Annotated in this window: 53 protein-coding genes, 1 pseudogene and 1 riboswitch (1 of these 55 cut by a window edge); of the genes and pseudogenes, 4 read left to right on the plus strand and 50 right to left on the minus strand. The window is 40.1% G+C overall.

Annotated elements, in window-relative coordinates:
* The 9 genes from J2S05_RS07480 to uvrB form a co-directional block, all read right to left on the minus strand.
* Positions 1–43: the start of an acyltransferase gene (locus J2S05_RS07480; protein ID WP_306981446.1), read on the minus strand. 455 nt of this gene lie to the left of the window's left edge; 43 of the gene's 498 nt are visible here — the first part of the coding sequence; it begins with the start codon at positions 41–43; its stop codon lies beyond the left edge, outside the window.
* Complete coding sequence (gene ppaX, locus J2S05_RS07485) at positions 40–687, minus strand: pyrophosphatase PpaX (RefSeq protein WP_306981448.1); 648 nt, start codon at positions 685–687, stop codon at positions 40–42. Before ppaX ends, J2S05_RS07480 begins: the two co-directional genes overlap by 4 nt.
* A gap of 13 nt (positions 688–700) precedes the next feature.
* Positions 701–1537 (minus strand): prolipoprotein diacylglyceryl transferase, encoded by an 837-nt coding sequence (gene lgt / locus J2S05_RS07490; RefSeq protein ID WP_306981450.1) that lies wholly within the window; start codon positions 1535–1537, stop codon positions 701–703.
* Between the two features lie 38 nt (positions 1538–1575).
* The gene (gene hprK / locus J2S05_RS07495) at positions 1576–2511 is read right to left on the minus strand and encodes an HPr(Ser) kinase/phosphatase (RefSeq protein WP_306981452.1); all 936 of its coding nucleotides are present in this window, start codon (positions 2509–2511) and stop codon (positions 1576–1578) included.
* A gap of 153 nt (positions 2512–2664) precedes the next feature.
* Positions 2665–3018 (minus strand): phage holin family protein, encoded by a 354-nt coding sequence (locus J2S05_RS07500; RefSeq protein ID WP_306981454.1) that lies wholly within the window; start codon positions 3016–3018, stop codon positions 2665–2667.
* Complete coding sequence (locus J2S05_RS07505) at positions 3018–3212, minus strand: PspC domain-containing protein (RefSeq protein WP_306981455.1); 195 nt, start codon at positions 3210–3212, stop codon at positions 3018–3020. Before J2S05_RS07505 ends, J2S05_RS07500 begins: the two co-directional genes overlap by 1 nt.
* A gap of 63 nt (positions 3213–3275) precedes the next feature.
* A complete protein-coding gene (locus J2S05_RS07510; protein ID WP_306981457.1) occupies positions 3276–4367 on the minus strand; it encodes a DUF4097 family beta strand repeat-containing protein in 1092 nt (363 codons plus the stop codon).
* A gap of 87 nt (positions 4368–4454) precedes the next feature.
* Positions 4455–7331: an excinuclease ABC subunit UvrA gene (uvrA, locus tag J2S05_RS07515; RefSeq protein ID WP_306981459.1), complete on the minus strand. Its 2877-nt coding sequence runs from the start codon at positions 7329–7331 to the stop codon at positions 4455–4457.
* 4 nt (positions 7332–7335) lie between these two features.
* Positions 7336–9321: an excinuclease ABC subunit UvrB gene (uvrB, locus tag J2S05_RS07520; protein WP_306981461.1), complete on the minus strand. Its 1986-nt coding sequence runs from the start codon at positions 9319–9321 to the stop codon at positions 7336–7338.
* Between the two features lie 238 nt (positions 9322–9559).
* A riboswitch (FMN riboswitch) is annotated at positions 9560–9705 on the plus strand.
* A 181-nt stretch (positions 9706–9886) separates the two neighbouring features.
* On the opposite strand from uvrB, the gene J2S05_RS07525 reads away from it, so the two are divergent.
* Entirely contained in the window at positions 9887–10852 is a 966-nt protein-coding gene (locus tag J2S05_RS07525) for a DMT family transporter (protein WP_306981463.1), read from the plus strand.
* 308 nt (positions 10853–11160) lie between these two features.
* Here J2S05_RS07525 and J2S05_RS07530 read toward each other — a convergent pair whose 3' ends face one another.
* From J2S05_RS07530 to uraD, 14 genes are all read right to left on the minus strand, one after another.
* Positions 11161–12393, minus strand: a complete 1233-nt coding sequence (locus J2S05_RS07530) for a pyridoxal-phosphate-dependent aminotransferase family protein (RefSeq protein ID WP_306981465.1) — start codon at positions 12391–12393, stop codon at positions 11161–11163.
* 12 nt (positions 12394–12405) lie between these two features.
* Complete coding sequence (locus J2S05_RS07535) at positions 12406–13653, minus strand: Zn-dependent hydrolase (RefSeq protein ID WP_306981467.1); 1248 nt, start codon at positions 13651–13653, stop codon at positions 12406–12408.
* Between the two features lie 166 nt (positions 13654–13819).
* The gene (locus tag J2S05_RS07540) at positions 13820–14806 is read right to left on the minus strand and encodes an ABC transporter substrate-binding protein (RefSeq protein WP_306981469.1); all 987 of its coding nucleotides are present in this window, start codon (positions 14804–14806) and stop codon (positions 13820–13822) included.
* A 19-nt stretch (positions 14807–14825) separates the two neighbouring features.
* Positions 14826–15677 carry an ABC transporter permease gene (locus tag J2S05_RS07545; protein ID WP_370873617.1) on the minus strand — a complete coding sequence of 284 codons (852 nt, stop codon included), beginning with the start codon at positions 15675–15677 and terminating at the stop codon, positions 14826–14828.
* Complete coding sequence (locus J2S05_RS07550; RefSeq protein ID WP_306981472.1) at positions 15677–16465, minus strand: ABC transporter ATP-binding protein; 789 nt, start codon at positions 16463–16465, stop codon at positions 15677–15679. Before J2S05_RS07550 ends, J2S05_RS07545 begins: the two co-directional genes overlap by 1 nt.
* Complete coding sequence (locus J2S05_RS07555) at positions 16458–16994, minus strand: (2Fe-2S)-binding protein (protein ID WP_370873618.1); 537 nt, start codon at positions 16992–16994, stop codon at positions 16458–16460. Before J2S05_RS07555 ends, J2S05_RS07550 begins: the two co-directional genes overlap by 8 nt.
* On the minus strand, positions 16978–19242 hold the full coding sequence (gene pucD / locus J2S05_RS07560; protein WP_306981476.1) for a xanthine dehydrogenase subunit D: 2265 nt from the start codon (positions 19240–19242) through the stop codon (positions 16978–16980). Before pucD ends, J2S05_RS07555 begins: the two co-directional genes overlap by 17 nt.
* 21 nt (positions 19243–19263) lie before the next feature.
* Positions 19264–20124: an FAD binding domain-containing protein gene (locus J2S05_RS07565; protein ID WP_306981478.1), complete on the minus strand. Its 861-nt coding sequence runs from the start codon at positions 20122–20124 to the stop codon at positions 19264–19266.
* Between the two features lie 4 nt (positions 20125–20128).
* Complete coding sequence (locus J2S05_RS07570; RefSeq protein WP_306981479.1) at positions 20129–20752, minus strand: nucleotidyltransferase family protein; 624 nt, start codon at positions 20750–20752, stop codon at positions 20129–20131.
* Positions 20749–21777 carry an XdhC family protein gene (locus tag J2S05_RS07575; protein WP_306981481.1) on the minus strand — a complete coding sequence of 343 codons (1029 nt, stop codon included), beginning with the start codon at positions 21775–21777 and terminating at the stop codon, positions 20749–20751. The genes J2S05_RS07570 and J2S05_RS07575 overlap by 4 nt, the downstream gene beginning before the upstream one ends.
* 25 nt (positions 21778–21802) lie before the next feature.
* On the minus strand, positions 21803–22159 hold the full coding sequence (gene uraH, locus J2S05_RS07580; protein WP_306981483.1) for a hydroxyisourate hydrolase: 357 nt from the start codon (positions 22157–22159) through the stop codon (positions 21803–21805).
* A complete protein-coding gene (gene pucL, locus J2S05_RS07585) occupies positions 22160–23140 on the minus strand; it encodes a factor-independent urate hydroxylase (protein ID WP_306981485.1) in 981 nt (326 codons plus the stop codon).
* A gap of 70 nt (positions 23141–23210) precedes the next feature.
* Positions 23211–24560 (minus strand): allantoinase AllB, encoded by a 1350-nt coding sequence (allB, locus tag J2S05_RS07590; RefSeq protein WP_306981487.1) that lies wholly within the window; start codon positions 24558–24560, stop codon positions 23211–23213.
* 103 nt (positions 24561–24663) lie between these two features.
* Entirely contained in the window at positions 24664–25179 is a 516-nt protein-coding gene (gene uraD / locus J2S05_RS07595) for a 2-oxo-4-hydroxy-4-carboxy-5-ureidoimidazoline decarboxylase (protein WP_306981489.1), read from the minus strand.
* 168 nt (positions 25180–25347) lie between these two features.
* Here uraD and J2S05_RS07600 point away from each other — a divergent pair, with 168 nt between their 5' ends.
* Positions 25348–26961, plus strand: coding sequence for a PucR family transcriptional regulator (locus J2S05_RS07600; RefSeq protein WP_306981491.1), 1614 nt, complete (start codon positions 25348–25350; stop codon positions 26959–26961).
* Positions 26962–27050: 89 nt separating this feature from the next.
* On the opposite strand, the gene J2S05_RS07605 is transcribed toward J2S05_RS07600, so the two are convergent.
* Positions 27051–30191 (minus strand): efflux RND transporter permease subunit, encoded by a 3141-nt coding sequence (locus J2S05_RS07605; protein WP_306981494.1) that lies wholly within the window; start codon positions 30189–30191, stop codon positions 27051–27053.
* Positions 30192–30330: 139 nt separating this feature from the next.
* On the opposite strand from J2S05_RS07605, the gene J2S05_RS07610 reads away from it, so the two are divergent.
* Positions 30331–31203 carry a TetR/AcrR family transcriptional regulator gene (locus J2S05_RS07610; RefSeq protein WP_306981495.1) on the plus strand — a complete coding sequence of 291 codons (873 nt, stop codon included), beginning with the start codon at positions 30331–30333 and terminating at the stop codon, positions 31201–31203.
* Here J2S05_RS07610 and J2S05_RS07615 read toward each other — a convergent pair.
* The 18 genes from J2S05_RS07615 to fliW all read right to left on the minus strand — a co-directional run bounded on the left by J2S05_RS07615 (position 31200) and on the right by fliW (position 51082).
* Positions 31200–32564 (minus strand): amidohydrolase family protein, encoded by a 1365-nt coding sequence (locus tag J2S05_RS07615; RefSeq protein WP_306981497.1) that lies wholly within the window; start codon positions 32562–32564, stop codon positions 31200–31202. The genes J2S05_RS07610 and J2S05_RS07615 overlap by 4 nt on opposite strands.
* Positions 32565–32674: 110 nt before the next feature.
* Positions 32675–33859 (minus strand): PDZ domain-containing protein, encoded by a 1185-nt coding sequence (locus tag J2S05_RS07620; RefSeq protein WP_306981498.1) that lies wholly within the window; start codon positions 33857–33859, stop codon positions 32675–32677.
* Between the two features lie 184 nt (positions 33860–34043).
* Entirely contained in the window at positions 34044–35513 is a 1470-nt protein-coding gene (locus tag J2S05_RS07625; RefSeq protein ID WP_306981500.1) for a S41 family peptidase, read from the minus strand.
* A 109-nt stretch (positions 35514–35622) separates the two neighbouring features.
* Positions 35623–37284, minus strand: coding sequence for a YndJ family protein (locus J2S05_RS07630; RefSeq protein ID WP_306981502.1), 1662 nt, complete (start codon positions 37282–37284; stop codon positions 35623–35625).
* Between the two features lie 139 nt (positions 37285–37423).
* On the minus strand, positions 37424–38911 hold the full coding sequence (locus J2S05_RS07635) for a murein hydrolase activator EnvC family protein (RefSeq protein ID WP_306981503.1): 1488 nt from the start codon (positions 38909–38911) through the stop codon (positions 37424–37426).
* A gap of 46 nt (positions 38912–38957) precedes the next feature.
* The gene (gene ftsX / locus J2S05_RS07640; RefSeq protein ID WP_306981505.1) at positions 38958–39851 is read right to left on the minus strand and encodes a permease-like cell division protein FtsX; all 894 of its coding nucleotides are present in this window, start codon (positions 39849–39851) and stop codon (positions 38958–38960) included.
* Positions 39841–40527: a cell division ATP-binding protein FtsE gene (gene ftsE, locus J2S05_RS07645; protein ID WP_306981507.1), complete on the minus strand. Its 687-nt coding sequence runs from the start codon at positions 40525–40527 to the stop codon at positions 39841–39843. The genes ftsX and ftsE overlap by 11 nt, the downstream gene beginning before the upstream one ends.
* 293 nt (positions 40528–40820) lie before the next feature.
* Positions 40821–41666 (minus strand): YitT family protein, encoded by an 846-nt coding sequence (locus tag J2S05_RS07650; protein ID WP_306981509.1) that lies wholly within the window; start codon positions 41664–41666, stop codon positions 40821–40823.
* Positions 41667–41922: 256 nt separating this feature from the next.
* A protein-coding gene (gene prfB / locus J2S05_RS07655) for a peptide chain release factor 2 (protein WP_306981511.1) occupies positions 41923–43027 on the minus strand; the annotation gives its coding sequence in 2 pieces (ribosomal slippage) (positions 41923–42954 and positions 42956–43027; 1104 coding nt in all).
* Between the two features lie 35 nt (positions 43028–43062).
* Positions 43063–45585 carry a preprotein translocase subunit SecA gene (gene secA / locus J2S05_RS07660; protein ID WP_306981512.1) on the minus strand — a complete coding sequence of 841 codons (2523 nt, stop codon included), beginning with the start codon at positions 45583–45585 and terminating at the stop codon, positions 43063–43065.
* Positions 45586–45762: 177 nt separating this feature from the next.
* Positions 45763–46323, minus strand: a complete 561-nt coding sequence (gene hpf / locus J2S05_RS07665; protein WP_306981515.1) for a ribosome hibernation-promoting factor, HPF/YfiA family — start codon at positions 46321–46323, stop codon at positions 45763–45765.
* Positions 46324–46473: 150 nt separating this feature from the next.
* A complete protein-coding gene (gene cspD / locus J2S05_RS07670; RefSeq protein ID WP_203088215.1) occupies positions 46474–46671 on the minus strand; it encodes a cold shock domain-containing protein in 198 nt (65 codons plus the stop codon).
* A gap of 402 nt (positions 46672–47073) precedes the next feature.
* Positions 47074–47433 carry a hypothetical protein gene (locus J2S05_RS07675; RefSeq protein ID WP_306981517.1) on the minus strand — a complete coding sequence of 120 codons (360 nt, stop codon included), beginning with the start codon at positions 47431–47433 and terminating at the stop codon, positions 47074–47076.
* Positions 47433–47834, minus strand: coding sequence for a flagellar export chaperone FliS (gene fliS / locus J2S05_RS07680; protein WP_306981519.1), 402 nt, complete (start codon positions 47832–47834; stop codon positions 47433–47435). The genes J2S05_RS07675 and fliS overlap by 1 nt, the downstream gene beginning before the upstream one ends.
* A 29-nt stretch (positions 47835–47863) precedes the next feature.
* Positions 47864–49843 carry a flagellar filament capping protein FliD gene (gene fliD, locus J2S05_RS07685; RefSeq protein ID WP_306981521.1) on the minus strand — a complete coding sequence of 660 codons (1980 nt, stop codon included), beginning with the start codon at positions 49841–49843 and terminating at the stop codon, positions 47864–47866.
* Positions 49844–49945: 102 nt separating this feature from the next.
* On the minus strand, positions 49946–50299 hold the full coding sequence (locus J2S05_RS07690) for a flagellar protein FlaG (protein ID WP_306981522.1): 354 nt from the start codon (positions 50297–50299) through the stop codon (positions 49946–49948).
* A gap of 111 nt (positions 50300–50410) precedes the next feature.
* Complete coding sequence (gene csrA, locus J2S05_RS07695; protein ID WP_306981524.1) at positions 50411–50635, minus strand: carbon storage regulator CsrA; 225 nt, start codon at positions 50633–50635, stop codon at positions 50411–50413.
* On the minus strand, positions 50636–51082 hold the full coding sequence (gene fliW, locus J2S05_RS07700; protein ID WP_306981525.1) for a flagellar assembly protein FliW: 447 nt from the start codon (positions 51080–51082) through the stop codon (positions 50636–50638).
* A gap of 218 nt (positions 51083–51300) precedes the next feature.
* Between fliW and J2S05_RS07705 the strand changes: the two genes are divergently transcribed.
* Complete coding sequence (locus J2S05_RS07705; RefSeq protein WP_306981527.1) at positions 51301–51876, plus strand: hypothetical protein; 576 nt, start codon at positions 51301–51303, stop codon at positions 51874–51876.
* A 107-nt stretch (positions 51877–51983) separates the two neighbouring features.
* Here the strand turns inward: J2S05_RS07705 and J2S05_RS07710 are convergent, their stop codons facing one another.
* The 8 genes and pseudogenes from J2S05_RS07710 to J2S05_RS07745 all read right to left on the minus strand — a co-directional run.
* Positions 51984–52547, minus strand: a complete 564-nt coding sequence (locus J2S05_RS07710) for a DUF6470 family protein (RefSeq protein ID WP_306981529.1) — start codon at positions 52545–52547, stop codon at positions 51984–51986.
* Between the two features lie 4 nt (positions 52548–52551).
* On the minus strand, positions 52552–53700 hold the full coding sequence (gene flgL / locus J2S05_RS07715; RefSeq protein WP_306981531.1) for a flagellar hook-associated protein FlgL: 1149 nt from the start codon (positions 53698–53700) through the stop codon (positions 52552–52554).
* A gap of 16 nt (positions 53701–53716) precedes the next feature.
* Entirely contained in the window at positions 53717–55387 is a 1671-nt protein-coding gene (gene flgK, locus J2S05_RS07720) for a flagellar hook-associated protein FlgK (RefSeq protein WP_306981534.1), read from the minus strand.
* Positions 55388–55423: 36 nt separating this feature from the next.
* Positions 55424–55915: a flagellar protein FlgN gene (locus J2S05_RS07725; protein ID WP_306981535.1), complete on the minus strand. Its 492-nt coding sequence runs from the start codon at positions 55913–55915 to the stop codon at positions 55424–55426.
* 15 nt (positions 55916–55930) lie between these two features.
* A complete protein-coding gene (gene flgM, locus J2S05_RS07730; protein WP_306981537.1) occupies positions 55931–56191 on the minus strand; it encodes a flagellar biosynthesis anti-sigma factor FlgM in 261 nt (86 codons plus the stop codon).
* Positions 56192–56226: 35 nt separating this feature from the next.
* Positions 56227–56643 (minus strand): TIGR03826 family flagellar region protein, encoded by a 417-nt coding sequence (locus tag J2S05_RS07735; protein ID WP_306981539.1) that lies wholly within the window; start codon positions 56641–56643, stop codon positions 56227–56229.
* 24 nt (positions 56644–56667) lie between these two features.
* Positions 56668–56928, minus strand: a complete 261-nt coding sequence (locus tag J2S05_RS07740) for a ComF family protein (RefSeq protein ID WP_306981540.1) — start codon at positions 56926–56928, stop codon at positions 56668–56670.
* Positions 56929–57374: 446 nt separating this feature from the next.
* Positions 57375–57653, minus strand: a pseudogene (locus J2S05_RS07745) (helicase-related protein); the annotation flags it as partial.
* Between the last annotated feature and the right edge of the window lie 18 nt (positions 57654–57671).

The following is a 57671-nucleotide window of genomic DNA, read 5'->3' on the forward strand; positions in this document are numbered from 1 at the left end:
AGTTTGCCGACGGAACTGGGTATCGTTCCGTTTGCCGACTCAAGACTGTGTCACTCCAACAATTTCAAGTAAATCATCCATTGTCTGTAGGACATAATCAGGGTTATAGGAACGAAGGTATTCTTCACCTTTAATAGCCCAACCCACTGCGGCTGTTGTTACGCCCGCATTGATTCCTGCTAAGATATCATGTGAGTTATCTCCCACCATGACTGCTTCTTCAGCCTTAGAACCTAGAGCCTCTAACGCCTTATGAATCGGCTCTGGGTCAGGCTTAGCACGAGATACATCATCCAATCCAATCACTACATCAAAGAATTCATCAAGCCCTTTGAGTTTTAAACCCATTTGTGCTGTTTGATTCTTCTTTGTTGTGACAATTGCCAGCTTAAAACCTAACGTATGCAGGCGTTTTATCCCGTCATACACACCAGGATAGTCTGTCACTAGTTCATCGTGATGTTGATGGTTATGCTTCCTATATACCTCAACCATCTCTTCCCAATGATCCGCATCAATTGATTGAAACGTATCTTGTAATGGTGGACCGATAAACGGTAGAACTGTTTCGCGAGTGTATTCATTTGGGCGATACTGTTCCAAGGTGTGTAAAAACGAAGCGATAATAAGCTCGTTTGTATTAATTAACGTGCCATCTAAATCAAATAGCAGAGTTGTTTTATTCATACTAGCTCCCTCTCTACTTCTTCTTCTTTTTTGTTACTACATCGGTATCTAGATACCCAGGAGGATTCACTTTCACCCGACGATAGAAAATAAGCGCTATGGCACCCAAAACTAATACAGCAGATAGCAATTGAGCCACGCGAAGCACATCACCTATCAATAGGTAATCAAGTCTAATTCCTTCAATGAAGAATCGAGCGACCGAATACCAAATCACATATCCTAAGAACAGCTCTCCTTCACGCAAGTTCACACGGCGTAGCCATAATAAAAGCACAACTCCTAGGAAGCTTAATATGGATTCATACAAAAAGGTCGGATGATAATACGTGCCTTGAATGTACATTTGATCAATAATAAACGTTGGAAGTTGAAGCCCCTCTAAAAATTCACGTGTTACCTCACTACCATAAACCTCTTGATTCATAAAGTTACCCCAGCGTCCGATTGCTTGTCCCAATAGGATACTCGGAGCTGCAACATCGGCAAGCTTCCAGAAAGAAATGCCACGTTTCTTCGCAAAAATAATAGCCGTTATGACAGAACCTATTAGCGCACCGTGAATCGCAATGCCGCCTTCCCATATGTAAAACACTCGAATCGGGTCATCAGCAAATTGATCCCATCTAAAAATCACGTAATAAATACGCGCGGAAATAATCGCAATCGGCAATGCAAACAATAAAAGATCTGCAAATATATCTTTAGGTAATCCTCTTTTTTTACTTTCTCTTGACGCTAGTAAGTATCCTAGCAGTACACCCAATCCAATAATGGCCCCATACCAATAGATTGTAATCGGCCCTAATTCGATCATCACTCGATCTAAAGCTTGTATCGTATCATCCATAAAAACACCTCATTTTTCTACCATCTTATCTTGTTCCATTAATACTCGTCTCGGTCTCCGTCTTGGATAACTTCTGTTAATCGTTCAGAAAACTCTTGAGCGGCATTAAATCCTAATCGTTTTAAACGGAAGTTCATCGCAGCAACTTCAATAATAACAGCTAAGTTTCGACCTGGTCGAACTGGAACTGTTAGCTTAGGGATTTCTGCATCAAAGATTTTGAGCGTTTCTTCGTCTAAACCCAAACGATCATACGCTTTTCCTTGATCCCAGTTTTCTAAGTTAATACACAAGCTTATTCGTTTAAATGGACGAACCGCTCCAGCACCAAATAGTGTCATCACATTAATAATACCTAGTCCTCGTATCTCAAGCAAATGACGAATCAGCTCAGGAGGGTGACCAACAAGTGTGTCCTCGTTTTGCTGCCTAATTTCTACTGAATCATCCGCGACTAATCGATGCCCACGGCGTACCAAATCTAACGCCGTTTCACTTTTACCGACGCCACTGCTTCCTGTAATCAGAACCCCAATACCATAAATATCAACCAACACGCCATGCATCGCTGTCAGTGGGGCAAGTCGTCCTTCTAGAAAATTCGTCAGGCGACTACTCAACTGCGTGGTAGTGTGTGTCGATCGTAATACAGGTACTCCAACTTCTTCAGCAGCCTCAATCAATTCTTTAGGTGCCTCTAATCCTCTTGATAAAATAACGCCTGGTGTATCGTATGTACATAATTTTAGCATTCGTTCTTTTTTTTCTTGCTCACTTAACTGTTTAAAAAAAGAAAGCTCTGTGCGTCCGATTAATTGTAGTCTTCGTGCTGGATAGTACGTAAAAAATCCAGCCATTTCTATGCCCGGGCGAGAAATATCACTTGTTGTAATAGGACGATAAATTCCTTCCTCACCTGCTACTAATTCAAATTGAAACTTCTCTAACAGATCATTCGCTGTTACTTTTGCCATCTTGTCCAACTCCTCTAGCAAGCTTCATTCTTTAGCTATGTACTTCCCCATTTTAGCACGTTTTTTCAAAAAAGATTCATGCTCCTGTTAATTTAGTTGCACTCAATGAAAAGGGATACACTATCGAAGCTAGTGTATCCCACGTTTTAGCCACTAAGAGCGACTAGATTTAATTGGATTGATCAGCACTGTTTGAAAAATGGTCAAGATGATGGAAGAAATTAATGCTACTCCAAAACCACTAATCATAAATGCACTTCCCATAAACCAAGAAGCCAAATACAACGTAACAGCATTAATAACAAGCAAAAATAAACCCAATGTTAAAATCGTAGCTGGCAAAGTTAAGACAATGAGAATCGGGCGAACCGTCACATTTAAGATGGCTAAGATAAAGCTGGCAACAAAGGCAGCACCATATCCAGATACGGATACACCTTCAAATAAATATTCTAGAAGCAATAAAACAAATGCATTTAAAATCAAACTGACTACAAACTTAATCATTAATACACGTCCTCTTCATTCGGGACAACAAACGCCATCACAATATAGACGATAAATGGAATACCTGATCCCAAAATAGCTACTATCGCAAACAGGATGCGGACTAGGGATGGATCCAGATTAAAGTGTTCGGCTAAGCCACCGCACACGCCAGCTACTTTACGATCATGTTGAGATCTATATAATTTCTTCATCTTATCACCCTCTTTTTATATAGAGCGATCTGTCAGCTAGTATGCTGACAGATCGTACAAAGCTTATACTAAATCTTTTGCTTTAATTGAACCAGTATTTGAAACAGCACTTACTTTGACTCTCGGTGAGGAAGAGGAATTGCCCACAAAATGCAGCAATCTATTAGCGAAATCTTTTTTCTCCTCCAACACTTCATGATCTTTCATTTCGTTAGAGAACCCTCCAACATTTGTCTTAAACTTACCTTCAAGTCGAATGTCTGGAGCAACCTTCACATGAATGGTTCCCGTTGTTGTTTTTAATTCTGCAAAGCCAGCCTCATCTAAAGATGACAGTTCATACGTTAACGTTCCGTTGATTGCCTCAATATCTGCATCCTGTACTTTGCCGCTCACATAAACAGCCCCATTTAATGTTTTTGCATCTACTAAATGAATGTTGGACTCTTTAAGATGAATACTACCATTTACCGTTTCAACATTCGCTTTCTTTGCATGAACACCTGTAAACGTTAATGCACCATTTAGTGTATTAACTTCAAGTGTATCCGCCTTAAGATCAGCTGCTGTAATCTCCCCATTAAAGCTATATAACTTCACACGATCAAAGCTAGATTGAGGCACATAAATGGTTGTTTTGATTTTAAGTGATTTAATTTTCGAACGGAAATCTAGCTTACCATCCTCTACTGAAAATGCAGTCTCCTGAAGGAAAATACGTCTAGCTTCCTCCGAATCCTTCACTCGATATACTGAAGCTTGGCACTCAACTCGGATGTCACTCTCATCCCACGGAACTAGAGTAATGGAGCCGTTCTCCAAGGCAACATTAATAACTGAAGGCGTCTCGTTGCGATGATGGAACGTGTGATCAACCACAACATGCGAGCCAAAGTTAAAATCAAAATCAACATCCTTAATCTTTTTGAACGCAGTCTCAAAGAAATCTGTAAACTTCGTTGCATACGTCTCTGTATCTGACTTAGATTTCTCGTCTCGAGCTTCATTTCCTTTTTCCCAGTTCACATCTGTTGATAGTTGAGTGGAGCTTGGCGTTGAATCATCCTTTTCAATTGCCTGAAGTAGCTTAATACCTTCTTCTGCTGTGACTTTGCCATCTTCAATCATCTTTAGGATCATCTTTTTCTCTTCCATTCTTTCACTCCTCAATGTACATTTAGTGGTGTCCTTGTGATTCTTACTAGTTTATACGTACAACAGATAGGAAATGTTTCAAGGAATTTAAGATTGTTTTTGTAATTCTTTTTGTTCCAAGCGTTGACGCATACGCTCCTTATCTCTTGAGAGAATCGGAGATAAGTACTGACCAGTGTAAGATCCTTTTACTTTTGCAACTTCCTCTGGAGTACCTTCCGCAACGATTTCGCCACCTTTGTCTCCACCCTCTGGGCCAAGATCAATAATGTGATCTACGGTTTTGATGACATCTAAATTATGTTCAATAACCAACACCGTATCCCCATTCTCCACTAATCGTTGCAACACATGTAACAAGTGTCCGATATCTTCCGTGTGAAGACCTGTCGTTGGTTCATCAAGAATGTAAAGAGTACGACCCGTTGCTCGTTTGTGAAGCTGTGAGGCTAACTTCACTCGCTGTGCCTCTCCCCCAGATATCGTTGTAGCAGGCTGACCTAAACGAATATAACCGAGCCCAACGTCAACAAGTGTTTGGACTTTTCGTTTGATCTTAGGAATGTTAGTAAAGAATTCAAGTCCTTCCTCAACCGTCATTTCAAGCACGTCAGAAATCGTTTTACCTTTGTACGTAATCTCTAACGTCTCACGATTATAACGTTTCCCATCACAAACTTCACACGGTACATAAACATCCGGAAGAAAATGCATTTCAATTCGTATAATACCATCGCCACGGCATGCTTCACACCGTCCGCCTTTGACATTAAAACTGAAACGCCCTTTTTTGTATCCACGAATTTTTGCTTCGTTTGTCATCGCGAATACATCGCGAATGTCGTCAAAAACACCTGTGTATGTCGCTGGATTGGATCGAGGGGTTCTCCCGATCGCCGATTGATCAATATCAATGACTTTATCAATCTCTTCAATCCCCACCACCTCTTTATGCGCACCTGGCTTATCCTTAGAACGATGAATTGCCTGAGCAAGAGATTTGTGGACTATGCTATTTACAAGTGTACTTTTTCCGGAGCCAGATACACCCGTCACGGCTGTAAAGACACCCAGTGGAAAAGTAACACTAACGTTTTTCAAGTTATTCTCTGATGCTTTTTTCACTGAGAAAGAACGACCGGTTAATTCTCTACGTTTCTCTGGGACTGGAATAAACCGATCTCCAGACAAGTACTGCCCTGTTAGAGAATTAGCATCCTGCATAATCTCTTTAGGTGTTCCCGCGGCCGTTATCGTCCCACCATGTACACCAGCTCCCGGTCCTACATCAATGATATAGTCCGCGGCAAGCATCGTATCTTCATCATGCTCAACAACAATTAATGTATTACCTAAATCTCTCATATGTTCTAGGGCTTTAATTAAACGATCATTATCACGCTGATGAAGACCGATTGAAGGCTCATCAAGAATGTACAGGACACCCATCAAAGAAGAACCAATCTGTGTTGCTAACCTAATGCGCTGTGCTTCACCACCTGAAAGTGTTCCGGCTGCTCTAGAAAATGTTAAGTAATCAAGTCCTACATTAATGAGAAAATCAGCACGATCATGAATTTCTTTTAAGATTGAAGCACCTATCGACCGTTCTTTTGAAGTAAGATCCAAGTTCATGATGAACTTCTGCGCATCCTTTACAGACATGGATGTAATTTCTCCAACATGTTTTTCATTTACTTTAACTGCTAATGCTTCTTTTTTTAATCGATAACCTTTGCAGGTAGGGCATGCTTTCTGTCTCATGTACCCTTCCATTTGTTCTCTAATATAATCAGAGCTTGTTTCATGATAACGTCTGGATACGTTCTTCACAACGCCCTCAAACTCTACCGATCCTTCACGTACACGACCAAATTCATTTTCGTAATGGAAAAAGATCTTGTCTTTGCCACTACCATGAAGAATCTTGTCCAATTGAGCACTTGGAAGATTTTTCACCTGTGTATCCATATCGATACCATAGTGATCACAAACTGCTTCTAAAAGCTGTGGGTAATATTGTGAGCTAACTGGCTCCCAAGGGGAAATGGCATGTTCACGTAAAGTCTTAGAATGATCCGGAATGATCAAATCTAAATCGACCTCAAGCTTAGTCCCTAATCCATCACAACTACCGCAAGCTCCATACGGACTATTAAAAGAGAAGAGTCGAGGCTCAAGCTCCGGAATAGAAAATCCACAAATCGGACATGCATAATGCTGGCTAAATAAAATCTCCTCGCCATCAATTACATCCACAAGTACACGACCATCTGCGAGCTGCAAGGCTGTCTCTAATGAGTCGGCCAGTCGGCTGTTTACACCATCTTTAATGACGACCCGGTCGATCACTGCCTCTATAGTGTGTTTCTTATTCTTTTCAAGTTGAATTTCCTCAGCTACCTCATGCATCTCCCCATTAATACGTGCACGCACATAGCCCTGCTTCTTAAGATCTTCAAGTACTTTTACATGTGTCCCTTTCCTGCCCGAGACAAGTGGTGCTAGGATCTGCATTTTTGTCCGTTCTGGAAAAGCTAATAAGCGATCTACCATTTCTTGAATGGTCTGTGAAGAGATTTCAGTCCCATGATCCGGACAAAATGGACGACCCATTCTGGCATAAAGCAAGCGGAGGTAGTCATAAATTTCCGTGACCGTACCTACCGTTGACCTTGGATTGCGACTAGTTGTTTTCTGATCGATTGAGATTGCCGGAGACAACCCATCAATCGAATCAACATCCGGTTTATCCATTTGCCCTAAAAATTGGCGCGCATAGGCCGATAGAGATTCAACATACCTACGTTGCCCTTCCGCATAAATAGTATCGAAGGCTAAGGAGGACTTTCCTGAGCCAGAAAGTCCTGTTAACACAACAAGCTTATCTCTAGGAATGGTGACGTCGATATTTTGTAAATTATTAGATCGAGCTCCTTTTACAACAATGTGTTCATGTGCCATGTCCTCACCCTTCCGCTTTCATTTGTAAAACAATATCTCTTAATTCCGCTGCACGTTCAAAGTTAAGGTCTTTTGCAGCTTGTTTCATTTCGGCTTCTAAGCGTTCAACCATTGCCGCTTTATCCTTTTTACTAAGCTTAGCTTTTGGAGCTGCGGACGCTTCATATTCTTCACTATCTTCTGCTGCATACGTTGCCTGAATAAGTTCAGGCACTTTTTTCTGTATCGTTTGCGGCGTAATACCATGCTCATCATTATGAGCTTTCTGAATGGTACGTCTACGGTTTGTTTCACTTATAGCTAATTCCATCGATTTTGTCATCTTATCTGCATACATAATGACATGGCCATTGGCATTACGTGCCGCTCGACCCATTGTTTGGATAAGAGAACGCTCTGCTCGTAAAAATCCTTCTTTATCAGCATCAAGTATTGTTACTAATGACACCTCTGGAATATCTAGCCCTTCACGAAGAAGGTTAATCCCAACTAATACATCAAAGGTTCCTAATCGAAGCTGTCTCAAAATTTCTATTCTCTCAAGAGTCTTAATTTCAGAGTGAAGATACCTTACCTTAATCCCAAGCTCTTTTAGATAGTCTGTTAAGTCCTCGGACATCTTTTTCGTAAGAGTTGTTACAAGGACACGTTCATTCCGAGCTGTTCGATCATGAATTTCTCCGACCATATCATCAATTTGACCTTCAATCGGACGTACATCAATCGTTGGATCAAGAAGCCCTGTAGGACGAATAATTTGCTGAACCATATCTGGTGTTTTCTCCAGTTCATAAGGACCTGGCGTTGCCGATACATAAACAACCTGATTCACTTTTTCTTCAAATTCCTCAAAGCGCAAAGGACGGTTATCTAACGCTGAAGGAAGTCTAAAACCATGGTTAACCAGGATCTCTTTTCTCGCTCTGTCTCCATTAAACATGCCACGGACTTGAGGCAGTGTCACATGAGACTCATCCATGATCAATAAATAATCTTCTGGAAGGAAATCCATTAATGTATATGGAACAGCTCCAGCCTCCCGCAAAGTTAAATGACGTGAGTAGTTCTCAATGCCTGAACAAAAACCCATCTCACCCATCATTTCTAGATCATAACGCGTACGCTGTTCTAATCGCTGTGCTTCAAGCAATTTGCCTTCTTCTTGCATTGTCTTAAGCTGAACTTCTAGTTCTGCTTCAATGTTTTTCATGGCACGCTTCAACTTTTCTTCACGCGTCACAAAGTGAGAAGCAGGGAAGATAGCCACGTGATTACGTTCACCCTTCACTTCACCGGTTAAACTGTCCACCTCAGTGATTCGTTCAAGTTCATCTCCGAATAATTCAACACGGATACACTGTTCATCTCGAGATGCCGGAAAAATTTCAACAACATCCCCTCTCACTCGGAAGGTTCCACGCGTAAAATTAATATCATTACGATCATATTGAATGTCCACCAGTTTTCGAAGTAGTTCATTTCGATCAAGCTCCATGCCAACTCTTAGCGAGAGAACAAGGTCTCGATATTCAGAAGGAGAACCTAAACCATAAATACACGAAACACTCGCCACAATAATGACATCATTCCGTTCAAACAATGAGCTTGTCGCTGAGTGTCTTAATTTATCAATCTCATCATTAATACTGGCATCTTTCTCTATAAACGTATCAGAACTCGGGACATATGCTTCCGGCTGATAATAATCGTAATAACTAACAAAGTATTCAACCGCATTGTTCGGAAAATACTCCTTAAATTCACTATATAGTTGACCGGCAAGTGTTTTATTATGAGCCATAATTAACGTCGGCTTATTTACCTGCTTAATAACATTAGACATTGTGAAAGTCTTACCAGTTCCTGTTGCACCAAGCAACGTCTGAAACTTTTCACCTTTATTTAATTCTTCAACAATCTTACGAATCGCCTCGGGTTGATCCCCCTGAGGCTCATAATTAGAAACAAGTTCAAATTCTCTCTGCTCCACAAGCCAGCCTCCTAATCGAACATATGATCACATTCATTTAGTATATCATAAACAAATCAATTATCCATAAAAATACGAACGTTCGTACCCCTAATATTGTAGCCAATCTTATCCACCTACATACGCTCTCTAAAGCTGTATACCCGATTCTTTCATCTATAAAAATGGCAAATCTTTTTACTGGACGATTCCTGATTAAAAGGCTATGATATGTGGTATTAGAAATTCAAAAAAGAATATGGATCTTCGGGGCAGGTGAAACTCCTGACCGGCGGTAAAGTTTTTATTAAAACAAGCCCGCGACTCCAGCTGCAATATGTAGCTTGGACTGATCTGGTGAGACTCCAGAGCCGACGGTTAAAGTCCGGATGGGAGAAGATAAAAAGATAGTTCGCTTTTATTTAGGTGTAACTATTTTAAGGATACATGTCTGTGTATGCTTTTTCTGAGCTCAAGTCCCGATAATCGAGTATGTTTATCGGGTTAATCAGAACAAGTGGACTCCATGTATCTTTTTTTATTTTTTACGAACGATACCATATTCAAACTAAAAGGGGTTTGAATAATGGAACAAACAGGTCTAAGATCTAAAAATACGTTTTGGCTTATTGTCATAGGTGCCGCGTTTTGGGGAGTGAATCCTCTATTCCGGGTGATGTTATTAGATACATTAACATCCGCTCAAATTGTTTTTATTGAACATATCCTATTAGCTTTTATAACAGTTCCCATCTTATGGATGAATCGACGTGAGTTAAAAGGATTAAAAAAGAGTCATATTGGAGCCCTGCTCTTTATCTCGTGGGGTGGTTCAGCACTTGCAACCTTACTTTTTACAGCAGCTTTAACATACGCGGGAAGTATTAACGCTGTTTTGTTATTACAAAAAATGCAGCCGCTTTTCGCCATCATATTAGCACGTATTATTTTAAAAGAATTGTTCCCTAAGCACTTTGCCATATTGGTCAGTGTTGCATTAATCGGAACCTACTTCTTAACCTTTGGATTCTCACTTCCACTTGGTCATTTTGATGAAGTCATTCAAATGGGAAGTATTCTCTCACTTGCCGCTGCTGCCCTTTGGGGAGGTTCCACGGTGATGGGTAGACATCTACTTAAACAGATGAAGTTTGAAACGGTTACGTCACTTCGTTTTGTTTTAGCTATTCCATTCATTACGCTCATCATGCTTATCCAAAATGCAGCATGGGCATTGCCTACGGATTCAACAGCGATGACGTTAATTGGAGTAAACCTTCTAATATCAGCTCTTTTACCTGGTTTATTCAGTATGTTGCTTTATTACAAAGGTCTAACTAACACAAAAGCCTCTGTAGCTACTCTTGCAGAGTTAAGCTTTCCAATGACGGGAATGTTAGTGAACTGGCTTGTTTTTCAAGAATCCGTAACAGCCGCTCAATTTACCGGTTTTGTGCTTATATGGGTTGTGTTATTCACCATTTCAAAACAAAAAGAAGTCATTGCACCGATCTCGAATGAAAAAGCTCCTTTATTGTCTAAAACGTCTTAATGAGATGTTGACGATTTAGTAAGGGGAATTCGGATTTAAGCAAGGTGAGTACGAGTGGTAGTAAGATAATGAGGGCGATACCAAGAGATTCCCATGCATAACCAAGCCCGATTAGAATTTAGCAAGAGCCAGGGCTCATTACTCAGAGCTTTGGCTTTTTTATCAAGTGCCTACACCTAATACCCAGAGCTTCGGCTTCTTTATCAAGAGCCTGACTCGTGCTAAGAGCAGTGCCTCCTTTACCAAGAAACACACATCAAAAAGACAAAAGGACACTACTACCCAGTGTCCTTTTGTCTTTTTTAATTCTATTCGTTTGCCTTCACATAATAGTTGATTGCTGCTTCTAGTGCTTTTCCTTTATGAATCGAAGCGCCGTGATGAAGAAGAACTCCTTCAAGTGCACTAAGCACAGCTAATATATTTTCTCTTCGACAGCTGTAGCCCATCGTCCCAATTCGCCAGATTTTTCCGTGAAGCGGTCCAAATGAACTTGCTATTTCAATGCCAAATAGATCAAGGAGCATGCCTCTAACAGTATCTGCATCAAGTCCGTCTGGAACACGGATACACGTCACAGTTGGAAGCTTAACTGAAGCATCCCCAAATAGTTCTAACCCCATTGCTTCAAGTCCTAAAACGAGTGCCTCTTCGTGAAATTTGTGTCTAGTAAATCGTTCTTCAAGCCCTTCATCTAAGACAAGCCGTAATCCTTCTCGAAGAGCGTATAGCATGGAGGTAGCCTCGGTGTGATGATTCAAACGACGAGGTCCCCAGTAGTCTTGTAACATTGATAGATCAAAGTAGTTGCTTCGGATAAACTGGTCGTTCGTCTGTTTTAGTTCTTCCTCTGTAGCAATGCCTCGCTCTACTCTTTTTCGTTCCGTAATTCGTTTTTCAATTCGATCATTATAAGTTAGAGGTGCCATCCCTGAAGGTACAGATAGACATTTTTGCGTGCCTGCAATTAATCCATCAATACACCATTCATCCACACGTACATCTACACCCCCAACGGAAGCGACTGCATCTACTATGAATAAGATGTCGTTCTCACGACACGCTTGACCTACCTCTTTTAATGATTGCATACGTCCGGTAGAAGTCTCTGCATGAACAAGTGCTACAATGTCTGGCTTCACTTGATCCATGGCTTGAATGATCTCTTCTGGGTCAAAAACCTTGCCCCATTCCTGTTCAATCACCTCCACTGTTGCACCGTGTCTTTCACAGATTTCAATAAGTAGATTTCCAAAGCGACCATACACAGGAACTAACACAACATCTCCAGGTTTAATCACACTGCAAAGCATCGCTTCAATCCCTGAACGAGAGGTTCCATCAACCGGAAAAGCCCATTGATTTTTCGTTTTGAATAAAACACGTAACATATCCATTACTTCATTCATAATCCCCGTAAAAGCAGGATCAAATTGTCCAACAATAGGGGTGGACATCACTCGTAATACTCTAGGATCAACTTCTACTGGACCTGGTGTTAAAATGGTCCGCAATGGTGTAGATAAATCTTGATAGGTCACTGCTTTTCCTCCTCACTCATAAGCTAGAGCATATAGCTGGCTCTTTAAAAGCTCTACGCCTTTTTCTAATGCCTTTGAATCCGTCCACTCTTCTGGAGAATGACTGATTCCATTCTTACTTGGTACAAACAATAAGGTTGTTGGACAGGTTGCACCAAAAACCTGCGCGTCATGTCCTGCTCCGCTAACCATCTTTTCATAAGAAAGACCTAGTGCTTCTGCTTGCTTATAGGCTAACTCCACATGTGTATCACTTAAATGAACCGGTTTAATCTTCAGCCAGCAATCAAGCTCCATCTCCATCTGTTTTTGCTTGGCTGCTTGCACAAATTGATTAATAATCGATTCGAATTTGTCTAAAAGTGAATCATCAGAGTGACGTATGTCTAAGCTGCATTCAACTCCACCAGCAATGACATTCGGCATATTTGGAGAGACGGAGATTCTACCCACTGTAGCAACCAATGATGAATCGAGTTGTTCAGATTGCTCCGATATAAACATAATAAACTCTGCCGCTAATCGCAATGCATCCTTTCTCATGGACATCGGTGTTGTTCCAGCATGATTGCTTTCACCTGAAAATTGTACTGTATAGCGACGTTGTCCAACAATATCGCTAACTATACCCACATCTTTTTGTTTGTTTTCTAAAATAATGCCTTGCTCTATATGAAGTTCAATAAAAGCATCTATTAACTCATCTGATTTTGCTTGAGGAATGGGTTCACCAAATCCCGCTTCGACCATTGCTCGCTGAAGAGAAATCCCCTCAGAATCGACTAGTTCATGAGCATCAGATAAGGAGCATTGTCCATTTATCCATTTTGATCCCCAGAATGTAAAAGGAAAGCGACTACCTTCTTCCTCAGCCAATGAAACGACCTCCATTGTTTTCTTAGGAGGGCCATACTGAAGGTAGAGTTGATGCACAGCGATTAGGCTAGCCAATACGCCATACGCACCATCAAATTTCCCTCCATTTTGTACCGTATCAATATGAGATCCTGTTAGAATAATAGAAGCAGGATCCACCGTTCCTGAATACCGTCCAAACAGGTTTCCCACTTCGTCAAAGCGAACCTCATATCCTTTATGGATCATTACCTGTTGTAAGTTTAATTGTGCTTGTTTCCAAGATTCTGAATACAATAACCTGGTCACACCACCATCTTCTGTTTTCCCAAAACCCGCTAACCATTCAATCCATTCTCCAATTGGTTGCTGTTGATCTATTGTATGCTGTTGTGCGATCGTCATCTTCCTCCTTCGCCCCACTTTAGTTCCTATCATATCTAGTTTTTATCGTAGATACATTGGTGAATATACTAAATGTAGTGTGTTTTTTTAGCTAAACTAACCAAATGCTCTGTGTAAAAAAAGGACCTCCATTTGCTGAAAGGCCCACTTATTTTTGATTGCAGCTTTACTCCGACAAAAATTCGGTTGTAAATATCTCATTCACGTCAAAATCTTCATCCAATAAATCAATCGTAAGTAATTGATTCTTGAGTTCTTCCCACTTATCAGCTGACATGTAGCCTGTTCCATGTTCGGCTGCATCAAAGCCATACACATACTCATATTGAGTTTCTGCCTCGTAATTTAGTTCCTCAAGAGCAATATTTGGATTTACGTCTGTAATCTTCTCATTCATAGCTTCATAGTTCTCTTCGTAAAGCTGCCAGCCTTCGAGGTAGGTATCCACAAATCGTTGCACAAGCTCTTCATGATCTTCAAGATAGTCCTTTGTTACAAATAGCACGACATTATAAGGGTCATAACCAGACTCAGAGACTAGAAGTGTGTCTGTCATAACCCCTTCTCGTTCAAGAAAATAAGGTTCAGATGTTAAAAAGGCTTGGGTCACTGATTCTTTATTTTCTATAAATGTCACGTTTTGACCGTTATACGCCAGTTCCTGTACATCTGATAAATCGTATTCACTTTTTAGATAATCCCAATATGTAATACCTGGTTGAACAAAAACCTCTCGTCCATTTAGATCTTCAAAATCTTGAATCTCCACTCCCTCATGAAACATAAAAGCCTGTGGACTGCCCTGCATTGTAGCTGCAATAGCTACTAAATCGATGCCTTGATTTCTGGCTATGACAAGCTGATCGGCATGTGCGAGTCCAAAATCAGCATCACCAGCCGCCACAATTTGTATAGGGGACACCTGGGGGCCACCCGGTTCTACGGAAAGATCGATTTGGTTCTCTTCAAAGAGCCCCTCTTCAAGTGATGCATACACGCCTCCGTGCTGTGCTTTCGGAAACCAATTTAATACGAGCTTTAACTCATCTACTTCATCACCGGTTCCACTCGAACTACCCGCTTCGCCACAACCTGCTAAAAACACCCCAGCTGTCACTATAAGGCCTGTACATATACGTTTAGAATGCTTCATCGTAAGTGCCCTCCATCTCTTATTTTTCTACCTTCATAGCTGACTCATGCCAGCTTCCAAGCATCCATCTTGCACATAAACTAACTAACAGATAAAAGCTGATACCCAGAATAGCGGCTGCAATTCCACAAGCAAATAAGAATGGTGTTTTCACCTGGATGGCAGCGACGGTTATGGCATAGCCTAATCCACCATTTCCTCCACCAATACCAGCCACATACTCACCAACGATTGCGCCAACGATCGATAATGTACAAGAAACCTTTAATCCGGCCATCATATAGGGCATCGCTGCGGGAATCCGCAAACGCAGCATCCTTTGCCATCTTGACGCCCGATATAACGTAAACAACTCATCCATTTGTTTATCCACAGATTGAAGCCCCATTAATGTATTAGAGACAACTGGGAAAAATCCGATTAAAAAAGAAATGACCACAATTGAATTAAAACCAGCACCAAACCAAATGACGATAATGGGTGCTACGGCTACTACCGGAATACTTTGTAGAACAATAGCGTAGGGATATAGACTGCGTTCAATAATCTTTGAGCTTGCTAATAAGACTGATGAAGAAATTCCGATGACTGCACTTAGTAAAAAACCTATAAGTGACTCCAAAACCGTCACCTGTATTGCTGCTTGTAAAATGGACCAATCACTAACCGCTGCCTGAAATACATCGGTTGGTTTTGGCAAAATAAAATGAGGAATGGAAGCTACAATCGGAATAACCTGCCATAGGGTCAGAAACAAGATAAAGGCGATAATCGGTCCTGCGTAATAATCCTTAAACGTTATCCAGCTGCCTATAGGCTTTGAGTTTGTCTTTGACATTTGATTAACCGATTCCACTTCTGTTAAAGGCATCAGCCCGTCTCCCTTCTATTTATATCTTGCTCTAACGTTAAAGAGGCTTGTTCAACATAGCTGACAAATGACGAATTGGTTCGGATCTCTTCGTTCCGCGGATAAGGCAAATCAATCTCGATGACTGAGGAGAGCCTGCCTGGTCTGGATGACATCACCGCAATTTTCGAAGAGAGAAAAACCGCTTCATAGACGTTGTGAGTCACAAATAATACAGTCATATGCTCTCGTTGCCAGATCTCAAGTAATTCTCTTTGCAATGTCTGTCGCGTCAGTTCGTCAAGTGCAGCAAACGGTTCATCCATCAGTAACAGCTTAGGTTTAGCAGCAAGAGCACGAGCGATTGATACACGCATCCTCATCCCACCCGAAAGCTGTCGTGGATAAGCTGTTAGATAATCCTTAAGTCCAACCATTTCGAGAACGCGTATCGCTTCTTTTTTATTCTCTTTTTTGCTACCTCCTCTAAGCTCAAGAGGTAGCATTACATTTTCTAAAACCCTTCTCCACGGCAGGAGATTTGCTTCCTGAAAAACAAAGCCAATATCATTAGACGCTTTTAAAATTGCTTGAGGTGTCTGGCCAAAAACCATAATGTCACCCTCTGTTTGTTCGGCAAGACCTGCGGCCATTTTTAATGCGGTTGATTTGCCACAACCAGAAGGTCCTAAGAAACTAACAAACTCCCCTTTATCGACTGGCAATGTAAATTGCTCCAGTGCCCTTGTACCTGTTCCATAAATTTTGCCAACATTCCGAAAATAAATAGCGTGTTCTGAATCACTCACGATGCATTCCCTCCTTTTCCTGTGTAAGAATGTGCTGAATGGAACGAACAATCCCGCCATAGCCAGTGCAACGACAAAGGTTTCCAGATAGAGCTTCTTTTATTTGATCCTCTGAAGGGCTTTCGTGTGAGGTAAGAAGGGCATCAACAGATATAATCATTCCTGGTGTACAGTACCCACATTGAAAGCCTCCATTTTCTAAAAAAGCTTGTTGAACTGGATGAAGTTCCTCGTCTTTTGCCAAATGCTCAATGGTAGTTACCGACTTTCCTTCGGCTTGGTAAGCCATCGTTAGACAGGACGCCGTAAGCTTTCCATCGATTAATACGGCGCAAGCGCCACATCTACCAACTCCGCAGGATAATTTAGTCCCTGTTAGCTCACAATCTTCCCGCAAAACCTCTACTAGTCGTTTAGCTGGTGGCAGATTCTTTTGTATGGACTTGCCATTTAATTGAAAACGAATTGCTGATTCATTTGTGTTAATGATAGAGCCATGTTCATTCGTATGACTACTCAACCGCGACACCCCCTTTTTCTTCAAGAGCCTGCAATATAAATTCAGGCGAAATCGGAAGCTGATCGATTCTAATTCCAATAGCATCAAACACCGCACTGGCTATCGCTGGCGCCACCCCTACGGTTCCAATCTCTCCCACACCTCTTGGACCATAAATATCTTTTTCAGGTAAATCTTCAATCGGTATGGTGTTCATCAAAAAGGGCATATCCGAGAGACCAGGCATTAAATACGTATCAAAATTAGTCGTTAGATAGTGACCCTCCTTCATGAGAGCCTCTTCCATAAGCGTATAGCCAACAGCCATAGCACCCCCGCCTTCAATCTGACCTATATACCCATTTCGATTGACCACAGGACCTGCGGCAATGGCCTGGTCTAATTGAATGAGCTTCACTTTTCCGGTTAATAGATCAATCTCCACACCTGCTAACACCCCACTAAATGTGTATAAAAAATGACCCGAATCAATTGGATCTGGAGTCGTCGGGAAATCAAAGCGTGTGTGTGTCACAATCTCTTCTCTTTGCTGTATAGCAAGATCTTGATAGGTGATAACCGGTTGATCGTACTCTTCTTTTGTTGACCAAATGCCTGCTTTTCCGAGTCTTAATTCGGTTTGAGCTATGCCTGTATTCGCTGCCGTTAATTCAATCAGCTTTTGTTTAAACGGTTGCTTCAACTTCTGTAAGGAATGCCAAACCATGCTCGTTCCTCTTGAAGCCGTTGTTGAACCAGATGAAGGAACAAGAGCCGTATCCCCAATAACAATGGATAAATCCTCAACATCACATCCAAGCTCTTCTAACACTAGGGTTTCGATAACGCTTAAAATACCTTGCCCAGCTTCTTCAAAGCCAAATGCGATCTCAATCTTGCCATTTGATTTAAGAGAAAGTCTTCCACCAGCTGGATCAAGTCTGCCATAACCTAATCCTCCACCGTGCATGGTAATAGCTGTTCCATACCCTCTAAGCGAATACTTTGATGATGCTGGTTTCTGTGCTATTTGCTGTTGATACTGCGTTGCGATGGTCTCTAATACGAGGGATGCGCCTTCTGTCTCTGCAATCCGTTGTCCAAGAGGACCAACATCATTTGACTTCCGAAGATTCATCCTTCTAAACTCTACCGGATCCATGTGTAATCGGTCAGCTAGACGGTCCATTTGACCCTCTAACGCAAAAGTAACCTGATTTCCACCAAACCCTCGAAACTCACCAGCTACCCCATTATTTGTAATAATAGATAAGCCCTCTGTTTGAACGGCCGGAATAACATACGGGCCCGTTGCATGTTCAACTGAAAAATCAAGGACGGCAGGACCTAAAGTAGAGTAGGCCCCCGTGTCTGCTTTGATCCATGTTTGATGAGCTAATAGATACCCAGATGGATCGACACCCGTTTTCATCGTAATCCTCATCGGATGACGTTTGATACTGGTGCGAATCGATTCCTGTCTCGTTTGATGGATTTTTACCGGCCGACCTGTTTTAAGTGCCAATAAAGCACCATAAGGTTGGATGTTTAACTCATCTTTCCCTCCGAATGAGCCACCCATTGGGGATGAAACGACTCTAATATCTGATTCAGGCATGTTCAAAATTCGAGCCAGCTGAAACTGATCCTTAAACCCATGTTGAGTCCCTACGTAAACAGTTAATTGACCATCCGCTTCCGGTACAATGACTCCACCTTCTGTCTCCATATAGCCATGTACCTGTCTTGGAAGCTCATACGTTTGCTCCACAATCACCGCACACTCAGAGAATGCCTTTTCAGTATCGCCTCTTTTATGCCCAGCCTTATGCAGAATATTCCCATCTGGATGAAGCGTTGGATAGTCAGGGTCCAACGCCTTTTCCATCGTATCGATTACAGGAAGCTCCTCATACTCCACTTCAATAAAAGTCAGAGCAAGTGCTGCAATGTCAATTGAATCAGCAGCCACACAAGCGATTGCATCGCCTACATATCGGACAAGATCTTCACACAAAACGGGCTGATCAGGCATAATGATGCCAAAACCGTTTACACCAGGAACATCTTTATGAGTAAGTACTGCATGCACACCAGGAATTTGCTCGGCTTTTTCTGTTCGAATACGACGAATCTTGGCATGAGCATGCGGACTACGAAGAATTTTTCCAAACAGCATGTTGGGTAGTGTGAGATCAGTCAGATAGGTTAACCGACCAGTCACCTTTGCTTTTCCGTCTGGACGGATGCGATTTCGCGTATCTGTCTGTTTTTTCATTGTGTCATCACTCCCTTACAGTTAAATTTCTTCAATGGCATCATATAGTTCTTGATGAAGGATGTTTGCTGCAACCGTTACACGATAAGCTTTAGAAGTAAATTCATCACCTGCTAAGGATATCTCATCTCTCATCTGCTTTTTTAGCTGTGGAAGATTTGTCTTTTTAAGAAGTGCTCCTATTAACCGTTGCTCACAGCTCTGAAGTCGATGAGGGTTGTTCTCACCACCAGCAACAATAAGTCGCGCTTGTTCACACTCATTTGCTTCATTCCATTTTAGATAGAGTGCAATCGCTACGGTTGAAGGAATAAATGCTTCCCTTCTACCAATCTTTTTAAATGACCATGCACTTCTTGATTGGTCCATAAAAGGCAGATGAATGGTGGTTAAAATAGATGGATTTCTATCGAATAGATAGTCTTCTAATGATTGCGTTTGATATCCTGCGTTTGAAAAGGTTGTTACCTTAGCATCGATGGCAAGAAATACAGACAGCGTATCTCCAATCCCATACGCTATATTCCCACCCACTGTTCCTTGATTACGAATAGCAGGGGCTCCTATGGAAGATATAGCCTCTAAAAGAAACGGAGCTCTTTTCAAAAGAAGAGGATTTTGTAAGCACTCACTAAGCGGCACACCTGCCCCAATTGTCAACATTTGAGCTTCTAGATCTTCATTGATTTCGTGCTGAAGTGGTATGTGCTGCAAGCTAATGAGATGATCAGCGACTACTCCTTGCTTCTCTCGTTTCACTTGTATCAGAGTTCCTCCGGCCACATATTCTGAATCTGCTCCAAACTGTTTTTTAAACTGCCAAGCTTCTTCAACCGTTTTAGGAAGCCAAACAGACACAGGCTTTGGTCTAATCTGTTCCATTTGATCAACTCCTTTTATTCACAATGGAGTGGTGATATTCTTCTGGAGTATCAATATCTCTTAACATGTGTGGGTCCAAACAGTCTACATAATGTCCATTCATCATTGGTGATGTTGGTTTTAATAAGTATCCTGCTCCCTTATCACCTTTAAGTTCTTTTAAAATTGGAAACGTCTCTTTCGCGAAAATCACTGGAGGCTGAGCAATGCCATGTACCCTCGAAGCGGCAAATTGATTGTCTTCTGATTGATTAAATGTATGAATTAATTGATTGATCAGCTTTTTTTCAACAAAAGGCTGATCAGCAAGTAAAATCATCACAGCATCCACTTCATGTTTTTCCGCTTCTTTTATTCCACACTTCAGCGAATAGGATTGACCAAGATGTGAATCTTGGCAAACAACGGATGACCATTTATTTGACTCATTTGTCTGATCACCAGAAGGATACATCCAGCTCACGTCCTGTTCACTCTTTGTAATGATGAAGATATGGTCCAAATCTGATTGCAACGCTTCGTTTAAAACAGAACCCCCTATCGTTGATTGACCAATAGGTAGGAGTAATTTGTCTTGCCCCATTCGCCTGCTTTGGCCAGCGGCTAGTATAATACCAAACACCTTCATATAACATGCTTCTCTGACACTTTTGTTACGGGTGAACGGAGCACTTGGATCATTTGGGCAACAATACTAACGGCAATTTCTTCAGCTCCTTGAGCATGAATAGAAAGGCCTGCTGGAGATACTACATCATCCGGAACCTCTTCTTCCCCCACTAATCGAGCTGTTCTTCTTGTTGAACCAAGAACACCTACATAGCGTAGGTTTCTTCCTCTAAGCAACTGTAAAAGCTGTTGATCATGAGTGAAGTGGTGGGTCATGATTACTACATAATCATTTGAGTGTATAGACATAGCTTCAACTGCTTCATGCGGGAATCCATGAATGATGCGATCAGCTTTCGGAAATCGGGCTCCTGTACAAAGGCCGGGACGCCAATCTGAAACATTGACTTTAAACCCAACATCAGCGGCCATTGAGACAAGAGGTATGGCATCCGTTCCTGCACCAAAAACGACAAGTCGAGGTTTTGGTTTAAGTACATGAACATATAAAGGATCATTCCGCCTCATATAAATCGTTCCGCTTTTTTTGTCTTGATCATCACATGTCATTTTCAACCGTTCGATCTCTGTTTCTGTGAATGAAGTACAGGTGCCAAATGGCTCTCCTTTATCTGGAACAAATAGATACGTTGCTTGTGAGATTCGTTTAACTACTAAAATGGAATAACCCATTTTAAGTAACTGATTCAGACGATGTAGGTGAGTAAGATAGCGTTCGTCTACTCTTTCCATCAAAACATGAATGACCCCATTACAACCTGCTTCTGCACCAAACGAAAAATCATCCTCTGCGCTCATGTCAAAAACGACCTTTTTATTCGTCTCTCCGTTTTTCACTCGTTCAATAAGATCCTGCTCTAAACAGCCTGCGCTAAGAACACCTATCTGTTCACCATTTTGCTGAAGTAGCATACACGCTGCTTCTTTTTTATAAGCTGAACCCTCTACTTGAACAATGGTTGCGATAGTAGCCGGAAGCTTGATCTCATCTAAGGTATCGAGTATCGCGTACATATCATCCATAACGATCCCTCCCATTACATGCTCATTAACTACCGCGATACACCTGATATCCCCACGGGGAAACAAGTAAGGGAATATGATAATGTGCTTGATTAGAAGATAAATAGACACGAGTTACAACGCAGTCTAAAAAGTGTGGGTCTGCATTAACCAGTCCTTGTTCGCGAAGATAATCCCCCACAAAATAATGAATTTCATATTCACCTTCTAGAAAATCCTGATCCTGAATAAGAGGTTCGTTCACGCGTCCATCGTCGTTTGTAGCCCGGGTTACTATTTGTCTTTTTTCAGTTTTTGATTCAAGAAAATACATCTCAATCTTTACATGTTGAGCTGGACATCCTCTCGCCAGATCTAATATGTGAGTCGTTACATCTGGCATCTACTGTGCACTCTCTGCCGACTGTTGCTTTGCTTGCTCTCTAGCGGCATCCTCTCTTGTAACCGTAAATAATTGAAATCCATATGGAGGTCTCGGTTCTGTGTATACCTTTCCTTCTGAGTTAGGAATGTCATCTACAATGAGATCCCAAGTATGATTCTGCGATTCAAAGGTGACATGGAGTAATTGAGGAAATGTAGTTAGCACTTTGCACCCAATGACATAGATAAGATGCTGGATTGATTTTGTTTCCGTTTGATCAAAGATGGAGGCCGCTAGATCCCGAATTTGCTCAGCAGCTACATATTTTAAAGGTTGATCACCTAATGCCTCATGATCATGTTCATAGGTCCAGTGGATATTCAGATAAATAAATAAAGGTCGATTTGAATCCTCTGGCAACGTAGTGTATTCATCTCTAACAAATCCAGAAAACGAATTCCCTTGCACTTTTATGAGCTGTAAGTCTTTTAGGGAGCTTTGTTGTTTTGTTACCTCATATTCAGAATCCGTGCGTTGGATTTGAATCGTTGCTTGAGATTGTTCATTGTTCGATTGCTTAAAAACTAGCTGGCTTGCACTTCGTTCCTCTGCTTTTGTTCGATCCATCTGTTCAAAACTAAGTAAGTCTCCTTTTAACTCTACGGAGGAAATCTGGTCATATTTATCTAAAAACGTTCGAGCTGTATAATCTAGAAATCCTTCCATTGTTGTGCCTTCAAACGTACCAAGATGTCGTTGAATAAAATTTTTCATTGAATCGGTTGCAACAACTAAGCTATTATCCCCCTCAGAAAACGAAGAACGAAAAGCCTCTCCAGCAACTGTTACTTCAACATTCGCAGCAAATAAAATATTGGATCGACCTTGAAAGGATGACTCAGAGATCTCCTTCACACCTGTAAGTGACGAAAGGTAGGTTCGATAGGCTAATACACTTCCTTTTCCATATGCTAATGCCTTATGGTGATTTTTTGACATATACAACTCCCTTTCTGAATAATATAAATATTCCGCCTATAATTCGTTTAAAGAAACAGCTTATTAATCATTAATAAGCTGTTAACCATTTGCCTGTTTTTGATTGAATGGGTCCTGCATGATGACTAAACACTTCAACACCTGCTGAATAAACAGACTCTACACTAGCTCGGAAGCGTTCATTTGTATAAAGGGACAGCGGATGTTTTGCATACATATTATCGAGCGTTACCAGGTGCTCATCTAATGAGACAAAAACAAGATCAGCCTCTTTACCTTCTTGAATGGAGCCTTTACGATCAGCAATTCCAAATCGCTCTGCTGGATGTTTGGCCGTCCAATTAGCCACATGCTGAAACTCAATCTCTTCCTCTATCGCAAATTGAAGAGCCCCAAGTAATGTTATGCCCCCACCATTAATTCCACCCCATGCATCAAAAATGTTATAGGTAGAGGCATCTTTTAAATCCGCCTCACAAGGTGAGTGATCTGATGTTAAAAAATCAATTCTATTTGCTTTCATCGCCTGGCGTAGCTTTAGTTGATCCTTTTTCTGTCTTAAGGGGGGAGCACACTTTGCTAGATTATTCTTCTGATTCAATATATCGTGCGAAAACAGCAAATAATGTGGACAAGTTTCTAATGAAATATCCAAGCCACGTTCTCTCGCTTGCTCAATCACTGTCACGGCCTCCACACTGCTAATGTGCACAAAATGTAGCGGACACCCCGTTATAGTGGCATACTGAATCGCTCGTTCAACAGCCTCAACCTCTGCTGCTATAGGACGCGATTCTAAATAATCATAAAAACTCAGTTGCTGATTTCGTTTTTTCTTCTCTGTTAAAAAGGTTGTCATCGGACCACTTTCTGCATGAAGAGCAAGCACTTTCCCAAGCTCAGCAATTCGATCCATGCCTTCAATTAAATCTTTGTCACCAACGGATTCAAACTCCTTATTGCCTGTAGGAGAAAGGAATGCTTTAAAACCTAAGCACCCAGCCTTTGATAAGGGAGCAAGATCTTCATAATTGCCTGGAACAAGTCCACCCCACAACCCAAAATCAACAATCGATTTTTCTTCACCTAATTTAGCCTTGTCTAAAAGATCCTGCTTCGTAATCGTTGATGGAATTCCATTTAACGGCATATCCACAAATGTCGTGGTTCCTCCAGCAGCAAGCATCTGGGATCCTGTCTCAAACCCTTCCCAATAAACACGACCCGGTTCATTAAGGTGAACATGTACATCTACGACTCCAGGAAAAACATACTGTCCATTCGCATCCTTTTCACTTTTTGCGGATTGTGAGATTCTTTCTGACATCTCCACAATGACCCCATTCTGTATTCCAATCTCTGCTTTTTGAACGCCTTTATCTGTTACAATCTTTCCATTTCGAATCACTAAATCGTACATACAATTCCTCCTAAAACATTGGCAACCGTGAAATAATTCTATCGTAGCACCTATCGTAAAAAATCGTTTGTCCTTATAAGATTATCTAACACTGTATTTCTTTTTATGATTCCTGCGTTTCTTTAATTAAATCAAACAGGCGTAACAAAGCGATTTGATCTACTTCTTTTAAAGCCGTTTTAAATTCAACATCCTTTGAATTATGCACACGACTGTTCATTTGTTCATAGATTTCAGCCTTCTGTTTGCCTTTGACCGCAATGATAAACGGAAAGTGAAAACGATCCATATACTGCTTGTTTAGTGTAGAAAATTGGTTATATTCTTCCGCTGTTAATTGTGTCAAACCAGCCTGACTCTGTTCTTGCTTAGAGGAATCCGTCATTTGTATCTTTTCACCAAGATTAGGATGGGCACATAATAAATGTAGTTTATCCTGATCAGTTGCTTCACTTACTGCCTCACGCATAGATAGATGAAGAGCTGAGACAGATGAAAAAGGTCGATTGTTCTTCACTTGTTTGGCTACCCAAGATGAATGTTCATAAATGGATCCTAATTGTTCGATAAAAACCTCGTCACTACATTGATTCACTTGTGTAAGCGTAAGTTTCCCCATTCATTATCGTACCCTTTCCTCGTTCGGTTTCTAACAGTCTACGAAATTCAGCGACATGTGTCATTGGTTATTATGACTAAATGTTTTAAAAATACAGTCATTTCTTCCAGTCAAGATCTCTCTATGCTACCATGAAGATAATAATGAACTGAATACTGGAGGGGAAAAATGAAGCTACAAACACTACTTACACGTGATCCATTCACTCAACTTACCGTACTTGCTGGTGAGTCAGGTTTGAACCACGACATCAACCATGTCACGATGATGGATGCTCCAGATATTCTGCCATACTTAAAATCAAATGATTTGTTAATCACAACCGGCTACCACCTAAAAGATAACCCTGCCCAACTAATTGATTTGATTCAAGAAATGGCTAAATTAGATTGCGCTGCACTGTTCATTAAAACAAAACGGTTTTTGCACACCTTACCAGAGGCTGTCTTAGATACCGCAAATGAAATAAACTTTCCGATAATTGAGCTTCCCGAGGATTGGTCTCTTGGCGACACCGTCAATCAACTGCTTACCATCATTCTTGATAAACGTACAAGTGAGCTGCGCCATGCGATTGATACCCACCGTCAATTCACCTTACATATTATGAATGGAAAAGGGCTCGACACTCTATTAAGTCATTTAACGAATCTCATTCGCCATCCCGTTATGTTAACGAATTCATACTTAACTCCGATTGCTGGCCAGGTGGATTTACTCAAAGGCATGCCTTACTTAATGGAATTAGCACAGTATGGCTATCTGCTTCTGCCTAAATCAACGGAAGTATCTTTCTGTGATGTTCACACACAAATTGAATATACGGTTTACCCGGTACACAAACATACCAATCAGCCTGATCTCCTATTTGTAAAAGGCGCCATTGGCGTATCAGATCATGTAAACCGTCTCACCACCGAACAAGCGGTAAACGTTCTATCCTTTGAACGTTTAAGAGAAGAAGCAATCAAGCAGACAACGAGAAGAATACGTAACGAGTTTTTTGCTAATTTCCTAGATCAGACGTATTCAAGTAATGAAGAAATGACAAACAAGGCAAGCGAATTCGGCTTACCTGTTCAACAAGAATATATCTGTGCTGTTGGAGAAATAGACCCGTTAAATGAAATGTGGATCTACCAAAGCCACCATAAAGAATTAGATCAAGTCTATGACTTTCTTGAGAACGAAATACAATCGCTGGCAGTACCATGCTATCTATTTACGAAAGGCGATCAATTAATCCTTTTACTTTCGGTGAATGATCTAATTGAGGATGTTCAAGAGTTTTGCACATCATTTCTTGAGCTCTTACAATTACGATTGTCTCGTTTTTATGAGTTAACGCTCTCCTTTGGTGTGAGCCACGTCTGTTCATCCTTTTTTGCCGTACAACAAGGCTATCAAGAAGCACAAAAAGCTCTACATCATACGAGCGGATGGAGACAGCCAAGCTCCATTCATTTTTTTCAGACGACCGATATCAGCGGCCTGCTTCGTCTTGTACCAGAAAAAGAGCTGACCGCCTATTATCACCAAACGGTTAAACAACTCAGGTTAGATCAATTAGATGAAGACAAAACACTCTTGCAAACGCTATTTATGTACATGGAATGCCAATGCCAAATATCCGAAACAGCCAAGCAACTATTTGTACACCGTAATACCGTAGTGTATCGACTTGAGAAGTGCGAGGAACTGTTACACACCACTTTAAAAGACCCAGAATTCACATTACAAATCCGAACAGCGATGAGAATCAAACAACTTTTAGAATCCTAAATCAGCATCATAAAAAGAAGCTGCCCTCATTAGGACAGCTCCTTTTATTTTATCCAAGAGTTTAACTCCACACTCATGAATAAAACAAATTATTCTTTCACACTACGCTTTTTCATTTTCATTAGTAACTCATAGACTAATGGAACAATTAACAACGTTAGTATGGTTGAACTTGTTAATCCTCCAATTACAGTTACACCTAATCCTTTAGAGATAAGTCCGCCACCTTCAAAGCCAAACGCAAGTGGCAGGAGCGCACCTATTGTTGCAATTGCCGTCATTAAGATCGGGCGTAAACGAGTAGATCCCGCCTCAAGTAATGCTTCTCTTGTGGACAAGCCTTCGTTTTCTTGATGAATCACTCGGTCAATTAATACAATCGCATTTGTTACAACAATACCAATGAGCATTAATGCACCAATCATCGATGACACACTAATGGTTTCACCAGCGATTAATAGGCCAACAAGTGCTCCAATGATCGTAAATGGTAGAGAGAACAGAATCGCAAAAGGTGCCAAGCCACCACCAAATGTTAGCACTAGTACAAAGTATACAATAGCAATCGCTGCTAGCATCGCAAGACCGAGCTGAGTAAAGGATTCTTCAATATCCGCTGAAACTCCACCCATTGATACATCTACACCTGTTGGTATATCCAATTTGTCTAGTTCTGTTTGTACAGCTGATGATACTGCACCAACGTTGTCACTCGTTATTTGTCCAGACGCATCAGCGTATATATCACCGTTACGTCTTGTAATCGTATCAGGTGTAGTACCTTCTTCGACATTCACTACATCTCGAATTTCGATCTCTTCACCTAACGCAGTGAGGATCGTTTTATCAAGAAGTTCATCAATGGAAGCATACGATTCTTCTTCTGTTTCTACAAAGACATCAAGCTCTGTGCCTTCTTCGTTAATGGTTGTTAATACTTCTCTTTGTCCTTGATTAGAGAGCGCCATACCAACCTGAGCCGCTGTTAATCCGTTTTTACTAAGCTCTTCGGCATCAGCAACTAGATTATATTCCTCATATTGTTCAGATAAACTTGTATCAATATCTGAAAGGTCGTCTTGGTCTGCAAGAAGTTGTTCTACTTCTGTGATAACTGGCTCAATTGCTTCAATTGAAGGGCCACTCACTTGAACAGATAGTTCGCTTGATGCTCCAGACATTCCTGTAAAGTCCTGGTTTGCCCACGTACCTTTATCTGATAAGGTTGATAACTGATCGATTACCTCATCTTTTTCACCAGCAAAACCTGCAAAGTCATCAGCATATTCAATATAGAAAATCGAGGAATTTGATGGTCCCATACTCATTGGGTTCTCTCCACCAATGGATAGCTGAATTAATTCAATTCCGTCTCGCTCTTCAAGTAATGTTTCTGCTTGACCCGCAACCTCTTCAACTTCCTCTAACGTCTGACCTGGCTCTGGGTTGTAGGTTACATACAATGCTTTTTCCTCATCTGCAGGAAGGAAGCTTACCCCTACTGCTGGAACTAAGAACAAGCTACCTACTAATAAGGCGATCGCTACAAGTGATGTAATCCATTTGTGATCTAATGACCAATTTAAAATTCGTTTATAGCCGTCAGCCAGTTTACTTGGCTTCTCAGCATGTGATTGATTTGACTTACTCAATCCTTTTTTAAACATTGAATGAGCCATCATCGGTACGATGGTAATGGCTACTAATAAGGATGCCAGTAGTGCAAATACAACGGTTAAAGCAAATGGGAGAAAGAGCTCTCCTACCATTCCTTCTACTAAACCTAGTGGTAAGAATACCGAGATCGTTACCACGGTTGAGGAAAGGATCGGCATAAACATTTCTCTTGTCGCATCAACAATCAAAGCTTTCCCTTTAAGAGGTTCATCTGCCATACCCATTCGTCTAAAGATGTTCTCAATCACCACAATCGAGTCGTCAATCACTCGCCCAATAGCGACAGTCATGGCACCTAATGTCATCACGTTTAACGTAATATCCATCTGTTTTAGAAGTATAACCGCTATTAATAAAGATAACGGAATAGAAATAACCGAAATCAACGTTGTTTTAAAATTACGTAAAAACAACAGGATAATAGCCATTGCGAACAATGCACCGAATAATGCTTTACTGATCATCGTTTCAACCGATTCTTTAATAGGCTCTCCTAAATCGAGTGTTGAAACAATTTCAAGTCCTGAGTGTTTATCCTCTAGATCCGCTGCAGCCTCAAGAGCTTGGTCAACTACATCTACTGTATTAGCATCCGCATTGCTCACAATCTGAAGGCCAATCGCTTCTTTCCCATTCGTTCTTGAAATGGATTGTGATTCATTTACTACCTCAATATCTGCTAGATCTCCAAGAGCTATAGTTGGAATCTCAATGTCTGTCGGCAGTTCGCCTGCTCCAGGAACTTGTTGCTCTGACTCGCCACCAGGTACTGCTTGCTCTGCTCCTGGCATTTGCTCGTCCATGCCGCCTGCACCTATCGGAATCTCAATAGCTTCTAAATCTTCAATCGTGTTAACATCACCATCTAGAACAACCGATTGCTCTTTGTCTCCAAATGTGTAAAGACCTAGAGGGAACGTTACATCAGACCCTTGTATCATTTGAAGTACAGTTTCTTCGTCAAGTCCGTTTTCTACTAGCTCATCTTCATTAAAACGAAGTTGAACTTCTTTGACTGTTTGCCCACTTAGGCTTACAGATGAAACCCCTTCTAGACCCTCTAATGTAGGAGCTACTTCATTTTCAACCAGATCCGTCAGCTCAGTTAAAGAACCTTCATCATTAGAAGCACTTAACGTCAATACTGGAAATGCTGAGAGACTCAGACGCGATATAGTAGGGTCTGATACTCCATCAGGAAATCCCTCTCCGTCCAATGCATCCTTTACTTCAGTTACTGCTTCATCCATATCCTTGCTAAATCGATATTCAATCTGAATCGATGAGGCATTCTGAAATGAACTGGATGTAACATTTGATACTCCATTTAATCCTTCAACTTTCTGTTCAATCGGCTCAGTTACTTTATCTAACACTTCCTCCGGCGTAGCACCAGGATACGTTGTTGATATTGTAATGATCGGTGTATTAATATTAGGGATTGTTTCCATTTTCATATTTAAACCAGAATAAAGACCTGCTACAACAATCATGATTGTCAGCAACCATAAAGCAAACTTATTCTTTAAAGAAAACTCAATAATCTTTTTCATTTGTTCCCCCTCATTTTCACTGTTCTTGACTTCATTTCATCATTACGTATATAATTTGACCAGTCAGTCAATCTTATCTTATGTTAGTTGACCAGCCGGTCATAAGTCAAGAATAAATGTTAAAAGGAGTTGAATAGTATTGTCCGAGAAAAATCAGCTCATTATTGAAAACGCCATCAAGTTATTCTCTAAAAACAGCATTTCTTCTACGTCGATCCAAGAAATTGCAAGTGAAAGTGGCATTTCAAAAGGTGCATTTTATCTCCATTTTAAATCGAAGGATGCACTACTCGTTGCTATTATTGACTATTATTCAGATCTAATTACAAAAAGCATTACGAACAAGGCATACGATGATTTATCTGATAGAGAACAGTATATCCATAAACTAACAGATTTATTTGAATCAATTATTCAACACAAGGATTTTATTCTAGTTCAAATGAGAGATCCATCTATTCCCTTAACAGACGAAATGAGAACAAGCCTAAAAAAGCTTAATTTCAAGATGACGCAGTTTCATCAATCACATATGCGCCAACTATATGGTGAAGAAGCCAATTTGGTCATGTGGGACCTGACCTTTATGATAGATGGCTTGTTTCATTCCTATTTAAAATTCCTTATATATGCGCCTGTAGTTGAAGTTCGTGACGTTGTTCATTTTGTCATTAGACGCATGGACTCAATTGTAGATGGTTTAGATACAAAACAAGCCCTTTTATCTGATGAGCTAATCCTTCCTTTTTTCTCAGACTTTTACGAAGAAAATGCTCAAGAAACCGTTCCTTCCGAATTAACTGAGCTTAAAGCTATCATTTCTAAACTAGAAAATAAGGACGAGCTACTTGTTTCCATTGATGTTTTAGAAGAAGAAACAAAACAAGACAAACCGCGCCTCCCTATCATTCAAGGAATGCTGTTAAATCTGCACAGCGAAGCTTCCTTACGTCCGGCTATTCAAAAGCTTGTTACATACTATCAGCTTAATGACTCACTGTTCAATGACTAATCGGTCAATGAACAATGAGGTTTTTTATTTTCATACTGGATCAAAAATTGATGAAAAGTTTTCTCAGCTTCCTCCTCTGAAGGAACTTCCTTAAAAAGGTCTTCTGCTGTATAAACTTTCCCTCCCTTAATCACTACATTTATTTGCTGTGTTGCTTTTATATCGAGTAATGGATTTGAGTTCAATATAATCATATCTGCTATCGCCCCCTCTTTAATCACGCCTAAATCTTGCCGTTTGATCGAATGAGCAGCATGGATGGTCGCCGATCTAATAGCCTCGAGTTCTGAAAAACCTGATTCAACAAGTAACTCAAGTTCACGATGAAGAGCCATTCCTGGGAATGTCCAAATTCCTGCCGGTGTATCTGTGCCCGCCACTACACGGCCTCCTAGACTCGCATATACCCTACTAATCTCTTTAATTAAAGTTGTTTGCATACCGATTCGCCTTAATGCTGCTTCAAATTGAGAAAAATGCTCCCACTGGTTAATAAGAGAATTGTTTTTAAACGCTTGATGAATAACTGTGTGATCAGGTGCCCATCTATTCCCCAAGCGTTGTTGCTGATCATACAGTGTAAGAGTTGGACAGATTATGGCATCAGTCTGAAGAAGAACTTCACATACTTCGTTTATTTTGCTAACTTCTGGTTCATTCCAATTAATCTTGTTCCAAGATTCTTGATCTGACCCCATATGCCAGTCAGGATACATAGCTTGTATGATTCCAGAGGCATGTTCAAACCACTTCACACCCATCTCTGCAGCATCCAATGCGTGTACTGTTGACGAATGAAGCAAATCACAACTAACTTCCTTTCCAAATACAGCTGCTTCTTTCACAACGATCTCCATTATGCTTTTTTCAAGTAAGCCATACACTTTAATAAAGTCAGCGCCAGCTCTCACCTGTCGTCTCACTTCTCGTTTTGCTACTTCTTCAGAGTCCACATTGATACTCCAAGGCCCTGTTTCACCCCATAAGCCAGGTGGCCCATCTATAATTCGATCTGTAGAGATCACTCTTGGAGTTGGCGCGTTCACTGGAGCATGTATCATTTTTTCTAACTCTGTAAGGTTGCCTCCTGTATTTCGTACAGTTGTAACTCCTGAGGCTGTAAAAAGTGGGGCAAATAATTCTTTAATATGTACATGCATATCAATAAGACCGGGGAGAACAAATGCACCTTTAAGATCAATTCTCTTAACGTGTGAATGTGTTTGATCGTTTTTGGCACTAGTATTTTTAACGATTTGTACGATAACACCATGTCGTATAAGAATAGTCGCAGGTTCAATGGTTCCTGTTTCAACATCAATTACCTGAGCATGCTCTAAAATAAGTGTTTGATCCTTCATATAACTCCCCCTATAACAATGATTAATCATAGATACGCTACTTCAATGATGAACGTTTCAAAAAAAAGACCCCTGAGGATCATTCCTCAGAGGCTTTTGTCTAGTCTTGCTTATGTTATTGAATCCGATAGAGATACATCTTTTTTAACCAACAGTACTCCAAGCTGATGGTGTTCACTGTCATAAAGCGCACCTTGTTCAAAACGAACTTCTTGATCATAATCTAGTACATCGAGCTTACAAAAAGCCGAATTTGATTGTAAAGCTTCGTAAAAGCTCGTTTCGTCCTTTACCTTTTGACCATTTACTTTTACAATCGTCTCTCCGATTTTTATGTTCATTTTTTCTGCAAGGCTACCTGGTAAAACACCTAACACTGTACAGCCATCTGCTCGTTCTACAAAGATGTTGGCTGCTTTTTTGTCTAGATTTTTCGTTCGATGCCATAAAAATTCTCTACCTACTATAGCTAATCCGGCTGCGATAAAAGCAATCCAAGAAACATACAGACTTCCAATGGATATGGCAAGTAAAAGTCCCCCAAGGTAGATCACTTCTTTTCCAGCAGGACGAATAGCGTCTTTAGGAATGGTTGAAGAGGCTTTCTGTTTAAATCCAATTAAAAAAGGCAAAATGAGTGGCTGAACATCGATTCCTGCAAAGGGAAGAACTGGCCAAAAATCTAATGCCGGGATGATCCCTTCTGGAATGAACAGGATTAAAGGAACAATCCACAGACGTTCAGATAGATGATAGCCAATCCATTTACCGCGTGAGCCTCTTTCTAGCCTTGGTGACGTGTAGATAGATCCGTTCCGAAGAATGAGTATGCCTTCAGCAATAACAAGTAAGGCCATTAAGACGGCAAGACCAGGTAAGATGTTACCTGTAGTTAACGAATCATAATACGTTGAGATAAAGTCTTGCTCTCGTACAAACGGAAGAAACGCTAATAGGACAATGGTTAATCCGATTGCATAAACTGGAGTTAACCACCTTAATTGCAGCGTAAGAAACAATAAAATAAAGACAGCTGATATGATCACTAAAACCTGCCAGCTCAATACTAACCCGACTACTATAAGGATGACAGATACGCCTAAGCCCATTAAGACTGATGGCCCAAATGGGACAACGATATCTGCCATTCTGCTAAATACCCTAGTGTGAAAAAAGGACCGCTCTTTTTTGACTCGTTTTGTTGCAGTTATGTAGAAAACAAGCAATCCAACATACAGAAGTGGATGGGCAAAAAAACTGCCTAATGCAAGCATAATTGTTTTAATAATGTCCATTGAAAACCTCCCAGCTTCTACCCCGCTTTTCTCTTTTCTACTCATAATAGAAAAGGCTGCCTCATTGTCAGTACCAGTCTGCGCCCTTATGCAGGAGCATGCAGAACGTAATACCTGCTTTCCAATGGGACAGCCTTCTATTTCTCTTTCACTCTATATTCGACAGAAAGTGTCGATTTCCTGTTTATTGATTACTTTGTTCTACAGCAAGTTCAATTGCTTTCTGAAGCTGAACATCATTATCTGATTTACGAATCTCTTCGACAATTCGTTCTTGAAGAGCTGTTGCTGTTTCCTGATTAATCTCACCAGTAGCCTCAATGTCTACTGACTCTTGGAAGGCTTTTACCGCATCAACTGTTTGCTGATCAAAATATCCATCTTCACGACCAGGTTCAAAATCTAGCCCTTTAAGGATCAGTTGTGCATTCTTAACCTGCTCTCCAAGTGAATCAAATGTAATTGGATCATCTTCTACTGAAACAGCCGTAGAGAAAAAGTACTCAGGTTGATTTTCTTCTATGGTTGGCGTCACACCTTCTTCGTTGATGCTATTACCATCAGGAGTAAGCCATCTCATCATCGTTAATTTTAAGTCACTTCCATCACCTAAATCAACCGTCTGCTGAACCGTCCCTTTTCCGAAGGTGGTATTTCCAACTAAATCATATCCACCAGATTCTTTTAAGGCAGCAGCTAAAATCTCAGATGCCGAAGCACTTCGCTCGTCAATAAGCCCAATGATAGGATAATCTTTGGTGCCTTCAAGTTGCGAACTATATCCAGTACGATCTCCTGCACGATCTTCTGTTTGAACAATCGCTTTTCCTTCTGGAATTAATTCATCACCGATCTGTTCGACAGCATTTAAGTATCCTCCTGGATTCCCTCGAACATCTATAAGTAAAGCGTCTATCCCGTCTGCTTCAAGCTGACTTAATTGATCTTTAAAATTAATCGCTGTGTCCTCTGAAAATGACGTTATTTCAAGTAAACCTATTGTTTGACCGTCTTGTTCAAATGTCTCTGTCCGAACGGTTTCGATTGGAATTGTATCACGTTCTACAGGGACTTCCAATAGCTCAGTTGACCCATCACGTTCAATGGTTAGGCGGACCGTTGTTCCTTTTTCACCACGTATTTTCAGGACAGCCTCGTTTACAGTTAAGCCCTCAATATTTTCTCCATCAATTTCAATAATACGATCATTCGCTTGCAACCCTGCTTGTTCAGCTGGAGAATCACGGAATGGTGAAACGATGGTGACTTTACCGTTAATCATGCTGACTTCAGCACCAATTCCTTGAAATTCTGAACCTAACGATTCAACAAATTCATTGGCCGTCTCTTGGTCCATATAGTCTGAAAATGGATCGCCTAGTTCCTCTACCATGCCAGAGATGGCACCTTCAATTAGTTGCTTACGATCAACCTCTTCAACGTATTGGCCTTCAATAGTGCTCAGAGCTTTCTCAAACTTCTTCATTAGCTCATCATCACTTAGTTCAACCGTATCTACTTGTTCGCTTCCTTCTTGCCCAGGTGCTACTGGAGATGCCTCCGAACTAAACATGCCTGTTACATAATAACTCCCAGCACCTAGCAATGCTACAAGTACTACAACAATAAACAATCGTTTACTGTTCAATTTCACCACTCCCACTTATTCAAACATCAGCAAGCCTGCCATCATCATATGCATCGCTTGTACACATTATGTCGTTTCTCGATTACTACCATTTTAGACAATCACTAGATTGAAGTCAAAGCTGTTTTGACAGCTTACATGTAATTTCATAATCAATCGTTAAGCAACGCAGACCAAGAAAATGTAATTCATGAACAGCTGTTAGTTTGCCCTTTACTTCTGTTGCCTTCACATGAAAATACTCTTCAATTGGTAAGCGAAACGTCCACTTCCCTATAGTAAGGTAGACACCCTCATCTCCTAACAAGCTTGGCTTTCGAAAACTAGTTAGAATTAGGCCGTTCGATTCATCATGCTGTGGTCTTAAGATCCCTGTCATCACCGAAAAAGGTAATGGCAATGCGATATCCATATAAATTTGTTGATTGGTTTGATAATAGGCGTAAAAGGCAATGAAAATATCCTTACTTGTTAACCTGTCTTTGCGAATCCACGCTCGAACCGGGTGACGACCATCGATTGATTCATCAATTGCATAAATGGTTGCGTCCATTTTTTGTTCTTTGGGTGTCTTCTGCGAGGCTTGAAGATGCAATTGACCTAAATGTCCAGTAACCCAATGATATAAATGAGACAATGGTTTGTATAAACCATGCCACTTTGTTACTGCAACCATCTCGTAGTTATTTGTATCCTCATAAAAAAGGCGAATTTCCTTTTGAACGTTCTCCGGATCAAATGCCTCTTGCTTAAAAACAGAAAAGCTATCAATCAAACCTCTGACAGATTGTTCCGGACGCAAAATTGACGTTTCCTGCAAAAAAGCCTGGCCAATCCTGAATCGACCTCTTAGCCGACTTAATCTAAAGCGACCATACTCATACATTGGCAACGGCCTTAAGATAGACCACCCAATAAGAATAAGCAAACTGAATCCAAACGCCTGTACAAACCCATGATAACGAACCATTTGTTGAATGGATAAAAAGCTTTGCCCAAAAGAGACACCTGAACTATAAACAACCGAGAACAACATCGCAATAATTGAAAGAGTTGAACCCATCCCTATAAGGAACCTAGCAAGAAAACGATCGTTCGATCGGATCATGATTCGAATACTTTCCACAGCTAACCAAATAAAGGCTACTGAATACACGATGACCGAACTAATATCTAGAATGCCTCCTACCGATATACCAATCCCAACTAGTAGAGGACCAATGATAACGAGAGTTGTTAACAAAGTATAGCCACGTATTCTCTCGTTTTTCTTATGAATATAGCGGCCTAATAATCCCGCCGTAATTGGTACAATTAAGCTTGAGTAATGAAAGTGAACGGCTGTTAACAACACAATCACATCTGAAAATGGTAGAAAATCCATACCCGTGCGACTGATCACTAACCACAGTCCACCCACTACCATATAAAGATATGCCGCATCAATCGCATTTTCCTCGACCCGTCTAAACCCTCTGACCGAGGCTCGAGAAAACCCAATCATTGCAGCCCACATTGTAAAACCTAACCAACTTCCGGCCAAAAGACCAGACACAATGCCAGGTTCAAATAATAAGCTACCAGCACCAATAATCGAAAAGGTTGGCTGCAATCGAACAAACCAATCACGTGGCTTTGTTTGCCTGTAGGTTAGTCCAAAGACGAGTGGAACTAAAACAAGTATCGAAAAGGCTAACAATAAATGAATTGAACTTGGATAACCGAATGCAAATATTCCCCATGCTATAACTCCAATTAGAACGTGTTTTCTTGACAACGATTCTTCACCTAGCTTTTTATGTACTATATTTTGTACGATAAATTAAAAAAACAAGCACTATCCACAATCCTATTGTATCATCCTTAAGCGGAGATCAAAAATTGTAGATAATGCTTGTCCTCATTATATTTGTAGATTATCGAGATACATAGTTTAATGGATTAACAGAATTAGACTTTGAACCATTCCAGCTACCTTCGTGCACTTCAAAATGAAGGTGAGCACCAAATGACTGTCCTGTATTCCCCATTAGTCCAATTTGTTGAGATTGAGATACTTTTTGACCTGAGCTAACATCAATACGATCCAAGTGAGCGTACAATGTAGTGACAGTACGACCGTCTACCACGTGAGTGATGATAACCGTGTTACCATATCCATTCATCCAACCAGCTGATGAAACTGTGCCTTCTTTTGAAGCCACAATTGGAACATCACCTGTACGTCCATTTTTCCCAAAGTCGATACCGTGGTGCATTTTACCCCAACGTTGACCATACGTAGATGTGACTGACCCCGTTGTAGGTCTTACAAAACCACTTGTAGATTTTTGTTCAGTTGGTGCTTCACTACTCGTTCTCTCGCTCTTCACCTGTGGAGAAGACTCTGACCTTGAAGGCTCAGATGATGACTTTGCAGCCGTGCTAGAGTTTGAGTTTGAACTTGAGTTTGAACTTGAGTTTGAAGAACTGTCAGAACTACTAGATGCAGAACCACTGGAGCTATTTGAACTCTCTTGAGCGGATGCCTGTTCAGCTGCCTCTTGAGCTGCTTTAGCTGCTGCTTCTTCTTGACGCTTCTTCTCTTCTTCTTCTTGACGTTTCTTTTCTTCAGCTATGCGTTCTTGTTCTGCTTCCCAATCAGCTAGCTCTTTCTCAAAAGCTACTTCTTGTTGCGCTAAAATTTCGTCTTCATTTTCAATATCACCAAGCTCTGCTTCAAGCTCTTCTTCTTTAGACTGAAGATCTCCGCGTTTATTATCTTTTTCGGAACGCTGCCCTTCAAGGTCTGCTTTTAATGTTTCTAAGTCGTTAAGATGACCTTCAAGATTACTAAGTTGCTCTTCTACTTCATTTTTAGCAGTTTCTAAGTCTTCATGATCCTGAATATGAGCATCCAGAATAGACTTATCTGAACTAGCAATTGTACTTAAAGCGTTCATGCGGTCAAGCAAATCACCAAAATCTTTTGCTCCTAAAATAACTTCTAGGTAATTTACTTCGCCGCCCGATTGATACATGCTCTTAGCACGTGTTTTTAACAATTCATCACGTTCAGCAATTCGTTCTTCTATTTCTTTAATTTCTTCTTTTAATTGCTCAATGTGTTCTTCTACCTCTGCAATTTCATCTTCTTTTTCAGAAATTTTATCAGCGGTATCAGCTTCTTGTCTCTCAAGCTCACGAATTTCATTACTTAAAGCTTCCATTTCTTGTTTAAGCTCTTCAACTTCCGCTTCTTTTTCGTTTGCTAATGCTTGATTCTGACCACGCTCACTTTGTACATCAGCGATTTTGTTCTTAATATCCTCATTCGCTACTGCTGTATTAGCAAATCCTCCAAATCCAACTGAACCAAGCGTAATAGCTGCTGCTAATGTTACGTAACCTATCTTCTTTTTCATTCAAACATTTCCTCCTTAGGGTCTCTGCACAATTAATATATTTTGCTTACACTTTCAGGAATTTTCGTACGGACATTACGCTACCCCAAGCTCCTATGAACAACCCTATTGCTAGTAATAGTAATGCTATCTGAAGCATATAAGGAAAAACAGGAAGTAGAGAAAAGAATCGTCCTTCAATTTGAGTCGCATAATTATCATATACATAACCGTATCCATAGATTACGAGTAAAATTGGAAGCAAGGAACCAATCAGTCCTAGTAAAAGTCCTTCTACTAAAAATGGCCATCTAATAAATCCATTTGTTGCTCCGACAAGCTTCATAATTCGAATTTCTTTTCTTCTGGCAAGAATAGTTAATTTAATAGTATTAGCAATTAAAAACATCGCCGTTAGCATCATTGAAATGACAAGACCTAATCCAATGTAACGACCAACATCTGTGACTTGTAGAAGTCTTTCGACAAAATCTTGTCCATACTCTACTGTTTCTACATAGCTAAGGGATTCGATCTCTGTGGCAACTTGCTCAATCAATTGAGGATTGGTTGCTTCAACTACAAACACATCATTTAAAGGATTCTCACCACGAACCGATTCAAACGCCTCTCCGCCATCTCCTAGACTATCAATTAAATTATTTAACCCATCGTCTTTACCTAAAAAGGTCACTTGCTGGACTTCTGATATTTGTTCAATTGTCGTTTCTAATTCCACTTGCTGTTCTTCGTTAGCTGTTAGCTCTATGTATGTTCTAATTTCTACATCGTCTTCGACCTGCGTTGCCATATGATTCATATTAAGAATAAGTAGGATAAACATGCCTACTACTAAAAGCATAACTGCGACTGCACTAATAGAAGCAAATGTCATCCAGCCGTTACGCCCTAGATTCTTCGTACCTTCTTTCAAATGGCGTCCGACGGTTCTAAATTTCATAACCGTAGTTCCCCCTCAATTCATCACGCACTACTCTACCATTTTCAATTGCAATGACTCTTCGTTTTAATGTGTTTACAATGCTTTTATTATGGGTAGCCATAATAATAGTAGTGCCTCGATGGCTAATATCATCTAAGATGTCCATAATGCCCCATGCTGTATCAGGATCAAGGTTCCCAGTAGGCTCGTCCGCAATTAATACTTCTGGACGATTAACGATTGCTCTTGCAATAGCAACTCGCTGTTGCTCACCACCTGATAACTCATCTGGCAAAAATTTAGCTTTACCTTTTAACTTCACAATATCAAGGACTTCCATCACTCTTCGTTTAATAGAAGCAGGTGCTTCCTCTATTACCTCAAGAGCAAAAGCTACATTCTCGTAAACTGTTAATGTAGGTAATAGCTTAAAATCTTGGAATATAACGCCAATTCGTCTTCTTAGATTCGGAACATGACGTTCTTTAATAGAGCCGAGTTTAGTTTGGTCAATAATAACTTCACCTTTTGTTGCCTTCTCTTCTCTGTATAACAAACGAATAAAAGTTGATTTACCCGCTCCGCTCGGTCCCACTATATAGACAAATTCGCCTTTTTCTATTTTTAATGTCATCCCGTTAATGGCTTTTACATTATTCGAGTAGACCTTCCATACATCTTTTAATTCAATCATGTATTCACTTCCTTGCCTATTGCTTTGAGACTTATATTCTTGTTGAAAAAACTCTAATTTTAAAAGCTCTTGTCGTATTGCAAGTTTTATTATAACACTCATCCATGTATAGTTTTATTACAGTTTTATTTCAGTTTATAACAAAATCGACACGAAGTGATCCAATTTTGTGCATTTAATAGGACTAAAGTCACTAATTCGAGTAACGTAATAAAAAACCATTGATTGATTATAGGGTCTTTTTCCCCGTTAAAAAAGAATGTAGGATTAGATATGAATTCAAAATTATCCTTTTAATGAGGACTTTTGAATCCCTCTCCAAGGACTTCTGTCGCGTTTGAAACTATGACAAAAGCATTAGGGTCCGCTAGCCGCACCACTTCTTTTAATCTTGTTACTTCATTTTGATTTACAACACACATTAAAACGGGCCGATCCTCATTTGTATAGCCACCCTGACCACTTAATTTTGTTACTCCCCGATCAATGTCTCGAATAATGGATTGTTTTACTTTCTCCTCGTCTTGCGAGATGATATAAGCTATTTTTGCATAACCTAGTCCCATTTGTACTAAGTCTATTGTTTTCCCAGTAACAAACAGCGAAATTAGGGCATAAAGAGCGAGCTCTAAACCAAAAACAATAGCTGAAGAAATGACGACAAGTCCATCTATTAATGCAACACTAAACCCCGATGTCAGACCTGTATACTTTTGCAAGATTTGTGCCGCCAGATCCGTTCCACCTGTGCTAGCTCTTGCTCTAAAAGCTAAGCCAAGCCCTGCGCCCACACCAATCCCACCAAATAATGCTCCAAGCAATGGATCCGTAAAACCAACATCCCAATTACGAGTTAAAAACACAACAAGCGGGAGAAATAATGTGCCAACTAACGTCTTGCTTCCATAAGATAGTCCACCTAAGAGCATCAAACCTGCTATAAAAAGCGGAATATTGAAAGCCCATTGAATATAAGCTGGTTCAATACCAGTAAGACTGAAAACAATCGTGCTTATCCCACTAACTCCACCTGGAGCGATCTGATTTGGTAATAAAAATAAGTTAAACGCAATAGCAACAATAGCAGATCCAGCTAAGATATATACATAGTCTGTTATGACGCGACGTACATTTTGCATACAAGTTTACCCCTTATCTTTCATTTGGCACGTATTAAAAAGTCCGGATGTAGTATAGCATTGCGCTTCTCTCTTGTAAACGAGGCTCTAGTGACGCGTTAGTATAGTAACGTACAATCATTTTACATAGGCAGAATTCCACCGCTCCAGGAGTAACACCCTCTACCTTTCATAAAAAACAAACGATGAACGTTCCTATTTTAGGAATGTTCACCGTTTTGTTCTGTCATCTACTTTTGTGACAGTCTCTTTATGTTTATAGTGACAGTGAAGAACGCAAGTACGCATCAATGAAGGGATCAAGATCTCCGTCCATGACTGCACTTGTGTTTCCAATTTCGTGACTCGTACGATGATCCTTCACCATGCTGTAAGGGTGGAATACATACGAGCGAATCTGACTTCCCCAGCCAATATCCTTTTGCTCTCCACGGATTTCGGCAAGCTCTTGCTGTTGCTCTTCAATCTTAAGCTGATACAGCTTGGCTTTCATCATTTTCATTGCTTGCTCTCGGTTTTTAATCTGCGAACGTTCATTTTGACACGTCACGACAGTATTTGTCGGCAAGTGAGTAATACGAACAGCCGAATCAGTCGTATTAATATGCTGACCACCTGCTCCACTCGCTCTATACGTATCCACTTTTAAATCCTCAGTTGAGATTTCGATTTCAACGTTGTCGTCTAGCTCTGGCATAACCTCACAAGATACAAATGATGTATGTCTGCGACCAGAGGAATCAAAAGGCGAAATCCGAACGAGACGATGAACGCCTTTCTCAGCCTTCAAGTATCCATAAGCATTGTGGCCTTTAATTAATAACGTGACACTTTTTACTCCAGCTTCATCACCAGGTAAATAGTTCATCGTTTCTACTTTAAAGCCTTTTTGGTCCGCCCATCTTGTATACATCCGAAGCAGCATCGATGCCCAATCCTGAGACTCCGTTCCACCTGCTCCTGGATGCAACTCAAGAATCGCGTTGTTACGATCATAAGGCTCACTTAACAGAAGGTGAAGCTCAAATTGATTAATCTCGTTAACGAGATCCTCCACACCTGTTGCTAACTCGGCTTCAAGTTCTTTATCTTCCTCTTCTTTTACTAACTCATAAGAAACCTCTAGATCTTCATAGGTTGTTTCCATCTTAAGGAACGTATCAACCTGCTCCTTAAGACCATTTGACTCATTGATAACTGTTTGAGCCGTATCTTGATTATTCCAGAACTCAGGATCTGTCATCTTTTCTTCTAGTTCTGCAATTCGTTCTTGTTTCTCATCAAGGTCAAAGTGACCCCCTGAAGTTTAGAATACGTTTCTGAATCGAAGCAAGCTCTTGTTTAATCTCTACCATGTCCATTGCCTAGTGACCCCCACAATTACCGTACCTGTATCTTATTGATTTTGGCCGCAGCAATTTTTATATTTTTTTCCGCTCCCACAAATACACGGATCGTTTCTTCCAATAACCTCACCTTTTTGCATAGGTCTTTTCTTAGGTTTTTTGTCGCCTTCATCTACACTTTGTTGCACAGCTTTACCTTCTGCTACTTTTTGACGCTCAAGATTTTGCTGTACTTGTGCCTTCATGATATACATAGCAACTTCTTCTTCAATCGCTGCAATCATCGTTTCAAACATCTCAAAGCCTTCGAAACGATATTCTCTTAATGGATCATTTTGACCATATGCACGCAAATGAATACCTTGACGTAACTGATCCATCTGATCAATATGATTCATCCATTTTCGGTCAACTGTGCGAAGTAGAATAACCTTTTCAAACTCACGCATATGCTCAGGTGTGAATTGTTCTTCCTTCGCTTTATAAGCCTGTAATACCTTCGCATGAACAATTTCAATAATTTCAGGAGTATCCTTGCCTTTTAACTCCTGCTCTGTTAACTCATCCTCAGCTAACAATTGCGTATTCATATACGTGACAATTGCCGATAGATCCCAATCTTCTTGGACTTCAGCTTCTGGCGTATGAAGAGTGACAACTCTCTCAACGACAGCATTCATCATGTCTTCTACAATTTTGCTCAGGTTATCTGATTCAAGCAACTCGAGTCTTTGCTTATAGATGATCTCACGTTGTTCACGCATAACATCATCATATTGAAGGATTTGTTTACGTGCATCAAAGTTATTACCCTCAACACGTTTTTGAGCCGTTTCTACAGCCTTTGAAACAATCTTACTTTCTATAGGCTGATCCTCTTCCATACCGAGTCTTTCCATCATCGATCTCATATTATCAGAGCCGAATCGACGCATTAACTCATCTTCCATGGATAAGTAGAATTGAGATGAACCTGCATCCCCTTGACGTCCTGCACGACCACGAAGCTGGTTATCAATTCGTCTACTTTCGTGTCTCTCCGTACCTAAAACATGAAGACCACCAAGATCAAGCACACCAGCGCCTAGCTTAATATCCGTTCCACGTCCAGCCATATTCGTTGCGATAGTAACCGCACCTTTTTGACCTGCATTCTCGATAATTTCCGCTTCACGCTCATGATTCTTTGCATTCAACACGTGATGGGGAATGCGGCGTTGTTTTAGATATTTAGCAACAAGCTCTGATGTTTCAACACTTACCGTACCAACTAATATAGGCTGTCCTGTTTTATGAAGCTCTTCAATTTTAAGAACAACAGCACGGAATTTTGATTCCATCGTTTTATAAATTAAATCCGCCTTATCATCTCTGGCAATTGGACGGTTTGTTGGGATAACCATTACATCCATTCCATAAATATTACGGAATTCCTCTTCCTCTGTTTTGGCTGTACCCGTCATACCTGCAAGCTTCTTATACATCCGGAAGTAGTTCTGAAAGGTAATTGAAGCAAGCGTCATACTTTCCTTTTGAATCTGCATGCCTTCCTTCGCTTCAATAGCTTGGTGAAGACCGTCACTATAGCGACGTCCTTTCATTAGACGACCTGTAAATTGGTCAACAATGACAACCTCTCCGTCTTCAATAACATAATCAGAATCACGCTGCATAATAACATGTGCTTTAAGTGATTGATTAAGGTGGTGATTTAGCTGTACATGTTTTTGATCATATAAGTTTTCAATGCGGAATGCTCGCTCAGACTTATTAACCCCTTCTTCGGTTAACTGAACAGACTTCGCTTTCTCATCAAACGTATAGTCAGTCTCAGCTTTTAGCATACGAATAAACGAATTTGCCTGAACATAAAGTTGAGTCGTACGTTCAACAGAACCTGATATGATAAGAGGTGTTCTCGCTTCATCCACTAATATAGAATCGACTTCATCTACTAACGCAAAATTTAACGGACGCTGGACCATCTGCTCTTTGAACAGAACCATGTTGTCTCGCAAATAGTCGAAACCAAGCTCGTTGTTTGTACTATAGGTAACATCAGCTGAATAGGCTTCTTGCTTCTCTTCTTTTGATAAGCCTGTTTCATTTAACCCGATCTCGAGTCCTAAGAAAAGAAAGATTTGACCGTACTTTTCCATGTCACGGCGAGCTAAGTAGTTGTTCACTGTTACAATGTGAACACCTTTTCCTGATAATGCATTTAAATAAACCGCCATCGTTCCAACAAGCGTTTTACCTTCACCTGTTTTCATTTCTGAGATATTTCCTTGATGAAGTGCAATGGCACCGTGTACTTGCACGCGATACGGATACTCATTAATCACACGACCTGCTGCTTCACGAGAAACGGCAAATGCTTCAACTAAAAGATCGTCTAATGATTCACCATCTTCAATTCGTTTTTTGAATTCATTAGTCTTATTCTTCAAGCCATCATCAGATAATTTCTTCATATCATCTGCAAGAGCTTCTATTTTTTCAACAATACGCTCGTTTTTTTTCAATTGCTTTTGACTGGGATCACCAATGACTTTTTTTAATAGACCTATCATGGAACTCGTCCTCTCTTCCTTTTGCCCTTGTCTTAAATGACGGACAAATCACACATTACACTTAATGCCTATTTTATCAGTTTAAATCAAGGCTTACAAGATGAACAGGTTTGTAATGCTCTAATATAAAACAAAAAAAGCACGGGTCCCCCCGCGCTCATGAAATTTTCTATACTATTAAGCTTCCGGCTCAATTAATCCGTATTTTCCATCTTTACGACGATAGACAACACTTGTGTCGCCACCCTCTGCATTGGAGAAAACGAAGAAATTATGCCCTAGCATGTCCATTTGAAGAATCGCTTCTTCCGCATCCATTGGCTTAAGATTAAAGCGTTTTGTACGAACCACTTCAAGCTCATCATCTGATTCTAATTCCTCACTAGCACCTTCAAGAGGCTCTAGCTCGTTTTTAAACATATATTTTATACTGCCTTCTTGTCTAAACTTACGGTTTACCTTTGTTTTATGCTTGCGAATTTGTCGTTCTAGCTTTTCAATGACCTTATCAATTGCTGCGTACATGTCGGAGTGACTTTCCTCACCACGTAATAAAAGCTGTGGCATTGGAATGGTTACCTCTACTCCTTGTTGATTGTTAATCACTGAGAGCTTGACATTGACATCCGCAACCGGAGTTGTGTCAAAATAACGCTCAAGCTTGCCTACCTTTTTTTCAACGTAGTCGCGTAGAGCTGGAGTTACTTCGATGTTCTCGCCTCGAATATTATAATTCATTAAGAACGCCTCCTTTATATGTATACATTAACATATTCCCTTAACAATAGCTCACTTAAACCTTTTTCTAGATAAAAATAAAAAAACCTGCCCGAAAGCAGGTTTTTGATTATTTAGCAATGATTCATTTCCTAAACCCAGGAATGTGAATTAAAGCTTTTCTACGTTAGAAGCTTGAGGTCCACGAGCACCCTCAACAATTTCGAACTCAACTTCTTGACCTTCGTCAAGAGATTTGAATCCTTCTGCGTTGATTGCTGAGAAATGTACGAATACATCGTCCCCATCTTCGCGTTCGATGAAACCAAAACCTTTTTCTGCATTAAACCATTTTACTTTTCCTTGCATGCTTCACATTCCCTTCGTAACTTAATTCATGTGGTCTTTCCACGCTTTTAATATATCAGTGTCATTTACCAATGTCAAACTCTACAATCCAAGTCGTACCGTCAAAGTTTGCTGATTTCTGACGATTCCTATCCTTCTTTGTGATAACGCTTTCTTTTGTATCAAGGGTTTCATAGGCATTTTCTTTTTACTAGTGAATAGATGGACGTTATCAAAAAATGTCGAAAAGTTTTCAAAGATTGTTAGAATTTATGATTTTTCGAACAGGAAACTGAAGATATCAAGATTCATTAATTTCTCTATGACTACTGTTTTAGTCAGTCTATTTGCTTAGTACGTCTTATTCACAATAAAGCGAGAGGGGACTCAGTATGGTCTCCTCTCGCTTCTCTAATCTACCGTCTATACGCCCCTCTTGTCGAAGAAAGCACCATCAGTCATTCCATCGAATGGTTGCTCGTATTTTCGGCCTGTTTCTTTTTTTAGTTGTATTTGCTTTAGGTCTATACGAATTTGGTTCTGGAGCATCGTGAGCCTTGCTTGAAAAGCAGCATTCTGCTTCAGTACATCTTCTTTTATTTCCTCTTCAGCCGGTTTCACTTGATAGTCCTTAAGTTGATTGATCAGTTCACCACGATTGATTAACCCAATATCCAGCTGCTTAATAAAAGCCATTCTTTCATCATCACCAATTGGAAGACCCGTCTCTATATGCTTTTGTAGCTCAGCGGTTTGGCTTAAGAGCTGAGTTAAAATAGTCATTAAGCTTGTCCGCCTGATCCATGACGCTTTTGACGATCAATCTGAATGACTTGTTTCCACGTATCACGAAATTCCAAAACAAAACCCTCTGCATCTTGTAAGGCTTGTTGGTCATTCTTGATATTCGCATCAATTAGTCGAGAAAGAATAAATTCGTACATCCGAAGCATATCTTTTCCAACCTCATTCTCCGACTTTAACGTAATCATAAGTTCACGAATAATATTCTGAGCTTTTGTCAAATATAGATTTCGTTTCTCTGTATCTTGATCTACCATTGCAGTATTTGCTTGATGAATAAACTTCAAGCATCCGTTATAAAGCATCAAAGTTAGTTCACCAGGAGAAGCTGTATTTAATGCATTTTGCTTATAGGCTGACTGCATATACGACACGGCCATTTATGATCATCCTTTCATTTCTGTTCGTTTTATCCATTACCCATTAGCTGCGCCATGAGCATATCACCTTGATTATTAGCTCGTTGAACCGCTGCTTCCATCGCATTAAACTGTGCCCAATAGCGTTTCTCTTTTTGCTCAAGTCTCATCTCAAAGGTGCTAATTCTTTTTTCAATATCATTTAATTCTCGCCCAATTGTAAACTGGTGGTTTTGAGCATACCCTGCTCCTCCAGCCCGTTGCGAGATAGATTCTACTGTATTTGAGATTGAAGTTCGCAGTCTTCTAGCTATACCTTGTTCACCAGGTGTTTCTCCATCTGCATTAAACAGATCAAAAACTCCATCTGGATCTTTTTCAATGGCTGCTCGAAGTTTGTCTTCATTAATCTCTAATTTTCCTCTAGACATATAATCACTGGAGGTCGTAATACCAATTGCCGATAGGTGTGTAAATTCGCTATCTGTTCCTGTATTCACGGTTGAATAGAGTCCTTGACGCATTTGGTCAAAGCTACCTCTTAATAATGGATCATTTCTTAAATGTCCAGCCCGAGCTTGCTCGTCCCAACGCTCAGCTTCTTTTTCCGATAACCCATCTCGTTCTTCTTGTGTTAATGGCTCATAATCCCGCTTACGTGACTCTGTCAGCTTGCCATTAACATGGTCAAGTAATTCATTATATTGATCCACAAACTTTTTAATAGTATCAACGACAGAATCAACGTCTGTAGAAGCATTAAGAACTACCTCTTGATCAAAGGTGTCTTTTAACGTGACATTCATACCACTAATTGTAAATGAGTTAGTTCGCCGCTCAGTTTCGAGACCATTCACAGTAAATTTTGCATTGGTTCCTTCTTTTTCATTATTTTGATCTAATTTAAAGGTGTTGGTTAACAGAGCCCCCGTAAAAGTCATTTCAGCTCCATCGCTGTAAACCCCAGTTTCTTTGCGCGTGACTGATATACGACCGCTGTGATCATCCCAGAACATATTGACACCAACATTTGAATCGTTAAAACTTTTCATTACTGTATCAAGTGATTGTGAGTCCGTGAAGATGAAACGACCATGAACAGTATCACCATTTGCATTTACGGTATCCACTCCAGCTGTCGTGTATTTCTGAGTATATTCAACAGTAAAATTCTCTTGAGGTGCTCCATCTTCAGAAAAGGTTAGTTGTCCCGTTTCATTATTAACCTGGGCTGTATATGTAGTCCCACTCTCTCCTCGTACAACAACTTGTTCAATATTCCTTACTCCCACACTATATGAAAGCTTCGGCTTTGCGCCCTCTGCTGGAGTAGTATATTTAAAAGACTTCTCTGCATGGGTAGCCGCATATGTTACATCAATAGTAGTGTTTGCTATAGATGAATCTGCAAAGGTCAACTTGCCTGTATTATCAACATGAACCTGTCCATTCTCTAGCTTGTCATACGTTCCAGTTACAACGTCCATGGTTTTCCCATTTACTTTCACTACTACAGCGTTCAAATCTATTGGCGTTTCTTTTAATTGAGTTTCATTTGAACCAGACTCAAGTGATAGCCTCTCTGATCTAATTCCACCTGTTTCCCAATTAAGAGCCACATCAAACGAATCATTCAGTTGTTTTAATGTTGAAGTAGAAGACTTTGTTCCTTCTCCAGCCCGTATAACGGAAGAAGAACTCGAATTCGTTGCTGACGTTGCTAATTGCTCAACCTTAGACATAGTAAATGAAGTATTCCCTATGTTAGAGCTAGCTGTAGCTGTCACTAGGCTTGAATTAGAGCTCTGTACCGTTCTTTTTTTCATAACCGAACTTCTCATTAAATTATCAAAAATCGAGTCGCTAAATGAACGTAACTTAAGGTTGATTTCTCGATAATCTTCCATCTTCCACTCAAGCTTATTTTGATTTTTTACAATTTTATCAAGAGGCAATCGTTCTGCTCTCATTAAATCTTTTACAATTTGATCGATGTCCATTCCTGTGGCCATCCCGCTTAATCGCATCATGTATTCTTCACCCCTAGTTTGTCATATTCTCTAAAGCATATATCGGCGTTTACATTGTAATCATTAATAAAGAAAAAAGAGAGCAGGACTTGCTCTCTTTCCTTACACCCGCTCATCTACAATTAAGCCAGCATTCTTAAGCATAGATGCTACCATGTCCAAAAATTCTTCAGGAGGGATCTCTTTTACAACTTCTTTTGTTTGAAGATCTACAACTTGGACATAAATACGATCTAAACCTTCATGTAAATTAAATTTTATTGAGGTCGGTGTCGTACTAAGCAAATCATTCATACTGTCAATCTTATCCTGTACTTCTGTACTCAGTTTTTCTTGACGACCACTCAGCTTTATTTCATCTTGCTTTGCCGGCTGTATTCCCTGATCGTTTGTTTTTGTTATGTGTTGAGGACGAACGACCTCAGGTATTACACCAGCAGTTGAATGAATGTCCATATGCCTACTCCTCGTCATCTGATATTGTCAAAAAGCAATGCCCATATCTATTAAACTTCTTCTATTCACTTTATCGGCAAAACATAAGGTAAAGTAAAGGAAAAAGTGTTCTTATCGTTTAGGTAGGACTTCTTTTAGCTTATCTAGTGAAAATCCGTTGATCGCCTCGACATTTTCTTGTTGAATGGCTAAATATACTTCTTTTCGATGAATATCGATATGTCGAGGAGCTTCAATACCAAGTTTAATTTGATCCCCTTCAATAGCTAAAATAGAAATTTCAATATCTTCTCCGATTTGTATACGTTCATTTTTCTTTCGAGTTAATACAAGCATTTATTTATCCCCCTTCTCTTGAACCGGATGGAAAATAGTATGTTTGGTGTGATAAATAGAGTCATTGGTAAATACTTGCTTCCCCATTCTGTTAGCAGTATTAATAATGACTGGAGCTTGTAAATTAGCTGTTGTTAGATAGAAAGGATCTTGAACAGTAAGCAACACATAAACGGCTACATCTTCTTCTTGATTCACCTCTAGTTGGTTAATCACTGATTCAGATAACTGTAGTCGATAATCAGGAACATACTGAAAAGGGGAAACCGTAATAAAGGCTACTTCAGCCTTTTCCGTTGATTGCAACACAAAAAATGGAGTTCCTTCATCAAAGGGTAAAAGAACATAATTCTTATATTCTTCAAAGGCAGGAAGTCCCGCTGGCATCATAATGAGTTCTTCCTGATTAATTGTAAGGTCACCAAAATATTTAGATTGAATGTTCATCGATTTCATCCTTTTTATGTAGACATATAATAACTTAAGTATAGAGAGCATCTTACCTATGAATCAAGAATAAATAGCTCGTACCTTTCTTCTGTAAATAAATTTGATTCTAAAACAAAAAATGTATATTATTTTAAAAAAGTTGAAGGGTTTTGATGGATTGTGTAGAAACTATTACTATAGCCCTGTAAAATCCTCGTTACAAAAGGAGTACCCCCGTGACAAATCCTACATGTTCAAACCAAAAACTACATCATGTAAGTACTCGTCTCTGTGGAATCTGGCGTGCTCCAAGTTTCATCATCACATATAAGGCTGTGCCAATGTTGACAGGCGAAAGGTTAGAGCATAATACAGCAGATGATTATCAAAGCCCTCACTTATTAATACAATGTGAGCAGCAAACCAATAATCTACCTGCACTTGTTCATGTAAAAAAAGACTTATATCAAAGTCCACAATTTATTGAACACCTGTCTACAGCTCTTTCCTCATTAGACAGAGTCAACTCACAACTCCTTAATATTTGTGGATTACTCATCTACGATCACACCCATCGTATTAACATCAAAACCTTTAATACAAACGCCTATACTAGTCAGATATGTGAATTCAGTATATACCCATTTTTCTCCATAAAAAATAATGACATCCATTTCCCGCCACCAGAATCGACGATTTATTTCGAGAGAATAATAGGTAATACGATTCAGCCTTATATGTTTGAAAACTTACAGATTTCAGCAGATACTGTATTTCAAACGGTAATACAGTTTTACCTTTCGATCCTCTAAGGGCTATACGTAGTTGTCCGATTATTATTGTTCAAATATTCAGTATTGTCGGACGTTGGTTTGGATAGAAGAAAAGCAGCCGCACCTCATGCAGCTGCTTTTCTTATTTAGGTAGTCATGTGAACAGAAAATGAAATGGAAGGCTTTTGAATCAATTGATGATTCACTTCCCACCTTGGTATTTCTATGTTGGTTGGTCTTGAGTTCACGTGCACACTCACCTTGGCATCTGGTGCCTGTATAGAAAGGCCACCCCGCTCAACGTGTATCCGAACACGGTCTATTGATCGGGGCATAAACTGCACATTACTTGCAGGTGGTGGTGGTGAGCTCTTTTGCTTAATCAATTGAGGTATGGTAACACCTCGCTCTATTTTTGCGAGCTGATTACCTTCCTCTGCTTTATTTGCGACGTACTCATGAGCAGTTGCTTTGGCTTTAGCTGCCCAATCTGATGAAAGTTGACTCGCTTTTTTCAGATTGGCCTCAGCAAATGCTTTTGATTGATCTATATACAACGTTGCAGCTTCTTGACTAATTGATAGTTGGTCTGTTCCTGTTTTAACGATAGATAACTCAGCTAAGCCTTGGTCAATCTTCATTGGTGGTCGCAATGATTGTGTGCCTAGCTTTGCATCGGCTGATTGAATATGGAGCTGACTACTTATCATACGTTTACCTCAAAAAGTCCATTAAAGAAGGTTGCATAATACGTGCCCCAGTTGCTAAAGCCACACGGTTAACATTCTCAGCCATCATCAATTCCATAATGGTTTCTTCTATGTCTACATCTTCATTATTCGTCATCATTTTTTTAAGATTGAATTCTTGATCTTCTAATCTAGTTTCCATCATCTCAATTCGATTTAAACGTACACCCACTTCAGACTGCTCTGATACGAAATTCGAATGATGTCTTTCGATATCTGTAATAAACCCTGATAACTGTGCCCCAGACGTTTCAGGATCCTTAAGGGCGGCTTCTAATTTTGCAATGTCACCAAAAAGAGAGGCCGAAAAGAGATTACCACCTTGCACATTAACTGGAATCTTAAGACCTTTATTCACTTCTATCGTCACATTTTGAGTATTCATCGAAATGCCACGATTCTCAATTGTAGCTAATTCGTTAAGCTCAACATTAGAGGTTGCAGATGGGCTCTCAAAGGAGACTGTTGGACCGTCCTCTCCAGTTATATCAATACGGAGTAAAACTCGTTGGTCCTCTTCGACATCTTCTCCAATTTGACGGACATCTTGGAATAATAATTCCTCGCCTTCCCCTGGAACTTGTCGGAAGCTTTGACCGTTATACACAATGGTATAATCTTTAGCATCTGCACCTGACAAAAGTGGTCCAATGCCAGCTTCGATTACAGCATCCTTCAGAATTGGTGCCTTGTCAGTATTCGCCCCATTAAATAAATAGCGATTATCAACCTTTGAATTTCCTAAATCCTGCATGTATTCTTTCAGTTGGCCAATCTCCTTGGCAATATTCTCTCTTTGTCCCTCGTCATACGTATCATTCGAAGCCTGTATCGCAAGTTCAGAAATTCGCTTTAAAATTTGCGACCCCTGATCTAATACTCCTTCTGAATGGTCCAACCAATTTTGCGCTTCAGTAATATTACGTTTGAATTGGCCAATTTCTGAAGAAGCCTGTCGATGCTGTAATCCTTTCATAGCAATAACAGGATCCTGGGAAACACGAGTAATTCGCTTACCAGTTGTCAATTGATCTTGAAGCTTCCCTAAATGCTGATACCCTTGATTAATGTACCTCATGGTATTAGCTGAAAGCATTTGTTGTGTGACTCTCAATGGTCCTCCCCCTTTCTTAACGTCCGACTACACCCATTCCGTTAATAATACGATCAAGCATTTCATCTGCTACAGTTATACTTCTAGCTGCTGCATTGTAGGCATGTTGGAACTGAATCATCATGGTGAGCTCTTCATCCATTGACACGTTACTTATTTGTTGTCGTCTTCCATCTATGGTAAATAAAAGCATATCTGAGTTTACATAGTTTTGTGCTGCTTGTTTTCCTTTAGCTCCCATTTCACCAATAAAATCACGATAAAATGTCCCAATTTGCTTTTCTCCTCCATTAAAGGAAACCTTAGTATCACGAATCTCAGAGATTAATTGGGCATTTGTATGATTACCTGTTATTGCTTTAGGCATACCATCTTTGAAGTTTCCATCGTCGGCGAGAAAAGCTTGTATTGCCAAATAATTAATCGGACTTTCCTTAAGGAGATCTTGATACGCTGATTTATCTTCTAATGCATCTAAATTAACTCCGAGTGATGCAATATTATTTGTATTCGTTAAGATGTCATTATTCACTGCTAAAGTAAAAGGGACTTCATTATCCGTAAAAGTAAAAAACTCTCCTCCAGGATTCATTTGTCCTGTAACATCAGGTTCAGTAAAGCCAATTGAATGAACGGCATTCACTTCGCGTGCAAAAGCCTGAGCAACTTCTTTAACCTGTTCAAGAGCCCATACATAGCTACCCTCTACTGAACTCGGATCATCACTATCACTTTGGTATCCGAATGCTTGGATTAATCCTTTAAATTCTCCCTTTGCAAAATCACTCGCTAGAATAGATTCAGAACTACCATCTGCTCTATTAACAATAATGCTAGAAACTTCTCCAAACTCCGAATTACTATATCCTACTTCAACTGATGCTACTGCATTAGGATCATTATATGAGACAAGCGGCTCATCCATTCCTACCATCTTAATTGAAACCGCACCCTCAGCAACGTTGCTTGATTGTCCACCACTAGGACTACGTTCAACTTTAATATCAATCAAATTAGATAACTCATCAATAAGTGAATCTTGCCTGTCATATAGGTCATTCGGTACATAGCCATGTGGCTCTACACTTCTGATATCGATATTAATTTGATTAATTGCCTTTAAGAGAGCATTCACTTCTTCTTGTGTCGCATCAATTTCACTCTTAAGTTGATCTCTTGTTTCTACTAGATCTCTTGCTACACTGTTAAAGCTCTCAGCAATGGTGTTTGCTTCTTCCTTCAATACACTTTTGCTTTCTTTACCAGAAGCAAGATCACTCCATGCATTCCAAAACTGATTTAGCTGTCTCGAAATGTTGCTTGATTGTGACTCTGCCTCAGGTGTTTTGAACGATTCATTAAAAATATCTTCCATTCTTTCAAAGCTCTTATAAGAAGCATGCCAAAAACCGGCATCAGACGCTCGACTTCGGAATTGAACGTCCAGGAATTGATCACGAATTCGTTGAATAGATCCACCTTCAACACCTGTGCCAATTTGACCAGGAATGGAAGGTTGATTCATTCCTGCTGTTGGGAAAGCATTCGTTGCGTTCAAATTCACCCTTTGCCTTGAATAGCCTGGTGTATTCGCATTGGCAATATTATGACTGGTAGTTTGTAGTCCAATTCGCTGAGCATTAATAGCGCGTCTAGCTGTTTCTAATCCAAAAAAAGTTGATGACATGCCTGCCTCCTTATTACTACTGTAGCTATATTTATTTTAAGCTTTCGAATCAAACAAGGATCTCCCTACGTCTTTTCCTGTTTCACCGTGTTGGGCTGTATATTGAAAATCCTCAGCAGATGGTGCCATTACGTCCAAAGATACTTGAACGAATTGTAATGCATCCTCAATAAACAATTGATTCTGCTCATTTTTTATTTTTAATTCTTGAACAAGTTTAACTAGCTCTTCATATGCATCGGTCAAAAGTGATTTTTCTTCACCTTCAAGCTGGTCAATTAATGCAGAAACTGTCTTCTGCTCAAGTGGAACTATATTTGAATTGAATAGCTCGCTTACCGTTTTTACACGCATCGCTTCAACGATCTGAAGGCGGTGAATCACTTTAGATTCATTTCGTACAACCGTTTCAAGTCCTTTAATATTTTGTTTCATTAGATGATCTTTTTTTTCTTCAGCAAACTCATTTAGTTGCTTATGCAATGAAATAAGCTCAGCTAAGCTGGAATGGAGTTGTTGGATTCCCATTAATCAGACTGCTCCCTACTGTTTCCAATAATCATAAAAGCGTTCTGCGGTCTTTTTGGCATTTACTTGATATTCACCAGACTCTACTTGTTTTTTAAGCTCTTCCACTCTTGCTGCTCTAGTTGCATCTGCCTGTTTCTCTAGTTGTAGATCTAGTGCTTTTGTTGAAATTTCAATCTGATCTTTCTTTATCTTTGAAGGCACAAGCTCATCAATTGTTTGCGACTTTGTCCGTAAAGACGTTGACTGGACATTTGTGTATGGATTAATTTTCATTCTGATTTGCCTCTCTCTCTTTAAAGTAGGATCATCTATTGTAGATACTGTTTTAGTTGGCTCTGTTTGGTCGTCTGATTCGTTGGTACTGTTCGTTCCGTTTTCTTTGGTTTATCTAGAGAATCTAGCTCTCGCTCCAATTCACTTTGACAAGAAGAACAGATGCGTTTTGCCTGTATCATATTCCCACATGACTCACACGGATATCCGAGGTTTGGAAATTGAGAAACAATTAAGCGGCCTTCCCGAATGAACTGGCGAACAACACGTTCTTCTACCCCAGTATGATCACATACCTCAAGCATTGTGGCTGATCTGTTTTTCTTTTGTCTCATGTAAACTGAAACCGTTTTATAATCCTCTTCCTGTTTTTTATAACAGGCGGCACATAATGACCGGAGGTTCTGGACAAACAGATTCCCACATGTAGAACAATTCGCTAACTCCCCCATGAATACCTCTCCCTTGTTTACATGTTACCTAGCTAAAGTTAAAGATGCGACCGTTTTTACCCCTAATTCTTTTAATGTTTTAGCTGCTTGGCGCACTGTTGTGCCTGTAGTATAGATATCGTCTATTAATACCACTTTATTTAATAGGTCTTTTTCAGCGATTTTCTCTACATAAAAAGGACTATCTTCAACAAGAGCGATTCGGTCATTTCTAGATTTCAGGCTTTGTTTTTCGCGATCATAACGACCAAGTCTAATGGAGGAATTCGACCAAGTATTAATCATAAGTTCCACTTGATTATATTCTCTTTCTATCAAGCCCTTTTCGCTTAAAGGGATTGGCACGACAGTATAACCTTTATAGTGGGTTTGATATAGCTTATAGAGCTTAGCCGAAAAATAAGTGGCTACTACTGCGTCCCCTTTGAACTTAAATTGAGCAAGCCATTCCTTTAGAAAATCATTGTACAAGAGCAATGAGATGTTTTTCTCTAATAGATCTTTTGTCTCGAACCTTTTGTCCCATCTAATGCAATCAAAGCAACGATTATTTTTCTGTAAACGGTGACTAATTTTTTCTAAAGACCTAGAGCATGACTCACATGATAGCCTATGGATATACTCAAGTTTGGATTCACACGAATGACAGAGTCTACTTTGTGGATTGTTCAAGAAAACCTGAGACCAACTTGGTTTATCATAATAGGTGTGCATACATTTTAAACAGATATTCAGGATTGCACCTCCTCCCTATTCATCTGAATGATATGGCGTTTTGCTGCATACATTGCATCCGTTTTTCCATAATGAAAAAACACAACATCTCCATTGGGTGACATTCGATCCCTTCCGACTCTGCCTGCAATTTGCACTAAAGCGGATTCTGTAAACAAGTCTGCTTCTGCACCAAGAACCGCAACTTCTACCCTTGAAATGGTTATACCCCGTTCGAGGATTGTGGTCGTCACAAGCAAGGGTAACGTGGAGTCTCTAAATGATTGAATATGTCTATGTCGATCCGCTGATTC

The organism is Alkalicoccobacillus murimartini (assembly GCF_030813245.1).
GTDB lineage: Bacteria > Bacillota > Bacilli > Bacillales > Bacillaceae_D > Alkalicoccobacillus > Alkalicoccobacillus murimartini.

Excerpts from the sequence above, each read along its gene's own strand:
- J2S05_RS07675 (WP_306981517.1), bottom strand. The coding sequence starts at position 47,433 with ATGACTATTTTAACTCAGCTCTTAAGCCAAACCGCTGAGCTACAAAAG.
- ppaX (WP_306981448.1), bottom strand. The coding sequence starts at position 687 with ATGAATAAAACAACTCTGCTATTTGATTTAGATGGCACGTTAATTAAT.
- allB (WP_306981487.1), bottom strand. The coding sequence starts at position 24,560 with ATGTACGATTTAGTGATTCGAAATGGAAAGATTGTAACAGATAAAGGC.
- hpf (WP_306981515.1), bottom strand. The coding sequence starts at position 46,323 with ATGAATTATAATATTCGAGGCGAGAACATCGAAGTAACTCCAGCTCTA.
- J2S05_RS07740 (WP_306981540.1), bottom strand. The coding sequence starts at position 56,928 with ATGATTAATACTTGGTCGAATTCCTCCATTAGACTTGGTCGTTATGAT.
- J2S05_RS07525 (WP_306981463.1), top strand. The coding sequence starts at position 9,887 with ATGGAACAAACAGGTCTAAGATCTAAAAATACGTTTTGGCTTATTGTC.
- ftsX (WP_306981505.1), bottom strand. The coding sequence starts at position 39,851 with ATGAAATTTAGAACCGTCGGACGCCATTTGAAAGAAGGTACGAAGAAT.
- J2S05_RS07635 (WP_306981503.1), bottom strand. The coding sequence starts at position 38,911 with ATGAAAAAGAAGATAGGTTACGTAACATTAGCAGCAGCTATTACGCTT.
- uvrA (WP_306981459.1), bottom strand. The coding sequence starts at position 7,331 with ATGGCACATGAACACATTGTTGTAAAAGGAGCTCGATCTAATAATTTA.
- J2S05_RS07615 (WP_306981497.1), bottom strand. The coding sequence starts at position 32,564 with ATGAAGGATCAAACACTTATTTTAGAGCATGCTCAGGTAATTGATGTT.
- J2S05_RS07575 (WP_306981481.1), bottom strand. The coding sequence starts at position 21,777 with ATGGATGATATGTACGCGATACTCGATACCTTAGATGAGATCAAGCTT.
- J2S05_RS07565 (WP_306981478.1), bottom strand. The coding sequence starts at position 20,124 with ATGGAACAGATTAGACCAAAGCCTGTGTCTGTTTGGCTTCCTAAAACG.
- pucL (WP_306981485.1), bottom strand. The coding sequence starts at position 23,140 with ATGTCAAAAAATCACCATAAGGCATTAGCATATGGAAAAGGAAGTGTA.
- J2S05_RS07540 (WP_306981469.1), bottom strand. The coding sequence starts at position 14,806 with ATGAAGCATTCTAAACGTATATGTACAGGCCTTATAGTGACAGCTGGG.
- cspD (WP_203088215.1), bottom strand. The coding sequence starts at position 46,671 with ATGCAAGGAAAAGTAAAATGGTTTAATGCAGAAAAAGGTTTTGGTTTC.
- J2S05_RS07570 (WP_306981479.1), bottom strand. The coding sequence starts at position 20,752 with ATGAAGGTGTTTGGTATTATACTAGCCGCTGGCCAAAGCAGGCGAATG.
- J2S05_RS07600 (WP_306981491.1), top strand. The coding sequence starts at position 25,348 with ATGAAGCTACAAACACTACTTACACGTGATCCATTCACTCAACTTACC.
- J2S05_RS07710 (WP_306981529.1), bottom strand. The coding sequence starts at position 52,547 with ATGATAAGTAGTCAGCTCCATATTCAATCAGCCGATGCAAAGCTAGGC.
- J2S05_RS07545 (WP_370873617.1), bottom strand. The coding sequence starts at position 15,677 with ATGCCTTTAACAGAAGTGGAATCGGTTAATCAAATGTCAAAGACAAAC.
- fliD (WP_306981521.1), bottom strand. The coding sequence starts at position 49,843 with ATGATGCGATTAAGCGGGATGGCCACAGGAATGGACATCGATCAAATT.
- pucD (WP_306981476.1), bottom strand. The coding sequence starts at position 19,242 with ATGAAAAAACAGACAGATACGCGAAATCGCATCCGTCCAGACGGAAAA.
- fliW (WP_306981525.1), bottom strand. The coding sequence starts at position 51,082 with ATGAACATTCAATCTAAATATTTTGGTGACCTTACAATTAATCAGGAA.
- fliS (WP_306981519.1), bottom strand. The coding sequence starts at position 47,834 with ATGGCCGTGTCGTATATGCAGTCAGCCTATAAGCAAAATGCATTAAAT.
- J2S05_RS07690 (WP_306981522.1), bottom strand. The coding sequence starts at position 50,299 with ATGGACATTCATTCAACTGCTGGTGTAATACCTGAGGTCGTTCGTCCT.
- J2S05_RS07725 (WP_306981535.1), bottom strand. The coding sequence starts at position 55,915 with ATGGGAATCCAACAACTCCATTCCAGCTTAGCTGAGCTTATTTCATTG.
- flgK (WP_306981534.1), bottom strand. The coding sequence starts at position 55,387 with ATGTCATCAACTTTTTTTGGATTAGAAACAGCTAGACGCGCTATTAAT.
- J2S05_RS07535 (WP_306981467.1), bottom strand. The coding sequence starts at position 13,653 with ATGACGATCGCACAACAGCATACAATAGATCAACAGCAACCAATTGGA.
- J2S05_RS07620 (WP_306981498.1), bottom strand. The coding sequence starts at position 33,859 with ATGGACATTATTAAAACAATTATGCTTGCATTAGGCAGTTTTTTTGCC.
- J2S05_RS07605 (WP_306981494.1), bottom strand. The coding sequence starts at position 30,191 with ATGAAAAAGATTATTGAGTTTTCTTTAAAGAATAAGTTTGCTTTATGG.
- J2S05_RS07510 (WP_306981457.1), bottom strand. The coding sequence starts at position 4,367 with ATGGAAGAGAAAAAGATGATCCTAAAGATGATTGAAGATGGCAAAGTC.
- uraD (WP_306981489.1), bottom strand. The coding sequence starts at position 25,179 with ATGGGGAAACTTACGCTTACACAAGTGAATCAATGTAGTGACGAGGTT.
- csrA (WP_306981524.1), bottom strand. The coding sequence starts at position 50,635 with ATGCTTGTATTAACTCGAAAGAAAAATGAACGTATACAAATCGGAGAA.
- secA (WP_306981512.1), bottom strand. The coding sequence starts at position 45,585 with ATGATAGGTCTATTAAAAAAAGTCATTGGTGATCCCAGTCAAAAGCAA.
- flgM (WP_306981537.1), bottom strand. The coding sequence starts at position 56,191 with ATGAAAATTAATCCATACACAAATGTCCAGTCAACGTCTTTACGGACA.
- J2S05_RS07650 (WP_306981509.1), bottom strand. The coding sequence starts at position 41,666 with ATGCAAAATGTACGTCGCGTCATAACAGACTATGTATATATCTTAGCT.
- hprK (WP_306981452.1), bottom strand. The coding sequence starts at position 2,511 with ATGGCAAAAGTAACAGCGAATGATCTGTTAGAGAAGTTTCAATTTGAA.
- J2S05_RS07500 (WP_306981454.1), bottom strand. The coding sequence starts at position 3,018 with ATGATTAAGTTTGTAGTCAGTTTGATTTTAAATGCATTTGTTTTATTG.
- uraH (WP_306981483.1), bottom strand. The coding sequence starts at position 22,159 with ATGCCAGATGTAACGACTCACATATTAGATCTGGCGAGAGGATGTCCA.
- lgt (WP_306981450.1), bottom strand. The coding sequence starts at position 1,537 with ATGGATGATACGATACAAGCTTTAGATCGAGTGATGATCGAATTAGGG.
- ftsE (WP_306981507.1), bottom strand. The coding sequence starts at position 40,527 with ATGATTGAATTAAAAGATGTATGGAAGGTCTACTCGAATAATGTAAAA.
- J2S05_RS07735 (WP_306981539.1), bottom strand. The coding sequence starts at position 56,643 with ATGGGGGAGTTAGCGAATTGTTCTACATGTGGGAATCTGTTTGTCCAG.
- J2S05_RS07505 (WP_306981455.1), bottom strand. The coding sequence starts at position 3,212 with ATGAAGAAATTATATAGATCTCAACATGATCGTAAAGTAGCTGGCGTG.